The sequence below is a fragment of the Candidatus Palauibacter scopulicola genome, from assembly GCF_947581915.1.
In the GTDB taxonomy this organism is placed as follows: Bacteria; Gemmatimonadota; Gemmatimonadetes; order Palauibacterales; family Palauibacteraceae; genus Palauibacter; species Palauibacter scopulicola.
This window is the reverse complement of record NZ_CANPWG010000010.1, coordinates 56,659-113,599: the sequence shown is the minus strand read 5'-3', so window position 1 is coordinate 113,599 and position 56,941 is coordinate 56,659. Positions and strand designations below refer to the sequence as shown.

The 56,941-nt window shown below is 69.9% G+C and carries 49 protein-coding genes and 1 tRNA gene (2 of these 50 running past the window's edge); 29 read left to right on the top strand and 21 right to left on the bottom strand.

Features of this window, described 5'->3' with window-relative positions:
- The 3 genes from RN743_RS02270 to RN743_RS02260 all read right to left on the bottom strand — a co-directional run.
- Nucleotides 1-966, bottom strand: the 5' portion of a protein-coding gene (locus RN743_RS02270; protein WP_310775827.1) for an XdhC family protein. It extends 75 nt beyond the left edge of the window; the window shows 966 of its 1,041 coding nt (coding positions 1-966); it begins with the start codon at nucleotides 964-966; the stop codon falls past the left edge of the window.
- Entirely contained in the window at nucleotides 963-1,589 is a 627-nt protein-coding gene (locus RN743_RS02265; RefSeq protein ID WP_310775825.1) for a nucleotidyltransferase family protein, read from the bottom strand. The genes RN743_RS02270 and RN743_RS02265 overlap by 4 nt, the downstream gene beginning before the upstream one ends.
- Nucleotides 1,590-1,658: 69 nt before the next feature.
- A complete protein-coding gene (locus RN743_RS02260) occupies nucleotides 1,659-2,588 on the bottom strand; it encodes an EamA family transporter (protein ID WP_310775823.1) in 930 nt (309 codons plus the stop codon).
- Between the two features lie 154 nt (nucleotides 2,589-2,742).
- Between RN743_RS02260 and RN743_RS02255 the strand changes: the two genes are divergently transcribed.
- The 7 genes from RN743_RS02255 (at nucleotide 2,743) to RN743_RS02225 (ending at nucleotide 10,181) form a co-directional block, all read left to right on the top strand.
- Nucleotides 2,743-3,210, top strand: a complete 468-nt coding sequence (locus tag RN743_RS02255; protein ID WP_310775821.1) for a nucleoside deaminase — start codon at nucleotides 2,743-2,745, stop codon at nucleotides 3,208-3,210.
- 114 nt (nucleotides 3,211-3,324) lie between these two features.
- Nucleotides 3,325-3,648 carry a hypothetical protein gene (locus tag RN743_RS02250; protein ID WP_310775819.1) on the top strand — a complete coding sequence of 108 codons (324 nt, stop codon included), beginning with the start codon at nucleotides 3,325-3,327 and terminating at the stop codon, nucleotides 3,646-3,648.
- A 101-nt stretch (nucleotides 3,649-3,749) separates the two neighbouring features.
- Entirely contained in the window at nucleotides 3,750-4,490 is a 741-nt protein-coding gene (locus tag RN743_RS02245; protein ID WP_310775817.1) for an ABC transporter ATP-binding protein, read from the top strand.
- 10 nt (nucleotides 4,491-4,500) lie between these two features.
- A complete protein-coding gene (locus RN743_RS02240; RefSeq protein WP_310775815.1) occupies nucleotides 4,501-5,925 on the top strand; it encodes an ABC transporter permease subunit in 1,425 nt (474 codons plus the stop codon).
- A 1-nt stretch (nucleotide 5,926) separates the two neighbouring features.
- Nucleotides 5,927-7,357, top strand: a complete 1,431-nt coding sequence (locus RN743_RS02235; RefSeq protein WP_310775813.1) for a DUF3526 domain-containing protein — start codon at nucleotides 5,927-5,929, stop codon at nucleotides 7,355-7,357.
- 2 nt (nucleotides 7,358-7,359) lie between these two features.
- Nucleotides 7,360-8,808 (top strand): DUF3526 domain-containing protein, encoded by a 1,449-nt coding sequence (locus RN743_RS02230; protein ID WP_310775811.1) that lies wholly within the window; start codon nucleotides 7,360-7,362, stop codon nucleotides 8,806-8,808.
- A complete protein-coding gene (locus tag RN743_RS02225) occupies nucleotides 8,805-10,181 on the top strand; it encodes a DUF3526 domain-containing protein (RefSeq protein ID WP_310775809.1) in 1,377 nt (458 codons plus the stop codon). The genes RN743_RS02230 and RN743_RS02225 overlap by 4 nt, the downstream gene beginning before the upstream one ends.
- A gap of 13 nt (nucleotides 10,182-10,194) precedes the next feature.
- On the opposite strand, the gene RN743_RS02220 is transcribed toward RN743_RS02225, so the two are convergent.
- On the bottom strand, nucleotides 10,195-11,442 hold the full coding sequence (locus tag RN743_RS02220; RefSeq protein WP_310775807.1) for a serine hydrolase domain-containing protein: 1,248 nt from the start codon (nucleotides 11,440-11,442) through the stop codon (nucleotides 10,195-10,197).
- A 98-nt stretch (nucleotides 11,443-11,540) separates the two neighbouring features.
- Here RN743_RS02220 and RN743_RS02215 point away from each other — a divergent pair, with 98 nt between their 5' ends.
- The 5 genes from RN743_RS02215 (at nucleotide 11,541) to RN743_RS02195 (ending at nucleotide 19,193) form a co-directional block, all read left to right on the top strand.
- Nucleotides 11,541-12,677 (top strand): alpha/beta hydrolase, encoded by a 1,137-nt coding sequence (locus RN743_RS02215; protein ID WP_310775805.1) that lies wholly within the window; start codon nucleotides 11,541-11,543, stop codon nucleotides 12,675-12,677.
- 112 nt (nucleotides 12,678-12,789) lie between these two features.
- A complete protein-coding gene (locus RN743_RS02210; protein WP_310775803.1) occupies nucleotides 12,790-16,089 on the top strand; it encodes a hypothetical protein in 3,300 nt (1,099 codons plus the stop codon).
- 71 nt (nucleotides 16,090-16,160) lie between these two features.
- Entirely contained in the window at nucleotides 16,161-17,591 is a 1,431-nt protein-coding gene (locus tag RN743_RS02205; protein ID WP_310775801.1) for an NfeD family protein, read from the top strand.
- Between the two features lie 10 nt (nucleotides 17,592-17,601).
- Nucleotides 17,602-18,576, top strand: a complete 975-nt coding sequence (floA, locus tag RN743_RS02200; protein ID WP_343218915.1) for a flotillin-like protein FloA — start codon at nucleotides 17,602-17,604, stop codon at nucleotides 18,574-18,576.
- On the top strand, nucleotides 18,576-19,193 hold the full coding sequence (locus tag RN743_RS02195; RefSeq protein WP_310775797.1) for a hypothetical protein: 618 nt from the start codon (nucleotides 18,576-18,578) through the stop codon (nucleotides 19,191-19,193). The genes floA and RN743_RS02195 overlap by 1 nt, the downstream gene beginning before the upstream one ends.
- Nucleotides 19,194-19,219: 26 nt before the next feature.
- Here the strand turns inward: RN743_RS02195 and RN743_RS02190 are convergent, their stop codons facing one another.
- The 3 genes from RN743_RS02190 to RN743_RS02180 are packed head-to-tail and all read right to left on the bottom strand — an operon-like array spanning nucleotide 19,220 to nucleotide 21,089.
- Nucleotides 19,220-19,984 carry a VOC family protein gene (locus tag RN743_RS02190; protein ID WP_310775795.1) on the bottom strand — a complete coding sequence of 255 codons (765 nt, stop codon included), beginning with the start codon at nucleotides 19,982-19,984 and terminating at the stop codon, nucleotides 19,220-19,222.
- Nucleotides 19,985-20,001: 17 nt separating this feature from the next.
- Complete coding sequence (locus RN743_RS02185) at nucleotides 20,002-20,295, bottom strand: hypothetical protein (protein WP_310775793.1); 294 nt, start codon at nucleotides 20,293-20,295, stop codon at nucleotides 20,002-20,004.
- Nucleotides 20,292-21,089, bottom strand: a complete 798-nt coding sequence (locus RN743_RS02180) for an SURF1 family protein (protein WP_310775791.1) — start codon at nucleotides 21,087-21,089, stop codon at nucleotides 20,292-20,294. Before RN743_RS02180 ends, RN743_RS02185 begins: the two co-directional genes overlap by 4 nt.
- Before the next feature lie 121 nt (nucleotides 21,090-21,210).
- Here RN743_RS02180 and RN743_RS02175 point away from each other — a divergent pair, with 121 nt between their 5' ends.
- The 3 genes from RN743_RS02175 to RN743_RS02165 are packed head-to-tail and all read left to right on the top strand — an operon-like array spanning nucleotide 21,211 to nucleotide 25,251.
- Nucleotides 21,211-22,800 carry a 4-coumarate--CoA ligase family protein gene (locus tag RN743_RS02175; RefSeq protein ID WP_310775789.1) on the top strand — a complete coding sequence of 530 codons (1,590 nt, stop codon included), beginning with the start codon at nucleotides 21,211-21,213 and terminating at the stop codon, nucleotides 22,798-22,800.
- A complete protein-coding gene (locus RN743_RS02170; RefSeq protein ID WP_310775787.1) occupies nucleotides 22,797-23,267 on the top strand; it encodes a PaaI family thioesterase in 471 nt (156 codons plus the stop codon). Before RN743_RS02175 ends, RN743_RS02170 begins: the two co-directional genes overlap by 4 nt.
- Before the next feature lie 13 nt (nucleotides 23,268-23,280).
- Nucleotides 23,281-25,251: an amidase family protein gene (locus RN743_RS02165; RefSeq protein WP_310775785.1), complete on the top strand. Its 1,971-nt coding sequence runs from the start codon at nucleotides 23,281-23,283 to the stop codon at nucleotides 25,249-25,251.
- A gap of 11 nt (nucleotides 25,252-25,262) precedes the next feature.
- Here RN743_RS02165 and RN743_RS02160 read toward each other — a convergent pair whose 3' ends face one another.
- Both RN743_RS02160 and RN743_RS02155 read right to left on the bottom strand, forming a co-directional pair.
- Nucleotides 25,263-26,486, bottom strand: coding sequence for an FAD-binding oxidoreductase (locus RN743_RS02160; protein ID WP_310775783.1), 1,224 nt, complete (start codon nucleotides 26,484-26,486; stop codon nucleotides 25,263-25,265).
- 15 nt (nucleotides 26,487-26,501) lie between these two features.
- Nucleotides 26,502-26,948, bottom strand: coding sequence for a hypothetical protein (locus RN743_RS02155; RefSeq protein ID WP_310775781.1), 447 nt, complete (start codon nucleotides 26,946-26,948; stop codon nucleotides 26,502-26,504).
- A 127-nt stretch (nucleotides 26,949-27,075) separates the two neighbouring features.
- On the opposite strand from RN743_RS02155, the gene RN743_RS02150 reads away from it, so the two are divergent.
- The 3 genes from RN743_RS02150 (at nucleotide 27,076) to dut (ending at nucleotide 29,575) form a co-directional block, all read left to right on the top strand.
- Nucleotides 27,076-28,359, top strand: coding sequence for a hypothetical protein (locus RN743_RS02150; protein ID WP_310775779.1), 1,284 nt, complete (start codon nucleotides 27,076-27,078; stop codon nucleotides 28,357-28,359).
- Nucleotides 28,360-28,460: 101 nt separating this feature from the next.
- Complete coding sequence (locus RN743_RS02145) at nucleotides 28,461-29,015, top strand: NADPH-dependent FMN reductase (RefSeq protein WP_310775777.1); 555 nt, start codon at nucleotides 28,461-28,463, stop codon at nucleotides 29,013-29,015.
- 29 nt (nucleotides 29,016-29,044) lie between these two features.
- The gene (dut, locus tag RN743_RS02140; protein ID WP_310775775.1) at nucleotides 29,045-29,575 is read left to right on the top strand and encodes a dUTP diphosphatase; all 531 of its coding nucleotides are present in this window, start codon (nucleotides 29,045-29,047) and stop codon (nucleotides 29,573-29,575) included.
- 148 nt (nucleotides 29,576-29,723) lie between these two features.
- Here the strand turns inward: dut and RN743_RS02135 are convergent, their stop codons facing one another.
- Complete coding sequence (locus RN743_RS02135) at nucleotides 29,724-30,383, bottom strand: hypothetical protein (protein WP_310775773.1); 660 nt, start codon at nucleotides 30,381-30,383, stop codon at nucleotides 29,724-29,726.
- Between the two features lie 116 nt (nucleotides 30,384-30,499).
- On the opposite strand from RN743_RS02135, the gene RN743_RS02130 reads away from it, so the two are divergent.
- Nucleotides 30,500-30,584 (top strand) — tRNA-Leu (locus tag RN743_RS02130).
- Nucleotides 30,585-30,717: 133 nt separating this feature from the next.
- Here RN743_RS02130 and RN743_RS02125 read toward each other — a convergent pair.
- Complete coding sequence (locus RN743_RS02125; RefSeq protein WP_310775771.1) at nucleotides 30,718-33,600, bottom strand: TonB-dependent receptor; 2,883 nt, start codon at nucleotides 33,598-33,600, stop codon at nucleotides 30,718-30,720.
- 124 nt (nucleotides 33,601-33,724) lie between these two features.
- Nucleotides 33,725-35,767, bottom strand: coding sequence for a serine hydrolase (locus tag RN743_RS02120; RefSeq protein WP_310775769.1), 2,043 nt, complete (start codon nucleotides 35,765-35,767; stop codon nucleotides 33,725-33,727).
- Nucleotides 35,768-35,985: 218 nt separating this feature from the next.
- Between RN743_RS02120 and RN743_RS02115 the strand changes: the two genes are divergently transcribed.
- Nucleotides 35,986-39,267 (top strand): PDZ domain-containing protein, encoded by a 3,282-nt coding sequence (locus tag RN743_RS02115; protein WP_310775767.1) that lies wholly within the window; start codon nucleotides 35,986-35,988, stop codon nucleotides 39,265-39,267.
- Between the two features lie 70 nt (nucleotides 39,268-39,337).
- On the opposite strand, the gene RN743_RS02110 is transcribed toward RN743_RS02115, so the two are convergent.
- Entirely contained in the window at nucleotides 39,338-40,096 is a 759-nt protein-coding gene (locus tag RN743_RS02110) for a hypothetical protein (protein ID WP_310775765.1), read from the bottom strand.
- Between the two features lie 52 nt (nucleotides 40,097-40,148).
- Nucleotides 40,149-41,267 carry a peptidyl-alpha-hydroxyglycine alpha-amidating lyase family protein gene (locus tag RN743_RS02105; protein WP_310775763.1) on the bottom strand — a complete coding sequence of 373 codons (1,119 nt, stop codon included), beginning with the start codon at nucleotides 41,265-41,267 and terminating at the stop codon, nucleotides 40,149-40,151.
- Between the two features lie 183 nt (nucleotides 41,268-41,450).
- On the opposite strand from RN743_RS02105, the gene RN743_RS02100 reads away from it, so the two are divergent.
- From RN743_RS02100 to RN743_RS02085, 4 genes are all read left to right on the top strand, one after another.
- A complete protein-coding gene (locus RN743_RS02100; protein ID WP_310775761.1) occupies nucleotides 41,451-42,338 on the top strand; it encodes a hypothetical protein in 888 nt (295 codons plus the stop codon).
- Between the two features lie 80 nt (nucleotides 42,339-42,418).
- Entirely contained in the window at nucleotides 42,419-43,444 is a 1,026-nt protein-coding gene (locus tag RN743_RS02095) for a hypothetical protein (protein WP_310775759.1), read from the top strand.
- Between the two features lie 111 nt (nucleotides 43,445-43,555).
- Nucleotides 43,556-44,074 carry a DUF6152 family protein gene (locus RN743_RS02090; RefSeq protein ID WP_310775757.1) on the top strand — a complete coding sequence of 173 codons (519 nt, stop codon included), beginning with the start codon at nucleotides 43,556-43,558 and terminating at the stop codon, nucleotides 44,072-44,074.
- 19 nt (nucleotides 44,075-44,093) lie between these two features.
- Nucleotides 44,094-45,752: a hypothetical protein gene (locus RN743_RS02085; protein WP_310775755.1), complete on the top strand. Its 1,659-nt coding sequence runs from the start codon at nucleotides 44,094-44,096 to the stop codon at nucleotides 45,750-45,752.
- An 18-nt stretch (nucleotides 45,753-45,770) separates the two neighbouring features.
- Here the strand turns inward: RN743_RS02085 and RN743_RS02080 are convergent, their stop codons facing one another.
- Genes RN743_RS02080 through RN743_RS02060 form a run of 5 tightly spaced genes read right to left on the bottom strand, consistent with a single transcriptional unit; the run spans nucleotide 45,771 to nucleotide 49,229 of the window.
- Nucleotides 45,771-46,271, bottom strand: a complete 501-nt coding sequence (locus RN743_RS02080) for a DUF6644 family protein (protein ID WP_310775753.1) — start codon at nucleotides 46,269-46,271, stop codon at nucleotides 45,771-45,773.
- Entirely contained in the window at nucleotides 46,271-46,825 is a 555-nt protein-coding gene (locus RN743_RS02075) for a DUF6644 family protein (RefSeq protein WP_310775751.1), read from the bottom strand. Before RN743_RS02075 ends, RN743_RS02080 begins: the two co-directional genes overlap by 1 nt.
- A gap of 12 nt (nucleotides 46,826-46,837) precedes the next feature.
- Nucleotides 46,838-47,416, bottom strand: a complete 579-nt coding sequence (locus tag RN743_RS02070; protein WP_310775749.1) for a hypothetical protein — start codon at nucleotides 47,414-47,416, stop codon at nucleotides 46,838-46,840.
- A gap of 35 nt (nucleotides 47,417-47,451) precedes the next feature.
- On the bottom strand, nucleotides 47,452-48,567 hold the full coding sequence (locus RN743_RS02065) for an alpha/beta hydrolase (protein ID WP_310775747.1): 1,116 nt from the start codon (nucleotides 48,565-48,567) through the stop codon (nucleotides 47,452-47,454).
- Nucleotides 48,568-48,605: 38 nt separating this feature from the next.
- Nucleotides 48,606-49,229 (bottom strand): peptidylprolyl isomerase, encoded by a 624-nt coding sequence (locus RN743_RS02060; RefSeq protein ID WP_310775745.1) that lies wholly within the window; start codon nucleotides 49,227-49,229, stop codon nucleotides 48,606-48,608.
- Nucleotides 49,230-49,330: 101 nt separating this feature from the next.
- Here RN743_RS02060 and RN743_RS02055 point away from each other — a divergent pair, with 101 nt between their 5' ends.
- From RN743_RS02055 to RN743_RS02035, 5 genes are all read left to right on the top strand, one after another.
- Nucleotides 49,331-50,722: a Gfo/Idh/MocA family oxidoreductase gene (locus RN743_RS02055; protein ID WP_310775743.1), complete on the top strand. Its 1,392-nt coding sequence runs from the start codon at nucleotides 49,331-49,333 to the stop codon at nucleotides 50,720-50,722.
- On the top strand, nucleotides 50,722-52,104 hold the full coding sequence (locus tag RN743_RS02050) for a DUF1080 domain-containing protein (protein WP_310775741.1): 1,383 nt from the start codon (nucleotides 50,722-50,724) through the stop codon (nucleotides 52,102-52,104). Before RN743_RS02055 ends, RN743_RS02050 begins: the two co-directional genes overlap by 1 nt.
- Before the next feature lie 31 nt (nucleotides 52,105-52,135).
- Entirely contained in the window at nucleotides 52,136-53,530 is a 1,395-nt protein-coding gene (locus RN743_RS02045; RefSeq protein ID WP_310775739.1) for a hypothetical protein, read from the top strand.
- 72 nt (nucleotides 53,531-53,602) lie between these two features.
- Entirely contained in the window at nucleotides 53,603-55,201 is a 1,599-nt protein-coding gene (locus tag RN743_RS02040) for a hypothetical protein (protein WP_310775736.1), read from the top strand.
- A 26-nt stretch (nucleotides 55,202-55,227) separates the two neighbouring features.
- The gene (locus RN743_RS02035) at nucleotides 55,228-56,217 is read left to right on the top strand and encodes a hypothetical protein (protein ID WP_310775734.1); all 990 of its coding nucleotides are present in this window, start codon (nucleotides 55,228-55,230) and stop codon (nucleotides 56,215-56,217) included.
- Nucleotides 56,218-56,241: 24 nt separating this feature from the next.
- Here RN743_RS02035 and RN743_RS02030 read toward each other — a convergent pair whose 3' ends face one another.
- On the bottom strand, nucleotides 56,242-56,478 hold the full coding sequence (locus RN743_RS02030) for a hypothetical protein (RefSeq protein ID WP_310775732.1): 237 nt from the start codon (nucleotides 56,476-56,478) through the stop codon (nucleotides 56,242-56,244).
- Nucleotides 56,475-56,941, bottom strand: the final stretch of a protein-coding gene (locus tag RN743_RS02025) for an MBL fold metallo-hydrolase (protein WP_310775730.1). 478 nt of this gene lie beyond the right edge of the window; the window shows 467 of its 945 coding nt (coding positions 479-945); its start codon lies off the right edge, out of view; its stop codon occupies nucleotides 56,475-56,477. The genes RN743_RS02030 and RN743_RS02025 overlap by 4 nt, the downstream gene beginning before the upstream one ends.

Below are 56,941 nucleotides of genomic sequence, written 5' to 3'. Positions count from 1 at the left end.
GAAGTAGACGGGTTCCCCCTCGAACACCGAGGACGGAGAACCCGCCACCGGGACGGTCATGCCGCACACGGGATCGGTCGCCTGGTCCTCGGGTCCCTCTCCGGTCGCCGCTTCCTCCGCGGCGACGTCGCCGGAGCCGACCGCGTCGCTGGGCTCGACCGCCTCCGCCCCTGTCCGTTGTGCCTCGAGCTGGACGACTTCGGCGAGGATGCTGACGGCGATCTCCTCCGGGCTCTCGGCGCCGATATCGAGGCCGGCGGGGCCCCGCACGCGGGCGATCGCGTCGGCGTGGAGTCCGTGCGCGGCCAGGACGCGGCGCACTTCCTCCATCCGGGTGGGGGAGGCGATGACGCCAAGGTAGTCCGGGGCGGCGGCCGCCAACTCCGCGAGCGAGCGCTCATCTCGCTGTCCCATGGTGGCGACGACCCCGTACAGCCTCCAGCCGCGGGGCCGTTCCGCGTAGCGCGCCGCCGTCTCCGCCAGGTCCTCCACGACCTCGTCGGCCGCTGCCGCCACTGCCTCATCCTCGGAAGCCTCTTCGGAAGCCTCGGCCACGGTCGTGTATCCCATCGCGCCGCCGAGGCGCACCAGCGCGAGGGCGACGGGCGAACGGCCCGCCACGACCAGGACGGGAGCCGGAAGAACCGGGTTCACGTGCACTTCCACCTTCCCTCCGCTGCTGCAGGACATGGGCACGGGGACGAGATCGTCGGGGCGTCCGGGACTCGACCCGAAGGCGAGGAGCCTGGGCTCCCCCTGATCCAGGGTCTCCAGCGCGTGGCGCACCACCTCCGAACGGGTGCAACTGCCGCCGATCCAGCCGTGCATGACGCCGTCCGCGGAGATCAGCGCCATGTTGCCTGGCTTGCCGCTCGTGGGGCGCTCGCTCCGCACGACCGTGGCGAGCGCGTAGGGCTGGCGTTCGGAAGTCAGCCGCGCGGCGAGATCGAGCAGGCTGCGATTCACGGCACGTCCCCGGAGCGGGAGCCGGCCCCCGCGAGTTCCCGCCGCACGGACTCGTATTCGTCCGGCCGGTCGAGGTCTCTCAGCCGGTCAGCCGGCCAATCCACCAGAGACGCCCGGTCGTGGTGCCGTCGAACGACTTCCCGCCCGCACCCCGCCCGCATCCGGGAGATCTCGCCGAACAGGCCACGGCCGTACAGGATCGGCGGCGCGTTCACCTCGCCGTAGCGCGACACGACGAGCGGCGCATCGGTCTCCGCGTGCCGTTCCACCAGCGTACGCACCATGCGCACGGTCACGAAGGGCATGTCGGGGAGCATCACGACGGCGGCCCCGCGGGACGCCGGCACCGCGGCGACCCCGCACGCCACGGAGGTCTGGATGCCCGTCTCGTGGTCGGGGTTGAACACCGGTGCGCAGGCGAGGTCCTCGACCTCCCGTTCGACTTCTTCGCGGAAGCGTCCCGTGACGAGGATGACGGGGTCGAGGCCGGCCTCACCCGCGAGGCGAACGGTCCGCCGCACGAGGGTCTCGCCGCCGACGTCCAGCAGGAGCTTGTTGCGCCCCATGCGGGTCGAAGACCCGGCAGCCAACACGATCCCCGCTACGCTGCGCTCGTCGGACATGGGGTCCAAGGTAGGCCGCCGCCGGATACCGTCGCGAGACCGGCGCTACGCGGCAGACGCAGGCCCGGCTCATGGCGCGCGACGTCGCCGGCGTCCGGCGAGACCGCGCGCCACGGCGACGCCCGACAGAATGACGGCGGCGCCCGCCAGTTGCTGCGGCGTGGGCGTCTCTCCCAGCCACATCCACGCCGTCGCGAGCGCGATCACCGGGACGAGGTTCTGGTACACCGCCGTCCGGCTCTGTCCGATCGTCTTCATGCCGCGCGACCAGAGCAGGTAGGCGATGGCGATCCCGAACACGCCCGTGTAGGCCGACGCGAACCAGATCCCCGGCGGAATCGAACTCCAGTCGACGCGCATGAGGTCCGGGATTCCCATGCCGACGATGACGGGAAGGGCGGCCCAGAGCGTCCACCCCGTCACCTCCAGCGCCCCGCGCCGCTTCGTGATGCGCCGTCCGAACACGGTGAAGGATGCCCAGGAGAGCGCGGCCCCGAGGACGAGCAGATCGCCGAGACCGGCGCCTCCGACTTCCTGCGTGCCGCCGGTGATGAGGATCGCCATCCCGGCGAGCGTCGCGATGACGCCCAGGAGGATCGCAAGGCTGAACCGTTCCCGCCCGAGCGCGGACGCGATGAGGAGCACCCACACGGGACTCGTGGAGAGGAGCAGCGCCGCGTTCCCGGTCAGCGTCAGGTCGATGCCGTAGATGAAGGCGGCCTGGAAGATCACGTGGCCCACCACCGCGAGTCCCAGAACCCGCGGCCACTCGCTCCGCGGCGGTAGGACCGGCCGGCCGGTGGCCCGGAGGAGGAACAGGACGGCCAGCGCCGCGAATGGGAAGCGCACCGCGTTGAACGCGAGCGGATCGAGTTCGCGCAGGACGATCTTCACGACGGAGAAGTTGATCCCCCAGATGATCGCCGTCGCCAGGAGGCCTAGGTCGACCGTGAGGTCGCGCGCGCGCCGGGAGGGCCGGCCGCCCTTCGAGTTCGTCAATCCGCAGGCCATGGGAGGAGGGGGACGAGGGGCCCCGGCCGAAAGCCGGGGACGGGACCGGCTGAGTATATTCGGAGAGTGCTTCGGGCGTCGACCGCCGTGAGGCGACCGCCCGGAGTCGAGCGCGCATGCCCTTGACGAAACGAGCGTCCTGATGAGTGACGAGTTCATGCGGCGGGCCATCGACCTGTCCGAACGCAGCGTGGAGGCGGGCGGCGGTCCGTTCGGCGCCGTCGTGGTGAAGGACGGCGAGATCGTGGCGGAGGGGATGAACCGCGTCACGCTGGACAACGACCCCACCGCCCACGCCGAAATCCAGGCGATTCGGAGGGCCTGCGACCTCCTGGGCACGTTCGATCTCGGTGGCTGCGAACTCTACGCGAGCTGCGAGCCGTGCCCGATGTGCCTGGGAGCGATCTACTGGAGCCGGATCCGCCGCGTCTACTACGCCAACACCCGCGAGGACGCTGCGCGCATCCGGTTCAGCGACGAAGACATCTACGACGAGTTCTCCCTGCCCCCCGAGGAGCGCCGGATCGTCTCGCTCGTGAGGGTGCCCTCGGCCAGGGCGGGGGACGCCTTCGAGCGCTGGACCCGCAAGCGGGATCGGACGCCGTACTAGCTGCAACCTCATTCGGCTCAACGTTGACCGGGCACTGTGCGTTCTCTAACGTGCCGCCGCCGCGGCCGCTCTCGGGCGGGGCGGCGCGCCGATCCGCGGGATGGAAGGGGAGCCATGGCAAACCAGGTCGACGCCGGACGATTCAGGCGCCCGATGCGCCTGCTGGCCGGAGCCCTGGTGGCCCTTTCGCTCGTTGTCGTCGGCCTCGCGGAAGGTTCGCATACGCACGAGGACGACGAAGGGGACCATGCCCCGGCGGCGTGTCTGATCTGCGAACTGCCGCACAACATGGGGCCGGTGCCCTCCACGGCGACGCCGAGCACTGGCGAGCTCGGTCTCGTGCAGGGTCCCACCCTTCGCGGGTGCCAGCTGAATGTCCGGGCCGCCCATCTCTCCCCTCACCGTAGCCGGGCTCCTCCGCTTCCCATCTCTCTGTAGCGAAAGTCTGTAGCGAAGCCGCACTGCCGGTCCGGAGACCGGCAGGAGACTTGTCGACCGCGCCGGTGACCGGCGCGGCCAACGCGAGAGATGGAGATCCAATGCAGACCGCCGAATCGGGAGCGGGACAACCGCCCCTTCTCGAGGCCCGCGGGCTCAGCAAGCGCTATGGCCCCACGCAGGCCCTCGATTCCCTCGACCTGGCCATCGAGCCGGGAGAGGTCTACTGCCTCCTCGGCCCGAACGGGGCGGGGAAGACCACGACGATCAACCTCTTCCTCGGTTTCGTGCCGCCGTCCGGGGGTCAGGCCCTCGTGTCCGGGATGGACGTGTCCACCCACGACCGGGAGACGAAGCACCGGCTCGCCTACATCCCGGAACAGGTGATGCTGTACCGCAACCTCAGCGGGCTGGAGAACCTCGAGTACTTCGCCGCCCTGGGCGGGAAGGGGTCGCTGGGGCGGGAACGCCTCGCGGACATCCTCGTCGAAGCCGGGCTGGAGCGCGACGCGGTCGACCGCCGCGTGTCCGAGTACTCCAAGGGCATGCGGCAGAAGGTCGGCATCGCGATCGCGATGGCCAAGGAAGCCGACGCCCTCCTGCTCGATGAGCCGACGTCCGGTCTGGATCCCAAGGCCTCCAACGAGTTCTCGGCGCTGATCGAGCGGCTCAGGCACGGCGGCGTCGGGGTCCTCATGGCGACCCACGATCTGTTTCGCGCCAAGGAGACGGGGACGCGCGTGGGCATCATGCGCTACGGAAGCCTCGTCACGGAGATGAGCACGGACGAGATCGGCCACGCGGATCTCGAGCGCATCTACCTGGAACACATGCACGATTAGGAGGCGTCAGATGGCCGGGCACAGCATCCGACACATCATCCGCAAGGAATTCACAGACGTACTTCGGGACGGCCGTTTCCGCTGGTGCTCCATCCTGGTGGGAGCACTGCTGCTCGTCTCCCTGGGCCACGGGTGGGTCCAGGCGCGGGGGGCGCAGCGGGAGCACGCGGCCGCGCAGGCGACGGCCCGCGACCACTGGGAGTCGCAGGGCGAGAAGAACCCCCATTCTGCGGCCCACTACGGCATCTATGCGTTCAAGCCACGCCTCGCCCTATCCTTCGTGGACGAGGGCGTAGACCCCTACACCGGGACATCGGTGTGGCTCGAGGCGCACCGGCAGAACGATTTCCTGCTGCGCCCCGCGCAGGACGCGACGTCGGCCCAGCGCGTCGGGGCTCTCACGGCGGCGCAGGTGCTGCAGCACCTCGTGCCCCTGCTGATCATCCTGCTCACCTTCGGCGCGCTCGCCGGCGAGCGGGAACGGGGCACGCTTCGCCAACTGCTCGCGACCGGGGTCGGGCGGCGCGATCTGGCGCTCGGCAAGGCAATCGGCATCGCCGGTGCGCTGGCGCTGCTGCTCGTGCCGGCGGCGGCGGTGGGAGCGGCGGCCCTCGTCGTCGGGAGCCCCGGTCCGGCGGCATCCCCCGTGGCCCGGGCCGCGGTCCTTTCCGTCGTCTACCTCGGCTACTTCGCGGCCTTCCTCGCGCTCTCGCTGGCCGTCTCCGCCTGGGCCCGCTCGACGCGCACCGCGCTCGTGATCCTGCTTGGCGTGTGGGTGGTGAACGGGCTCGTGGCGCCGCGGGTGGCGGTGGACCTGTCGAAGTGGATGCACCCCACGCCTTCCGCCCTCGAGTTCGCTCAGACGGTGGAACGGGAGATGGCCACCGGCACGGAGGACATCCCTCGCCCGGACAACGAAGCGCTGACCGAGAGCCTGCTGGCGGAGTACGCAGTCGAGCGGGTAGAAGACCTGCCGATCAACCAGTCGGGCGTGCTGCTCCAGGCGAGCGAGGAGTTCGGCAACCGGATCTTCGACCGCAACTACGGCGCGCTCTGGGACACGTTCGAACGCCAGGGGGCCGTCCACGAGATGGTCGCGGTGGGGGCGCCGCTGCTCGCGGTGCGCGCGCTCTCCATGGGACTGGCCGGAACCGATGTCGAGCAGCACCGGCACTTCGCGACCGCCGCGGAGACGTACCGCAGGGACCTGATGCGGAGCATGAACGGCGACCTCACGGAGAACTCCCTCTCCGGCGATTTCTCCTACCAGGCCGGCGCCGAACTCTGGGAGTCCACGCCGCCGCTGCGGTACGACGCCCCGACCCTGGCCTGGGTGCTCGGCAACCGGATCCTGTCCCTCATCGTTCTGGGGGGCTGGCTCGTGGGGACGATCCTGATCGCCGCGGCGCGCGTACGGCGCGCGGAGGTGGCGTAGGATGACCGCGCGCACCGTACTCCGAAACGAGTGGCGTCTGCTCATGGCGGACCGGCCGCTCCGCATCGCGCTCGGACTCTTCGCGCTCCTGCTCGTCTACGCGCTGGCCAACGGCGTGGTCTGGACGCGCTTTCAGGAGCGCACCGTGGAGGCCGCCCAGGCCGGCAACGTCGAGCGCACGCAAGCCATCGCGCAGGAACTGGCCGACATCGAGGCCGGTGCGGAACCCGCTTCGCGCTTCTCGGACCCGCGGCTCCCGAACGTGATGGGCGGCGGGCGGGGCCGCCAGACGGCGGTCCTGACGCCGGGCCCCCTGACGGCGCTCACGGTCGGACAGAGCGACCTGCTGCCGTACTACTACGACGTCAACATCTACACGAACGAGTCGTCGTTCCAGCAGAACGGCGAGGTCGAGAGTCCCCTCAACCTGATGGTCGGGCGCTTCGACCTGGCCTTCGTGGTCATCTACCTGCTGCCGCTGCTGGTGCTGGCTCTGAGCTTCAACGTCCTCTCGGAGGAGCGCGAGCAGGGGACGCTGGCTCTGACCCTTTCGCAGCCAGTGTCGGCGCGGGGTGTCGTGGCGGCGAAGCTCGCCTTCCGCGCCCTCCTGGCGGTGGGCATGGTGCTGGCGGTCTCGCTGGTCGGGCTACTCGTGACGGGGGGCTTCGGCGCTCCCGGCCGGATCCTCCTCTGGTGCGCCGCGGTCGTCGCCTATGCGCTCTTCTGGTTCGTACTCGCGGCGTGGGTGAACAGCCTGCGGCGATCCTCCGCGTGGAACGCCACGGTGCTGGTGGGCGTGTGGCTGGTGCTGGTCGTCGTGCTCCCGGCCGGGATCAACATCGCGGCCGGACTCCTGCACCCGTTACCTTCGCGCGTGCAGATGATCACGGCTCAGCGCGAGGCGTCGAACGATGCCGTGAACCGCCGCAGCGAACTCCTCGCCCGGTACCTGGAGGACCATCCCGAGATGGCCGAGGGCGTGGTGGCCGACGAGCCCGGCCTGGGGGCGCTGGCGTGGGCCGCCACCGACGCCGTCAACCGCCGCCTGGAGGAGGTAACGGCGGAACACGATGCGAGCCGCGCGGAGCAGATCGCCCTCGTGCGCCGGTACCGTTTCTTTTCGCCGGCGCTCATGGCCCAGGAGGTGCTCCTCGACGCGGCGGGGACGGGCGACGCGCGGTTCGCCGGCTTTCAGTCGCAGGTCCGCGCCTTCGCCGAACGATGGCGGGACTTCTTCGTGCCCGCGATTGTCGCCGGCGAGCAGATGGATGCCGGCGCGTTTGCCCGCGCACCGCAGTTCCGTCTCGACGAGGAGGCGTCCGGCGAGGTCACGCGCCGCGCCGCCGTTCCCCTCGGCGTTCTGGGCACGCTCCTCATCCTGGTAGGTGCGGGCGCGGGAGTCGGACTCGGCCGCGTCCGAGGTGCGGACTAGGCATGGGTCTCCGCAACGCGCTGCTCATCGCCCGCCGGCAGGTGGGGGCAGTCCGCGAGGATCGGTACGTGGTCTTCCTGCTGGGGCTTGTCATCGCCCTCGGCGTGGTCGCGGTCCTCGGCGCCCGGCATCACGCCGCGAGCGAGGCGGAACAGCGCGCCCGCTACCAGGCGATGGTCGAGACCCAGTGGCTGGAGCAGCCGGACCGTCACCCGCACCGGGTCATCCACTACGGGTTTCTCGTCTTTCGGGAGGAGGCGCCGCTCGCCTTCTTCGACCCGGGGGTCGGCGCCTGGGCGGGGACCTCGCTCTTTCTGGAGGGTCACCGGCAGAACACGGCCAACTTCGGTGATGCTCGTCACGCGACCGGGATGCTGCGCTTTGGCCGCCTCACGCCGGCGAGCGTTCTGGCTCTCCTCCTGCCGCTGTTCGTCGTCGTCGCGGGCTTCGCCTCCGTGAGCGCGGAGCGAGAGCGGGGCACGCTTCGGCTCCTCCTCGCCCAGGGGGCGACGCCCGCCCAGATCCTCGCGGGCAAGGTGCTGGGCACGGGGGCAGTGGCGGCCCTCGCGGCCCTTCCCATCGGTGTCGCCACTCTGGTCATCGCCGGGTCCGGGGCGGTGGGCCCTGTCTCCGCCGGGCGCATGGCCGGATTGGCGGGCATCTACGCCGCCTATCTCGGGGGATGGGTCCTGGTCACCGTCCTCGCGTCCTCCTTCCGGGCCTCCTCGCGGAGCGCCCTCGCGCAGTTGATCGCGGTATGGGTCGTCCTCTGCGTCGCCGTGCCGCGCCTCGGGGCCTCCGTCGCCGGGGCGCTGCATCCGCTGCCCTCCCGCGCCGAGTTCACCGCCCAGGTGGAACGCGCGTTGAACGAGGTGGGCGACAGCCACAATCCCGACGATCCCTTCTTCCGCGCGCTGCGGGACGAGTACCTGGCCCGCTACGAGGTGGCGTCGGTCGAGGAACTTCCCGTGAACTGGGGCGGCGTGGTGAGCCGCGAAGGGGAGGCCGTCACGAGTCGGATCCACGAGGAGCAGCAGCGGGACCTCGTCGAAGGCCAGCGCCGTCAGGACCGCGTCCTGTCGTGGGCGGGGTTGCTCTCCCCCTATCTCGCGGCGCGGGACCTCTCCATGGCGATATCCGGGACCGCGTCCGAGGCGGTGGAGGCCTTCCGGGCGCAGGCGGAAGCTCACCGGTATGACCTCATACAGCGCCTCAACGATCTCCACATCAGCGAGATCCACTACGAGAACGACCGCGCCCAGCGCCTGCCGCGCGAGCATTGGGCGGAATTCCCGACCTTCGGGACGCGGCCGCCCCCGCTCGGAGGGGCGCTCGCCGGTCGCGCGCGCTCTCTGGCCGCGCTAGGCCTGTGGCTCCTCCTTCCGCTCCTGGGCCTCGGCCTGGCACGGGCGCGGCTGGCGCGCGTCGGGGTGGAGCGGGCCACCTCGTGAGGGCGCGGCTCCGGCTGCTCCGACTGGACATCCTCCGGCTGACGCGCTCCACCGGCGTCGCCGTCGCCGTCGTCCTGCTCCTGGCGATCGGGGTCTACGCGGCGTGGCGCGGCGGCCGCAACGTCGAAGCGGCGGCATCCTCCGCGGTCGCCGCGGAGACCGCCTACCGCGACCAGCTGGCCTACCTCCTCTCCACCTACCCTCCCGCGACGGAAGCGGGGGAGGTGCTCTACTACCTGGCCTTCCCGGCCCCGCAGCCGTCCCTGCCTCTCGCGGGGCTCGCCCGGGGCCGGACGGAGGTCGAGACGGCCAGCCTGCGAATCCGGCTCCTGGCGCTCGAGGGGCAACTCTACGAACACGAGACGGTGAACCCGCGCCTCGCCGCGGCGGGCGACCTCGACCTCGCCTTCCTGCTCATCGCGCTCCTTCCCCTCTTCATCATCGCCCTCACCTACGACCTCGTCTCCAGCGAGCGGGAGGGGGGTACCTGGAACCTCGTCCGCCTCTTCACCCGGCCGCGGCGGCTGCTCGCACTCAAGCTCGGCTCGCGCGCCTTTCTCGTCGCCGCCGTGGTGGCGGTGCCGGTTGCGCTCGCGGCGGCGCTGGCGGGTGTCCGCCTCGACGCCCGGGCCGGTTGGGCGGTCGCCCTCATCGCGCTGCACACCGCCTTCTGGTTCGCGCTCTGCCTCGGCGTCGCGTCCGGGCGCCGGTCCTCCACCGCCAACGCCATGATCCTGGTCGGGACGTGGGTCGCGCTCACCCTCCTGGCGCCCGCCGCGCTCAGCCTCGCGAACGCGATCCTCCATCCCGTCCCGGAGGCGCTGGAACTCACCGTGCGCCAGCGCCAGGGATATCACGAGGCCTGGGACATGACCAAGGACGAGACGATGCAGGGCTTCTTCGAGGACTACCCGGAGTGGAGCGACCGGACGGTCCCGGAGGACGTCTTCACTTGGGGCTGGTACTACGCCATGAACCACCGGGGCGACCGGGCCGCGCGCGAGGCGTCGGGCGCCTACCGCGACGTGCTGCGGGAACGGGAACGGTGGGCGCGGCGCTGGTCCACGCTCGTGCCGCCGCTCGCGGCCCAGCTCGCCCTCGACCGCCTCGCGGCCTCCGATCTGTCCGCGCAACTCGCGTACCAGGACGCCGTCCGCCGACACCACGAGCGGTTGAAGACCTACTTCTACCCGCACTTCTTCGCCGCCACGCCGATCGACGCGGTGAACTGGGACGGGGTGCCCGTCTTCGAGCCGGCCGAAATAGAGGAAAGCGCGACGCGGGCCGGCGTCCCGGCGGCGGCCGCCCTGGTCCTGGCCTCGATCCTCGTCCTCGCCGCGGGAGCGCGGCTCTCCGGTCCGCGCGCCGACTGACCCGCGGCGGCCGTCAGCCCCCGGCAGCCGCCAGCGCTTGCAGCACGACGCCGGCCAGCTCCGGCATGTGGTCGCGCATCCGCGATTCGTCGGAGTTGACCTGGATCGAGACCGCCACGCCGTGGCCCGGGTAGTACGCGAGGAGCGAGTTGTAGCCGGGCCAGAAGCCCCCGTGGCCGTACGTCAGCCCGTGCTCGCTCTCGGCGACGGATACCGCGAGCCCGTACCCCAGGTGCGGCCTGGTGCTGTCGGCCGGGAACCCGACTTCGAGCAACTGCGGAAGGTCGTCCCCCGAGATCGCCTCGCCCTCGTACAGGAGCTTCGCCCAGCGCACCATCGCCTGCGGGTTGTTCACGAGACCGCCCCCCGTCCACTCCTGCAGCGGATGGAGGATGAACCGGCCGTCCACCACCACCTCGAGCGGCGTGCCGTAGAGCCGTGAGCTCGCGTGCGCATAGCCCTGCGCGAGTCCGGGCAGGTCGCGCCGGTCGGCCGCAAGCGTGAGATCGAGGCCAAGCGGGTCGAGGAAGAACTCATCGAGGAGGTCGTAGTAGGCGCGGCCCGTCGCCGCCTCGACGGCGAGGCCCGCCAGCGTGTAGTGCACGTCGCTGTAGTGGTAGCCCCCGCCGGCGGGGAAGAGCGGCTCGGCGTCCAGCACCGTCTCGGCGATGAACTCCTCCGGGGTCATGTAGGCGTCGGGGTCGCGGAACACCTCGCCCAGCCGCACGGCGAAATCGGGATCCTCGAAGTACGGCTGGATCATGCCGGCCGTGTGGTTCAGGAGGTTGCGCATCGTGAGGTCCGCGTGATTGGGGACGCGGGAGAACCACTCCTCGTCGCCGAGCCAGGTCGCGACCGGCGCGTCGAGATCCAGCTCTCCGTTCATGGCCAGCTGCAGGGCGACCGCCGCGACGTAGGTCTTCCCGATGCTGCCGGAGCCCATGCGCATGTCCGGCGTCATCGGGATCTCGTCATCGACGTCCGACAGGCCGGTCGCGAAGCCGAACACGCGCCCATCCGGGAGGATGAAGGCTGCCGTCGCGCCCGGGAAGTTCTCGTCCGTCTCCTGGGCCTGCGCCCACGCCGCGTCGAGTTCCGCCTGAAACGCCTCGACGAGCGCCGCGGTCGCTTCCGGAGCCAGAGAAAGCTGAGACCCGGCCGCCGGATCGGCAGCCGAATCCGGCGCAGTGCCGCAGGCCAGAACGAGGCAACTCCCCAGGACGGCGAGGGGTGGATCAAAGCGTGGGGCAGCGTTCATCATGGAAAGGACCTCCCGTGCCGACGTACCGTCCGACCACTCTACGGGCCGACCGCCCCCAGCGAAAATCCACTGGGAGAACGAGGCGAAGGGATATCAGCATGCGCCACTCGAAGACCAGCGTCATCCTGGCCATCGCCTTCCTCGGCGTGCCGGGGGGCGCCCACGCGCAGAGCGCCGCCGCCCGAAGCGCGGCCGCCGACGCCATCCCCAGGGACTCGATCACCGGTCGCCTGGCCGACCTTCGCCGCATCCACACGCCCGAAGGGATCGAGGTTCTCGAGCCCATCGAGGTCAACGGGTCGACCCAGTGGCTGTCGATCCGCGGGCTGAACCGCGCCAACCCGATCCTTCTCGTGCTCCACGGGGGGCCCGGCAGCCCGGTGATGGGGGCGAGCTGGGCGTACCAGAAGCCGTGGGAGGATTTCTTCACGGTCGTGAACTGGGACCGGCGGGGCGTGGGAAAGAGCTTCTCCGCGGCGGATTCCGCCAGGCTGGGGCCGACGATGACCCTCGATCAACTCGTGGACGACGCGGCGGCGGTCGTCGAGCACCTGCTCGCGAGACTCGGCCACGAGAAGCTCGTCGTCCTCGGCTACTCCTACGGGACGCGGATCGGGCCCCGGCTCGTCGAACGGCATCCCGAGCGCTTCCACGCCTACGTCGGGCTCGGGCAGGCGGCCGGCCCCGACGCCGAACGCCAGCTGTACGCGACGCTCATGGAGCGCGTCCGCGCGGCGAACGACACGACCGCGATCCGCGAACTGGAAGCGCTCCGGCCTTATCCTCCCGCCGCGGGCCCCGGCGCGGTCGACAAGCTGCTCGCCACCCGCAGGTGGGCCCGGGAGTACGACGGCGGCTGGTACGGGAAGCCGACCTTCGACCTGTACTTCGCGCTTCCCGAATGGGGGCCGGAGTACACGGCGGCCGACGTGGCGAACATGCAGCCGGCCATGGCGTGGGCCGAACGCCACCTCATCGACCGGGCCCCGGCGCCCCGGCCGGCGCGGCTCGTGCAGCGCTTCGAGGTGCCGGTCGTCATCCTCCACGGACGGTTCGATCTGCACACGCCCTACCAAAGCGCCAGAGACTACTTCGACCGCATGGAGGCGCCCCATAAGCGCTTCGTGACCTTCGAGCGCAGCTCGCACATGCTCATGTTCGAGGAGCCGGGCCGACTGCTCCTGGCCCTGGTGGAGGAAGTCCTTCCGCTTGCGGGCGGACGGGCGCCGTTCTGATCCGGTCCCGGATCGCGCCACCCGCGCGGAACCGCGGCGTATTGCGCGGGCATTTCTGCGGTGCAGTTTGCGGGCGGAAGCCCCGTCATCTCCCCGTTTCCGAGGCAGTATCATGAAAGCAGCCCGAGTTCTTGCGCTCTCCGCGGCCGGTCTCCTCTTCGGCGCCACGACCGGCGCGACGGCCGCAGCCGCCCAGTCCGCCCTCGAGACGGCCATCTCCCATCTGGAGTACCGGGAGATCGGCCCGGCCCTCATGGGGGGACGGATCGCCGACCTCGATGTCGTCGAAGCGAAACCGCAGATCTTCTACATCGGCACCGCGAGCGGAGGGCTGTGGAAGACGGAGAACCACGGCACGTCGTGGACCCCGCTGTTCGATGATCAGCCGACGAGTTCGATCGGGGACGTGACGCTCCACCAGGCGAACCCGAACCTCGTGTGGGTGGGGACGGGCGAGCCGCAGAACCGCCAGTCCTCCCCGTGGGGGAACGGCGTCTACAAGTCGACGGACGGCGGGAACACGTGGATGCACATGGGGCTTGAGGCGACGAAGCATGTCGCCCGCATCCTCATCCATCCACGCAACCCCGACGTCGTCCATGTGGCCGCGATGGGAGATCTATGGGGTTCGAACTCCGAGCGGGGCGTCTTTCGCACGACCGATGGCGGGGAGTCGTGGGAGAAGGTGCTGTACGTCGACGACCACACCGGAGCCATCGACCTGGCCATGGATCCCGCCGACCCGAACACGATCTTCGCGGCGATGTACCAGCGGCAGCGGACGGGCTGGGGGTTCAACGGAGGAGGCCCCGGGAGCGGCCTCTACCGTACGGTGGACGGCGGCGACACCTGGACGGAACTGACGGAAGGACTGCCGGCGGGCGACAAGGGCCGCATCGGGATCGACATCTACCGACAGGACGGCAACCTCGTCTACGCGCTCGTCGAGGCGGATCCGCGGCGGCCCGGCCAGGGCTTCGGCGGCGGAGGCGGCGGTCCCCGCCAGGGCGGACTCTTCCGCTCCACGGACCGCGGCGAGACGTGGGAGAAGGTGTCGGACACCAACCCGCGGCCGATGTACTACTCCCAGGTCCGCATCGACCCGAGCAACCCCGACCGCATCTACGTGCTCGGCACGCAGCTCTCGATTTCGGATGACGGGGGACGGACGTTCCGCAACGACGGCGCCGTGCAGATCCACGTCGACCACCACCAGCTGTGGATCAACCCGGAGGACCCGGACCACCTGATCCTGGGCAGCGACGGCGGGGTCGCGGCCTCGTGGGATGGAGCCGCGCACTGGCGCATGTTCGACAACATCGCGCTCGGCCAGTTCTACACCATCGGCTACGACATGCGGACGCCCTACGCGGTGTGCGGCGGGCTGCAGGACAACGACGCGTGGTGCGGGCCCTCGAACACGCGCTCCTTTCACGGCATCCGGCACCAGGACTGGTACGAGACGGCGTACGGCGACGGCTTCTTCACGATCGTGGACCCGACGGACTCGACGATCGTCTACTCCGAGTCGCAGGGCGGGAACATGAACCGCTACGACCTGACGACGGGGGAGAAGATTCCCATGCGCCCCATCGTCGGGCCGCGGGCGGACGGCGACACGACGAAGGCCTACCGCTACAACTGGAACTCGCCGCTCCTGCTCTCGCCGCACGATCCGGCCACCGTCTACCTGGGCGCGAACTACCTGCTGCGCTCGCGGGACTACGGGATGTCGTGGGAGGAGGTCGGGGGGCTCGATCTCACGAAGCAGATCGACCGCGAGGAGTTGGAGATCATGGGCGTCGCCGGCTCCGAGCCGCAGATGTCGCTCAACGACGGGATCGCCACCTACGGGAACCTGACCTCGGTGGAGGAGTCGCCGCTCGCGCGCGGGCTGATCTACGCGGGGACGGACGACGGAAACCTGCAGGTGTCGCGCGACGACGGGGAGACGTGGGAGAACGTCGCCGACCGCATCCCGGGCCTCCCCGAGCGGACCTATGTGAGCCGGGTGGAGCCGTCGCACCACGTGGAGGGGCGCGTGTACGCCACCTTCGACGGGCACCGCAACGGCGACTACGCGCCCTACGCCTACGTAAGCGAGGACTACGGTCAGAGCTGGCGGGCGATCGCGAACGGGCTGCCGGACCTGTGGTCGGTGAACGTGATCGTCGAACACCACCGGGCGCCGAACCTCCTCTTCATCGGGAACGAGGTCGGCGTCTTCGTCTCCGTGGACCGCGGCGAAAGCTGGGTCCAGCTCAAGAACAACCTGCCCACGGTCCCGGTGGACGACCTCCTCGTGCACCCGCGCGAGAACGACCTCATCGTCGGCACGCACGGGCGCAGCGCCTGGATCCTGGCCGACGTGGCGCCTCTGGAGGCGCTTTCCGAGGGGATGCTGGCGGAGGCGGGACGTGTGTTCGGCGACCGTTCGATCATGTGGACGGAGAAGGGGGACTGGCCCTTCTACGGCGCCACGTACAGCGCGCCGAACCCGCCCCGCGGCGCCCGGATCCGCTACTACCTGCGGGATGCCCCGGCCGAGGAGATGGCCGCGGACGAAGACGAAGGGGAGGACGCGGGCGATGACGACGGCGACGGAGATGACGGGGAAGGGGACGAAGACGGCGACGGTGCGGACGATGGAGACGCGGGCGACGACGGGGACGGCGGCGCGGACTCCTTCTCATTGAAGATCAGCGACGCCTCGGGTGTACACGTACGTACGCTGGAGGCGCCCGCGGAGGTCGGCGTCAACGAAGTGATCTGGGACTGGCGCCATGACCGGCCGTACGAGCCAGAGGGCGGCGGGCCGGGCGGGGGCGGCGGCGGCTTCTTCTTCGGCGGCGCGCCGCAGGGACCGATCGTCCTTCCGGGCTGGTACACGGTGAGCATGGAAGCGGGGGGCGAGACGTTCTCCGCCACGGTCGAGGTCGTCGCGGAGCCGAGGCGACCGATGAGCCGGGCGGACCGGATGGCGCGGCAGGAGGCGCTCGTGAGCCTCCACGCCATGGCGGGCCCGATCTACGAGGCGGGGCAGGCCCTCGGAGCACTCGAGGAGCAACTGTCCGCGGCGGAGGACCTGATCGAGAGCGCGGACGAGGCTCCGGAGGGGTTGGGGGAGGAGTTGGATGCGATCGAGGAGGAGATCGAGGAGATCCGCGACGAGTTGGGGGACGCGCGCAGGAACGCGGGTGTCGCGAACGCCATCCAGGGTTCCTCGACGGTGCCGACCGCGGATCACCTGTGGCAGGTCGACGAGGTGTGGAACGTGATGCCGGAGCTGCTGGACCGGCTCAACGCGCTCATCGAGACGCGCGTGCCGGCGCTGAACGCGCAACTGTACGCGGAAGGCGTGCGGCCGTCCGCGGGCGAGCCGATTCCGCTGCCGGACCGGCCGGGCGGCTGACGGGCGGTCGACGGGCGGCCGACTCCGGGCACCGATAGATTGCGGCCATGAGATACACGACGAGACACGCGATGAAATCACCCATGACGGGGTTGCCGGCGCCGCTGCTCGCCCTCGGGCTGGCGGTGGTGGCGGCGTCCGCGTCGGGCGGGCCCGTGCCGCCGGGACTCGGAGGCGTCTTCGCGCGATCCACGCCGGTCGCGCAGTCGGCGCAGTCCGCCGCGACGGTCGTCCGGGTGCCGATCTCCGGCACGATCGAACTCGGCGTGGCCCCCTTCGTGGCTCGCGCGCTCTCGGAAGCCGCCGAATCCGGGGCGCCCGCCGTGATCATCGAACTCGACACGCCCGGCGGACGGGTCGACGCGGCGTGGAAGATCATCGACGACCTGCGCGACGCGGAGGTCCCGACCTACGCCTACGTGAACCGCCGCGCCCTCTCGGCGGGCGCGATGATCGCGCTGGCGACGGACCGGATCTACATGCGGCCGGGCTCCACCATCGGCGCGGCCACGCCGGTCACCGGCGAGGGCGAGAAGGCCCCGGAGAAGATGGTGAGCGCGATGCGCTCGGAGTTCCGGGCGCTGGCCGAGGAGCGGGGGCTCGATCCGCTGATCGCGGAGGCGATGGTCGACGAGAGCATCGAGGTCCCCGGCGTGAGCGAAGCCGGCCGCCTGCTCACCCTCACGACGGACGAGGCCACCGCGATCGGCGTCGCGGACGCCGAGGTGCGGGATCTCATCGAACTGCTGGAGGTCATGAGGCTTCCGGCCGCCCCGGTGCGGGAAGTCCAGCCGAACTGGGCGGAGGCGATCGTCCGCTTCCTGACGAACCCGGCGGTCGCGCCTCTCCTCCTGAGCCTCGGCTTTCTCGGACTCATCGTGGAGGTGCGGACGCCGAGTTTCGGCGTGGCGGGCGCGGTCGGACTCGCCTCGCTGGCCGCCTTCTTCGGCGCGCACCATCTCGTCCACCTCGCCGGCATCGAGGAGATCCTCCTCTTCGGCGCGGGCGCCGTGCTGATCGCGCTCGAAGTGCTCGTCATCCCCGGCTTCGGCATCGCCGGGATCCTGGGGACGGTCGCGGTACTCGGGGCGGCCGTCATGGGCATGGTCGGCCAGGTGCCGACCTTCGACCAGGTGTTCAACGCGGCGGGACTCGTCGCCCTGTCGATCATTCTGGTCGGCGTCGCCGGGTGGGCGCTGGTGCGGCACCTCCCCCGCAGCAACCGATTCTCCGGACTCTTCCTCCGCGACTCGACGAGCCGCGAGACCGGATACCTCTCGGTGCCTCCGCGCGAGGACCTGGTCGGCGGACTCGGCGTCACGTCGACCGACCTGCGGCCCACCGGGGTCGCGATCATCAACGATGAGCGCATCCACGTCGTGACCGAGGGTCCCTGGCTCGAGGCCGGGACCCCGATTCGCGTACTGGAAGTGGCGAGCGGGCGGGTGCTCGTGCGCCGCGCCAAGCAGTCTCCCGAATCCGAACACAGGAACGAGGCCTGATATGGAACCACTGGCGGGAACCAGCATCATCATCCTCATCGCCATCGCGCTCGGCGTGCTCATTCTGTCCTGGATCGTGCCGATCCGGCTCTGGGTCACGGCGATCGCGTCGGGGGTCCGGGTGGGCCTCGGAAGCCTGGTGGGGATGCGACTGCGGAAGATCCCTCCGCCGCGGATCGTCTATCCCCTCATCAGTTCCTACAAGGCGGGTCTCCCTCTCCACACGAACGAACTGGAGTCGCACTTCCTGGCGGGAGGCGACGTCGAGCGCGTGGTGAACGCGCTCATCTCGGCGGACAAGGCGCAGATCGAACTGCCGTTCCGGCAGGCGGCCGCCATCGACCTCGCGGGGCGGGACGTGCTCGACGCGGTGCAGGTGTCCGTCAACCCGCGGGTCATCCAGACGCCGAAGGTCGCCGCGATGGCGAAGGACGGGATCCAGCTCATCGCGACGGCGCGCGTGACGGTGCGGGCCAACATCAACCGCCTCGTCGGCGGCGCGGGGGAGGAGACGATCCTGGCGCGCGTCGGCGAAGGCATCGTGTCGACGATCGGGTCGGCGTCGTCGCACAAGGCCGTGCTCGAGAACCCGGACAACATCTCGAAGACCGTGCTCGCCAAGGGACTCGACTCCGGGACCGCGTTCGAGATTCTCTCCATCGACATCGCCGACGTCGATGTGGGGAAGAACATCGGGGCGGAACTGCAGACGGACCAGGCGGAAGCGGACAAGCGGATCGCGCAGGCGAAGGCCGAGGAGCGGCGCGCGATGGCGGTCGCGTCGGAGCAGGAGAACCGGGCGCTCGTCGAGCAGATGCAGGCCGAAGTCGTGAAGGCGGAGGCGGAAGTCCCCCTCGCGATGGCCGAGGCGTTCCGTGAGGGCAACCTCGGGATCATGGACTACATGAAGTACCGCAACATTCAGAGCGATACGCAGATGCGGAGGTCCATCGCGAAGCCGCCCGAGAGCGACAAGGACGGCTGATGCCCGATCTCGAAGGGGCGCTGCCCCTGATCCTGCTGATGATCTTCCTCTGGGTGCGCAGCATCGGTGCCGCGATGAAGAAGAACCGCCAGCGGCAGGAACAGGCGCTCGAGCAGGCGGGGGCGGCGCCGGAGTTCGAAGCCGAGCCGTCGCTGGTTCGGGCCGCCGAGCCCGCCGGAGTGGAGGCGCCGCCTCCGGCGCGGCGTCCGACGCTGCGCGAACAACTGCAGGAGATGGGCCGCCAGCTCGAGCAGCAGATGCAACAGGCCGCGGACGAGGGCCGGCCGGGCAGCATGGTGGGCCACCGGGACCCGGAGGAGGCCCCCGAGCCTCCTCCGTTCATCCGGCCGGCTCCGGCACCCGCTCCCCGCCCGGTGGCGAGCGCACCGGCGCCGGCGCCTCCGGTGCGTGAACGCCCGCGGCGGCCGCCGCCCGGGCGCCCGGCGGCGAGTGCGCTCCGTGAACCGCACGGGCCCGCCACGGCAAGCCGGCGTGCCTCCACCCGCCACGGTGGCCCGCTGGAACGTCTCGAGCGCTACCCCTCGCTCGCGCGGGCCGTGATCCTCTCCGAGATCCTGGGCCGGCCGCCGGGTCTGTCCGACGACCGGAACGTCTGACTCCGCCGGGCCGAGGCCCGTTCGGCTTACCGGCTGTGCAGGGCGAAGGCGGCTCCCTGCGGGTCGATGCCCTGCAGGATGAACTCGCCGCCGGGGACTTCCATCGGCCCGATGACGACCGATCCGCCCAGCTCCTTCACCAACTCTGCCGAGGCGTGCACGTCGGACACGAGGATGTAGAGCCCCCAGCACGGCGGCGGCATGTCGTCGCTTCGGTTCATCATGCCGCCCAGTTCCTTGCCGTCGCGCCCGTACATCTGGTAGATGCCGGCCTCGCCCATGTCCATCGCCGTCGTCTTCTCCCACCCGAACAGGTCGGCGTAGAACGACCACGCCGCCTCGATGTCGCCGGCGACCAGTTCGTGCCAGGAGAACTCTCCGAGGGCCGGCTCTCCGTCGTGCCCGGGCGTGTCGCCGGAGGGCTGGTAGGCCGTGAACACCGCGCCGCCGGGATCCCTGAGGACCGCGATCTGGCCGACTTCGGGGATCTCCATGCGGTGGATCGTGCCGCCCCCCAGCCGCTCCGCCTGCGCCACCGTCGCGTCCACGTCCGGCGTCGACAGGTAGGGCATCCAGTGGGCCGGGGCTCCCCCCGCGAGGGCGTCGGCCGGCAACTGCATCACGCCGCCGACGGGTGTGCCGTTGTTGTTCCAGGTGATGTACTCCGGGCCTTCGCCCTGCCAGGCGCCAGTCTCCCAACCGACGATCTTCCGGTAGAAGTCCTGCGCGCCTTCGAGGTCCGTGGTGAGAAGCTCGTACCAGCAGAAGCGGCCGAGCGGCGTTTCAGACATCGCGTGCCTCCTGGGGTTCAGTCATGGTCGTCGAGGAAAGGTGATTTCTTCCGGCGCGGTTCGTAGTCCCCGAAGGGCGAAGCGCGCGGAGTGCCGCGGTCGGTCCTCGTCTCCGGCGTCGCGGTGCCGAGTATGGACTGGAGTTCCTGCTCGCTGAGCTCGAACGGGTCGTCTCCGGCGTAGAGTGGGGGACATACGCGGTGCGGCGTGCCCGGGTTTCCCGGCAGCGGCTCGAACCGCCATTCGGACCGGGAGGCCACGCGTACTTCCCAGCGGTTTCCCCGGCGGTCGGAGAATTTTCGATGGCTCACGGTCGCTTCCTTTCGGATGGGGACGTCCCGTCGGATGAGGAGCGGAGAAGGATCGCGGTCCCGCCCAGACCGATGACCGCGAACGCGAACCACTGGATTGCGTAGGACAGATGTGGGCCGGCATCCGTCTCGAGCGCGCGGGCCGGACGCAGGGTGGCGCCCGGGGGAGGATCGTCCGCGCGCAGGACATGGGGCGTGGGTGCGAGGGCGGTCTGCTCCCGGATCAAGGCGAGGTCGAGCCCCGCGATCGCGAGGTGCCGCGCGCCGGCGATCTCGGCCCGGAGCGGCTGTCCGCCGCGCCCGTCCCGCGAGGACACGAAGACCCCCTGGACCGTGGCGGGGGGTAGGGCTTCCCTCCGAGGGTTGGCGGGGTCTTCCGCCGGGCCGGGAGGATCCGACCACCCGGACGCGAGGTCGGGGCGGAGGCCGTCGGGCGCCGGCAGCCAGCCGCGCAGGACCATCACGACCTGCCCGGCGTCGCCGCCGACCAGGAAGGGGGTTAGCACCTCCGCGCCGGCCCGCCCGTCCAGGGTGCGGCTCCGGAGGATGACTTCGCCCTCCCGGTCCCACCGGCCGGCGAGCCGCGCGCGGCGGCCGATGAGGCCCGCCGTGTCGGGAGGCACGTCGCCGGGGCCGAGCCACTCGAGCCGTGGGGCGACGGCGCGCTCCGCGCGCGCGCGCACCCCGGCGCTCCGTTCGCCATGCCGGTCGAGTTGCCAGAACCCGAGGCGGATGAAGAGCGCACCCAGGGCGAGGGCCACGACACACAGAAGGATTTTGCGGTTGAATGTCACTCTATGCCCCGGGTCCGATTCACCTGGCCCACGAGTCTATCCGCTCGCGGAGGCGGGCGCAGCCGCGCGAGGGTTTGCGGCCGCCTTGCCGCGCCGCCGCCGATGCGCCGATCTTCCCGCGATGATCTTCCAGAGCCCCCACCCCCCGATCGTCGTCCCGGACCAGTCGTTCTCCGATTATCTCCTGGGTTCCCTCGGGGATCGCCGGGACAAGCCCGCGTTCATCGAAGGACCGAGCGGCCGGGTGGTGACCTACGGTCAACTCCGGGATCAGGCGCGCGCCGCGGCGCGGGGCCTCGCGTCCCGCGGGCTGGGGCGGGGAGGCGTGGTCGCCATCTGCAGCCCGAACGTGCCCGAGTACGCGACGGCGTTCCTCGCGGCCGGCATGGCCGGCGGCTGCAGCACGACGCTGAACCCTCTCAGCACGGATGACGAACTCGTCTCCCAGTTGAACGATTCCGCCGCTCGCTGGTTCATCACCGTCCCTCCGCTCCTCGAGAGGGCGCACACGGTCGCGGCGCGAACGGGTATCGAAGAGATCTTCGTCTTCGGCGAGGCCGCTGGCGCCACCGCCTTCGCCGACCTCGCTGCAGACGGGATGAAGGATGGGATGCCGACGGCTGCGGAATCGGCGGGCATCCTCAATCCCGCCGAGGATCTTCTCACGCTCCCGTATTCGAGCGGCACGACGGGCGTTTCGAAGGGCGTGATGCTCACGCACCGGAACCTCGTCGCGAACATCGAGCAGTTCAGCGCCGTCGGCCTCGTGAACGCCGACGACGTAGTGCTCGCCGTCCTCCCCTTCTTTCACATCTACGGGATGGTCGTCGTCATGAGCGGCGCCCTGAAGGCGGGCGCGACCGTCGTCACCATGCCCCGCTTCGATCTCGAGGAGTTCCTCGGGGCGATTCAGCAGTACCGGGCCACGAGCCTCTATCTCGTGCCGCCCATCCTGCTCGGCCTCGCCAAGCACCCCGCGGTCGACGGCTACGACCTCTCGTCCGTGAACTGGATCATGTCCGGGGCGGCCCCGCTCGGAGAGGAGATCGCCCTCGCCTGCCAGGACCGGATCGGGTGCCGCGTGTTCCAGGGTTACGGCCTCACGGAGGCGAGTCCCGTGACGCACGTCTGTTTCGGCGAGACTGTCGATGCGGACAAGATCGGAACGATCGGGCCGACGATCCCGAGCACCGAGATGAAGATCGTCGATCTTGAATCCGGAGAAGCGCTGGGACCCGGCGGGGAAGGGGAGCTGTGGGTCCGCGGCCCCCAGGTGATGAAGGGATATCTCGGGAACCCCGAGGCTACCGCCGACACGGTCGATGCCGAGGGCTGGCTGCACACGGGTGACGTGGGGCGCGCCGACGAAGACGGGTATGTGACGATCGTCGACCGGGCCAAGGAACTTATCAAGTACAAGGGCTACCAGGTGGCCCCCGCCGAACTCGAGGACCTCCTCCTCTCCCATCCGGCCGTGGCCGATGTCGCCGTCATTCCCGTGGCGGATGAGGAGGCGGGAGAGATCCCGAAGGCCTGTGTCGTGCGGGCGGGAGACGTGACCGGCGAGGAGATCATGCGGTACGTGGCCGAGCGCGTGGCTCCGCAGAAGAAGGTCCGCGCCGTGGAATTCCTCGAGGAGATCCCGAAGTCGGCGTCGGGCAAGATTCTCCGGCGGTTCCTCGTGGAGCGCGAGCGGGCCGCGGCGTCGTGAGTGAGGCGCTGCAGGAAAAGTACGCGCCCGAGTCGATCTGTTTCGGCTGCGGCCCGGCGAATCCGGAGGGGCTCCGGCTGCGCAGCTTCCCCGCGGCGGGCGAGGGCCACGAGGTGGTGGCCGAATGGACGCCCGGGCCGAATCACCGGTCGTTCCCGGGCATCCTCAACGGAGGGATCATCGGGACGCTGCTCGACTGCCAGTGTAACTGGTGCGCCGCACACTACTTCATGCGTGCACGCGGCCTGGACCATCCGCCCGTCACGGTGACGGCCGAATACACGGTCCGGCTCCGGAAGCCGACCCCGCCGGACGCCCCGGTGCAACTTCGAGCGCGGATCGCCGAGGCCGGTGAGCGCAAGGTCGTGGTCGAAGCCGAACTGCTGTCCGGCGGCGAGTGCACGGCCACGTGCTCGGGGGTCTTCGTGGCCATCGAGGAAGCGCATCTGGCACATGGAAACCGATAAGGCGGTCGCTCGCATGCTCAGCACCCGGGGTCCCGTTGTCCATCGCCTCGCCGTCCGCCGCCCTGGGTTCCGCCCCCACATCGCGTGGGGTCTCGTGTTGGCGGCCGTCGCGTCGGGGGCACGGCTCTCCGCCCAGGCCGTGGACGCCGCCGGGTCGGCGCCGTTCGAGGTATGGGAGGCTTCGATCCCCGAGCTTCAGGCGGCGCTCGAGTCGGGCCGGGTGAGCTCGACCGAGCTGGTGGACGCCTACCTGGCCCGGATCGCGGCGTACGACCGGGCGGGGCCGACGCTCAACGCGATCATCCGTCTCCATCCCACGGCGAGGGAGCAGGCGCGGCGGCTCGACGCGGAGCGCGCGTCGGGGCGGGTGCGGGGGCCGCTGCACGGGATCCCCATCCTTCTCAAGGACAACTACGACACCTTCGACATGCCCACGGCCGGGTCGACGGTCGCGCTCGCGGGGTGGACGCCGCCGGACGACGCCTTCCAGGTGCGGAAGCTGCGCGAGGCGGGGGCGATCATCCTCGCCAAGACGAACATGCACGAGCTGGCGGCGGGGATCACGAGCATCAGCTCGCTCGGCGGGCAGACGCGGAACCCGTACGATCCGGCGCGGAACCCCGGCGGCTCCTCCGGCGGGACGGGCGCCGCGGTGGCGGCGAGCTTCGGCGCCGTGGGGTGGGGGTCGGACACGTGCGGCTCGATTCGCATCCCGTCGTCGGTCCACAACCTCGTCGGGCTGCGGCCGACGAAGGGGTTGTCGAGCATCGACGGGCTCATCCCGCTCTCGCACACGCAGGATACGGGCGGGCCGCTGGCGCGCTCCGTCGTGGATCTCGCGATCGCCCTCGACGCGACGGTGGGCGCGGATGCGGCGGATCCGGCCACGGAGGCCATGCGCGGCCGGGAGCCCGTCGGCTTCCGCGCGGCGCTCGACGCGGGGGCGCTGGCGGGGACGCGCATCGGGGCTCTGACGGAGTGGCTGTCGGATTCGGGCGCGGAAGCTCCGGTCACGGCGGCGGTTCGGGCCGCCCTCGACGCGATGGCTGCGGCGGGGGCGGAGATCGTCGACATCGAGATCCCCGAGCAGGACTCGCTGCTCGCGAACACGGGCGTGATCGGGCACGAATTCGCCGTGGATCTCGCCGAGTACCTGGCCGCGGCCGGCGGTGGGCCGGTGGCGTCGCTCGGGGAAATCGTGGAACTGGGACTGCACCACGAGCAGCTCGACGGCACATTCCGGCGGCGCAGCGAGGCGGGCCCGCGCGACGAGGCGGCCTACGCCGAGGCGCTGGAACGGCAGGCCGCGCTGCGGGAAGCGATCGTGGCGTTCATGGACGCGGAGCGGCTCGACGCGATCGCCTACCCGACGCTGCGGCGCGATCCCGCGCGGATCGGCTCACCGCCGGTCGGAGGGACGTGCCAGTTGGCCGCGCACAGCGGGCTCCCGGCGATCAGCGCGCCCGCGGGTTTCACGCGGACCGGGATGCCGACCGGCGTCGAGCTGATCGGCCGCCCGTTCGACGATGCGCGCCTGGTCTCGTTCGCGTACGCGCTCGAACGGGCGATCGAGCCGCGCCGCGCGCCACCCCGCACGCCCCCGCTCGTGGACGGCCGCGCGCCGGAACCGATCCGCTTCAGCGTCGTCGGCGACGGCGGGTGGGCCGGGCGGCCCGCCGCCCCTCGGCTCCACGGCAGTTTCAGCCTCGACCTGCCGCGCGGCACGCTGCGCTACCTCATCTCCACGTCCGGCCTCGGGCCGGCGGACGCCCACGCGATCGTGCTCCAGCGCCGGGGCAGCGGAACGCGGCCGAACGCGGTCGTGCGTCGTCTCTCCGGCCCGGGCCACGCATCGGCCGAGGGCACGCTGACGCTGAGCGCCGCCGACCTCGACGACCTCCTCGCGGGGCGGATCGAACTCGCGCTCTACACCGCCGACCGCCCGCGCGGCGCCGTCCGGCTCGTGCTCGCCCCGGAGGGCTGAGGGGCAGATTGCTAGGAGATGGACCCCCCGCCGTAGGCCCCCAGGAGTAGAGCTTCCTCCCTGAAGCGTTGCGGGCGGTAGGGGGCGAGGTCGATGTCGGGCGCCTCGCCCAGCAGGGATTGCGCCACGCAGCGCCCGACCGCCGGGGCCAGCTTGAACCCGTGCCCGGAGAAGCCGTAGGCGAGGTACAGGCCGGGCAGGCCGGGTGCGGGACCCAGCACCGGGTTCCAGTCCGGCGTGATGTCGTAGGGTCCCATCCACGAATCCGTGAGGCGCGCCCCCTCGAAGGCCGGCATGCGGGCGGCGATCTGTGCCCGCTGCAGGGAGACGAGATCGCGCGGAGCCACCGCGTTCATGCGGTCGGGATCCTCCAGCGGGTCTCCGAAGTCTCCCGTCCCCACGAGCACGACGCCGCGCGCAGCGGGTCGAAAATACATCTTGTTGTCGACCGTAAGGTCTTTGACAATGGGAAGTTCAGGACCATACGGCGATGCGCCACCGAACGTCAGCACGACATGTCGCGTCACCTGCAGCCGAAGGGCTTCGACGGCGGCGTCCGACAAGCCGGAGTGGGCGTAGAGACCTCGAGTCCAGGGCCCCACCGCACTCACGACACACCGGGCCTCCACCGTTCCGCCGGGCGTCGTCACGCCGGTCACGCGACTCGCGGAGGTCCCGCCGTCCGGCGCGAGGCGCAGCCGCTCCACGGGCGCGTGCTCGAACACCGCGACCCCGCGCCGCCGCGCGGCCGTCACGTACCCGAGGGTTGTCGTGACCGGGTCCGCGTAGCCGGATGCGGGTTCCCAGCCGATCGCGGCCACGTCCCCCAGGTCGAGCCAGGGGTGCAGTTCGCGCGCCTCGGCAGGGTCGATCGGCGACGTGTCCGCGCCCAGCCCCCGCTGCCGGGCGAGATTGTCCGCCAGCCGGTCGGCGAACGCTCCGGGCCCCGCGAGGATGAGGTAGCCCGAGTTCACGAAGCCGCTCGCCACGTCGTCCTCGCCGAGCGCCTCCCGGAAACCGCGGAACACGTCGAGACTACGGAGCGTGAGCGCGGTATTGCTCGCCACCGAGTAGTGGCTGCGGATGATCGCGCACGACCGGCGGGTGCCCCCGCTGCAGACCTTCCCCCGGTCGAAGAGGGCGACCGAGGCGTCCGACAGCTCCGCCAGGTGGAAGGCGATGGAGGCGCCGATGACGCCCCCGCCCGCAATCGCGAAGTCGTAGCCGCGCCGCACCGGTTCGCTTTCCTCTCAGCGGGACGTTACGCCCGGAAGCTCCTCCGGTCTGTCGTCCTCATCCATGTCGTCGGCGGCCATCGCCCACAGCTCCCAGTGGTAGCCGGGTCCCTGGAGCTGGCCGTGGCTCCCCACGCCCCCCTTGCCCCCCGCGTCGACGAGGTTCCAGACCAACTCCCCGTGCCGCACGAACACGTGCTGGTCTTCCTGGAACCACTGCGCCCGGCGCAGCGTGCGCGAGTCCACCTCATCGTGCGGGACGGGATAGGCGAGCCGGCGCTCGTCGCCGCTCTCCAGGTCCCGGATCACGAGCCCGGTGTGGGCTTCGTTCCCCGGTTCTTCGGCCCCGTTCGAGACCTCCTGCGAGACGGCCCCGCCCGCGGTGGCAAGCATGAGCCCGAGACAGAGCGGCAGGGAGTAGACCCCGCCTGCGGCGTGTAGCAGGATAGGACGCTCGTTCATCAGTCGGCCTCCTCGTGGCGTCGTGGTGGCTGGCCGTACCGAAACCGAAACGGACGATTCTGTGTCGATGCATACATTGCATACGGCGAAGCACGAAAGACCCCGCGTCCGCCGCCGGACCCCCGCCATGGTTCCGACGGTCTGCGTCTGGGCCGGATTCTCGCTCGCGACCGGCGCCGTGGCTGCTCAGCAGGTCATCGAGTTGCCGCTCGAGGACCGGATCCTGGAAGCCGACTTCAGCGAGGTCTACCGCGTCGGAAACGGAGACAGGGAGTGGGAGCTTTTTTCTTACGTTTCCGCGGTGAGCTTTGACGCGCGCGGCAACCTGCACATCTCGGATCTGGTCGGTGACGAGCTTCGCGTCGTGATCGTCGACCCCTCCGGAAGCCTCGTCGCGGCGTTCGGGCGCAGGGGTGACGGCCCGGGCGAGTTCCGCGAGGCGAACCAGGCCTTCGCTCTCGCCGACGGACGTACGGTCGTCCCGGACAAGGGCCATCTTGCCTACCACGTCTTCGACTCGGAGGGGGCATTCGAACGCATGGTGCGCTTCCCCGGCGTGGGCCCGCGCCACGATCTGCCGGCCGGGATGACGCCATCGGCGAACCCCCGAATCCGCAGGGCGGACCGGGACGGAACCTTTCTCTCGCGCGTCATTTCCGTGTGGGACGTGCGGCGGCAAACGAATACGACGGCCGGCCGGATCTCCATCAAGCCCGGACCCCGGGAGGTGGCCCGAGTGGAGTTTGAGGGAGAGGAGGCCCGCGAGGTGCCCCTCTTTCGGGCCCCCGGCAGTCCGGACGACCGAGTGAAGTTCCATTTCGCCCCTCTTCCGAACGGGTGCGTGGCGTTCTCGGATTCCACCGCATATGCGGTTCGGATCGTCGCGCCCGCCGGCAACGTCGACCGGATTCTCACCCGCCCGTTCCCGGTACGACCCTGGGACGAGCGCAATCGGAGGGCCTTCGCCAACTCCCTGCGGACTCGCCTGGAGCGGGAGTCCGCCGAGAGCCGGCACAGGGCCGAGATGCTTGGATTGTTCGGGGGAGTCGAAGCGCTGGAAGCACGGCTGGACGACCTCGACCTTCCCGGCGAAGTCGAGATCATCGATGCCCTCGATACGGATTGGGAAGGCAGGATATGGGTGCTCCGTACACCGGCAGACGGGTTTCCCGACCTGGATATCGTTGGGGCCTTTCAGTCCGCCGTTGGGGGGCGACCGAATACGCTGCCGCCGACGCGCCCCGGTCCGGTCGATCTGATCACCGCCGAGGGGCGGTATATCGGGACCCTTGCGGAAGCTCGGATGCCGGCTGCCTTCGGGCCGGGGGGGCTCGTCGCCTACGTGGAACTGGACGCCTTTGACGTGCCGACCGTCGTCGTGAAACGGGTGTCGGGGGCCATCCAGGAGTAACGGCGCGGGTCGGGATTCCCGCCGCGTTCCCGCGGGAACGTCGGTGGCCTTCCGCCCCACCGGTTTGCGCGGCGTGCCGCTGCCATGCACTCTGCCGTCCCATGAATCATGTCTCCCTGCTTGCCATTGCGGGCAGTTGCCGCCGACGATCGTTCAACCGGGCGCTTCTGCGGGCCGCCATCGCGCGGGCGCCGGAAGGCGTCGAGATCAGGGACTTCGACCCGTCGCGGTTGCCGTTCTATGACGGAGACGTGGAGGCCGCGGGCGATCCGGCCGAGGTCGCGGACTTCAAGGCCGCCGTTCACGCGGCGGACCTGGTGCTGCTCGTGACGCCGGAGTACAACGGAGGCCTGCCGGCCGTGCTCAAGAACGCCGTGGACTGGGGGTCGCGACCCCCGCGTCCGCAGGCGTGGGACGGGAAGCCGGTCGCGATCATGGGGGCGACGCCCGGCCGCCTGGGTACGGCGCTGGCCCAGCGCTCCCTGCGCGAGTCGCTCGCGGGGCTGAACGCCCACGTAATGCCGCAGCCGCGGGTTCTGCTCTCGGGGGCGGGCGCCGTGTTCGACGACGATCTCGAACTGGCGGACGAGACAACCGGGAAGCACCTCGACAGATTCATGTCCGCCGCCGCAGAATGGGCACTTAGGTTCCGATAGATCTCTCAGGAAGACGGGAGCGAGGGTTCGTGTCCGACGCCGACGGTGCGTGCGTCATCTTCGAGAAGCTGGCGGAAGACGTTCGTGTTCCGACGCGAGCGACGGAGCAGTCGGCCGGTTACGACATCCGGGCGCATCTCACCTGCGGGCCGGTCCGGGTCCATCGGGGGGCCGACCGCGAGACCATCTCCGTGACCGCCACCTCCACCGGGAACGGCGCCCCTTCGATCGCCCTCGAACCCGGCGACCGGGCGCTCGTGCCCACGGGCTTCCGCGCCCGGCTGCCCGACGGCTACGAGGCGCAGATCCGCATGCGGTCGTCGCTCGCGTGGAAGCGCGGGCTCACGGTGCCCAACGCGCCCGGTACCGTGGACGCGGACTATCCGGACGAGTGGTTCGTCCTCGTCCTCAACTCGGCGCCGCACCCCATTCGGATCGAACACGGCGAACGGATCGCCCAGGTCGTCCTCCACAGGTACCGGGTGGCGCGCTGGGAGGAGGGGCCGGTCTCGATCTCGACGGACCGCGCCGGCGGGCTCGGCAGCACCGGCAAACGATAAGGAGAAGGAGAAGACGCGATGCCCGAACTGCAGGAATGGCTCCTCGCCATCCCCGTCCTGATCACGCTGCTCGTCATCTTCCTCGTCGAAGTCACCGGCTCGTCCCGGCGCTGAAGCGCCCGGCGCCGGCGAGGAAACGACCGCCGCGCTAGCGGAACGGCTCGGGGCGGGGACGCTCGAACGGTTCCGTTTCCTCCATGCGGTCGACCTCGATCGTGTCCGCGTGCGGGCAGGCGACCGAACGCGACGCGGCCCCCTCGACGATGAGGAAATCCCCGGCCTCGGCGTCTCCCAGGTCTCCGGCCAGCGTGTAGAAGTACCCGTCCCGATCCTCGAACGTCACGCAGCCGTTCTCCTGCCCGGCGATCGAGCCGGTGCGCTGAATCCGACCGGCCTCATCCGTCACATGGAACGGGTCGGAGAGCCCCGTGGGGGCGAAGTTCCCGTTGAAGATGATGAAGACGACCGCCCGGTCCCACGTCGCCGTCTCCGGCACATGCACGGTGGCTCCGATCTCGCCGAACTCGCCCTGAGCGCCGGTCCCCAGTTCCTCGAAACCGGTGCCGATGGCTCCCAGGCCGACGACGACCCTCGCCTGGAGCGGGATGTTCTCGGTGTAGAGGTTCACCTCGGTGCCCGGCGGTCCGATGTGCGGCTCCATCGTCTGGATCTGGCGCAGCGAGTCGGGCGTGGCTGGGTTCGGATGCGCCTGCGCGAACGCCGCGGCGGGAGCGTAGAGCAGGATCGACAGCGTGCCGAGACCCGAAAAGGTGCGGACGGCGGCGCGTCGCTTCAGGAATCGATTCATGATGGCCTCCGGGCGAAATCCTCCTGTCCATGCTGGGTCCGGCGCCACCTTACCCGCAAGCGGACGCTCTTCTGCCACGGGTGCGGGCAAGGCGTTAGCTTTCCGATGCGGCGCGCGCCGGGGTGGCGGAATTGGCAGACGCATCGGACTTAAAATCCGAAGGGGTCCATCCCCGTGTGGGTTCGAGCCCCACCCCCGGCATCTTTCAGACCGGAGTGCGAGGGCCGACCGCGCTCACGCACCCCGATGCGTGGTCGGCCAGCCGGGTCGCGCGGCCAGCCGGGTCGCCGCCGGCCAGCCCGATCGCGGACCGGCCGGCGTCGTGTCCCGAAAATCAGAACGGGCTGAAATCCCAGCGCATCCGGGCGAGTATCACCCGCCCGATCGCCGGCGCCCCCGCCATGCTCTGGTACGCCTGGTCGAACACGTTCGAGACGTCGACCTGGAACCAGAGGTCCTCGTACCCCGGAACGCGGACGCCGAAATTCGCGTCCAGCGTGGTGACGGCCTCGAGGTCGCCCACCCACGGTCCGGAGTTGAACGGATAGCCGTTCTGGGCCCGGAACCGGAGGCCGCCGTTGAGGCCGGCGTCGTCGTTCCGGTACGTGAGCGACGCGGTTCCGCGGACGGTCGGCGAGTTCAGCGACACCTCGCTCAGGAGTTCGCCCGCGGTCTCGAAGGTGTTCCGGTTGATGAACGACAGCGATGTGGCCATCTCGAAACGGTCGCTCAGGGCGAAGCCGGCCCCCAGTTCCCCTCCGAAGACGTCGAACCCGCCGGCATCCTGGTATCCGGCCACCATCGCCGCGGCGGTGCCGCCGGCGCTCGTCGGTGTCACGGCGCCCAGCGGAATCTGCCCCGCCTGGTCCGCGATGAACTGCGCCGTCGCCAGCGCCTCCGCCTCGGTTGCGAACGCCACGCCGACGAGCTGCCGGAACACGTTGGAGAGATATGCCCCGAGCTGCGGTCCGTTGAGGAAAACGTGCGGGGAGAGCAACCGGAGGGGCGCGATGTAGCTGTCGTAGCGGGTGAACCAGGCGTTGGCTCCGACGGACACGTTGTCTCCGAACACTCCCTTGTACCCGAACTCGAACGTGTTGCTGACCGTCGGCCCCAGCGCCTCGATATCCTGGAGGTTCGCGAGGTCGACGGCTTCGCAGAATGGGGGCGCCACGCAGCCCGGCGGCGGCGCGCCACCGCCCGCGACCTCCGTATCGAGCAGCAGCGCCAAGACGCCCACCTGGTCCGCCGAGGGGACGGGAATCAAGGGTACCAGCGGGGCGGCCTGCGGAAGGAGGGCGGCGATCAGCTCCGTGGCCGTGGCCCACAACTGCGCCGTGGTCGTCGGCAGGAACTCGCGAGGGCTCCCGCCGCGCAGCACGTTGAACGGCGACATATGCATCGGGATCCCGTTCTGCCGCATGTACATGTGTCCGTTGCCCGCGGATCCCGTGGCCCGCAGGTCGTAGAAGAACGGCGTGCCGGGGACCGGGATCGTCCCGCCCGAGATGTCCAGGAACTGGTTTGTAGACGTCGGAGTCGAGAACGCCCGGTTCAGGGTCAGCCGGAACGAGTTCGAAGCGTCCGGCTTGAAGACCAGCGCCGCGCGGGGCGAGAAGACGGGATCCGCGAGGTTGCTGCTGTAGTCGTACCTGAAGGCGCCCGTGAAGTCGAACTTCGGACTCAGCGCCCACTCCCACTGGAGGTAGCCGCCGACCTCGGTCGTCTCGTCGTCGTTCTCGAACTGACCGTTGATCGTCCCCTTGCTGTCCGGGTTCGTCCCGAGGTAGTCGACCCCGTAGATGAGCCGGTGCGCCGAGCCGATCCGCGATTGGTACTGGAGTTGCCCCACGAGCAGGGAAGAGTTGTCGAAGAGCGGACGGCCCTGGCGAAGGAGGTAGGTCTCGTCGTTCGTGTTGTAGTTGTAGAACAACTGCGCGAACAGATCCTGGTGCCGGAGACGGGCCTGTCCGTACGTGACGCTCCAGTTGGTGACGTTGGACGCGCCCAGCCCGGTGAGTTCCGTCGCCTCGGCGGCGGTGTTGCGCCCCGCGGCGAGGACGAGCGACGTCCCCGGCGACGGTTCGAAGTCCATCCGAGCGTCCACGCCCCAGTTCCGGTGCCCGTCATCGCGCCCCATCGCCGCATTCCGGGCGGACTGGGCCAGCACCTCCCGATCCGCCGGGTTCGTCAGATCGAGTCCCGGCGCGAACACCTGGCAGGCCGGGGAGGTCGGATCGAAGCCGGCTCCGATGCAGGCCTGTCCCGCGCCCTGCGCCTGGGCCTCGACCAAGTCGTTGAAGGCGTATTCGGTCGCGTCGAAGTACTGCCCCGAGATCTTGAACCCGAACTTGTCGCTCGGGGCCACCGCGATGCGCCCGTCGAACTGGAACAGCCCGGCGTCCTCGCCCTGGATCGGGCCGCTGCCGATCCCCGGCGTGTTGCCCTGCTGCCGGAGGCCGCCGCCCACCGAGAAGCTGGCGCCCGGCGAGCGAATGGGAGACTTCGTGATGTAGTGGACGACGCCGCCCGCCGCGTTCGGCCCGTAGAGCGCCGATCCCGGGCCCAGCACGGTCTCGACCTGCTCCGTGTCGAGGTCCGACGTCGGGTTCAGGTAGAAGATGTTCACCCGCAGCGACGGCACGCGCGCGATCCGGTTGTCCGTCATGAACAGAGTGCGGCCGGAGAAGATGTTGTTGAAGCCGCGCAATACGGCGGTGCGGCCGCGGATTCCCGTGCGCGCCACGTCCACGCCGGGCTGGTGCTCGACGTGCTCGATGGGAGAGGTCACCTGGCGTTCTTCGAGGTCCCGCGTCGAGACGACCTCCACCGCGGCCGGCGCCTCCAGCGCCTTCTCGTACGTGCGGGAGGCGGTGACCGTAAGCGGATTGAGTTCGAATGACTGCTGCGTCATGGTCGTCGATACCGACGTCGACTGGCCGGCGGCGACGGCCTGCGACTCCATGACGACGGTCACCCAGCCCGGCGCGGTGAACCGGACCGAATACGAGCCCGCCGACACACCGTCGATGGCGTAGGTGCCGCCCGGGCCCGTCGTGGCCTGCGCCGCCACCGTGCCCTGCGCGTCCAGGATCTCGATCAGCACGGCCGCCAGGGGCGCGCCCCTGGCGTCATCCGTGACCGATCCTGCGATTCGACCCTGCGCCCACGCGGCGCCGGGGAGAGCCCCGAACGCGATGACCGCTGCCAGAAGCAAGGTGCCCCGCCCAGCATTACGACCGAAACGAACTCCGAATCCCGTCATCGCGAACGCCTCCCGCCTTTCGGTTGAAACTGCCCGGCAGTTGTCGTCTACAAGCTAAGCGGAACCCCGGATTCTGTCAGCGCACGCGGCCGAAACGGACGTCGCGCGTGCGGACGTTGGAGAGGTAGAAGCCGATCACCTCTCCGTTGCGGTCCCGCTCGAAAGCGAACGACAGGCCGCCGCCCGAGAATCGATCCTCTTCCCCGGGTTCGAGTTCCGCCCGGTCGAGCCGGCGCTGGTGCAGGACGAGCGTGCCATCCTCCACGGCCAGGGTGTAGAAGGTCTCCAGTTCGTCGCTGAAGAAGCGGCCGGCGAAATCGGCGAGGTCGTCCGCCGTCGGTTCCCATCCCGCGGCCTCGTCATCCAGGAGACGTGTGGCGTGGTTGTCCCCGTTCTGGTGCAGCGTGAGCCCCTCGACGTCGCCCTCCGGATCCCGCAGGAAGGTGACGGAAGCCTCGACGGCGAGCAGGCGGAAGGTCGAGTCGGAGGTGGGGACGATCTCGAGCCGCTGCTGGCCGGTCGCCTGCGCGTAGAAGGTGTCGTCCTCGCGCGTGAACGTGAGGATGAAGTCCGGCGCCGCGTCCAGCGAATAGCGGCCGGCGAACTCGTCGAACGCTTCGGGGTCGTAGTCGGCGGAATCGAACTCGCCCGCATCCGCCGCATCATCCTCTTCTTCCTCCTCCATCGCGTCCTTGAAGAACGCCGCGGCCAGCTCGTACGCGACGCCGCTGTCGAACTGCGCGTGGTTGCTCTGGGTCGTGAGGCCGGCGTTGATCTCCGGGAAGTAAACGAACATCGAGCGGTGCGCGACATCCGCGCCCCCGTGGCTCACCCGCTTCAGTCCGCCCTGCTCGCCGACCGAGAGACCGTACCCGTACCCCGTCTCCTCTCCGTCGTTGAGGACGAACGACGTCGTCATCTCGTCGATGCTCTCCCGCGTGCCGACCCGCGGGTTCGCGTAGTTCTCGGCCCACGTCTGGAGGTCCGGGACCGTGCTGTAGATCGACCCGGCGCCGACCGCGCCGCCGAGGTCTCCGATCTGACGGTATCCGTCCGGTCCCGGCGTGTAGCCCTCGGACATGTTCGGGACAATGTGTCGGGTGGAGGGCCGCACCATGGTCCCGGTCATGCCCAGCGGGCCGAACACGTTCTCCCGCATGAAGACGTGGAAGTCCTGGCCGGAGGTCCGCTCGACGATGACGGCCGCGAGGCCGAACGCCGTGTTGTTGTAGTTCCACTCACCACCGGGCTCGTTCTGGAGGGCGGGCTGCCGCTGCACGATGTCGATGAGTTCGGAGCGGTCGATCCAGTCGCCGTGGTCGAGACGGCGTCCCGTCATCCGCAGCAGGTTCAGGAATTCGCGCAGTCCCGACGTGTGGGTGATCAGGTGCTTCACCCGGATTGTCTGCTTGAACTCCGGGAGTTCGGGGATGTGCTTCCGGATGTCGTCGTCGAGGGAGAGGAGCCCGCGCTCCGCCTGCAGCATGATCGCGAAGGCGGTGAACTGCTTCGAGGTCGAGCCGATGTTCGTCCGGGTTTCCTCCTCGAAGGGGAGGTCGTAGGCGAGGTTCGCCATCCCGTAGGCCTTCGAGAAGAGCGTGCGGCCGTCGCGCCACACGCGCACCGCGCCTCCCGGAGAATGCGGCCCGTCGAAGCGGGACATGATCTGCTCGGCGAGTGCCTCCGGATCCGTCGCGACGGGTTCGTGCCGCAGCAGCGTGATCTCGTAGCGCCCGCCGGCCTTCGGGTCGTCTCCCGCAACGATCAGTTCCAGCGTGTGGACGCCCGCGCCGGATGTCCGCCCGCCGAAGCGCTCGACGCCGCGCCCAAGTCCGCCGAAACGGCCGACCTGCGTTCCGTCGGGATCCAGGACGCGCGCCGTCACATCGACGGAGATCTGATCCACCTCGCCGAGGACGAAGTCGTTCTCGTTTGCCTCGATCGTATAGCGCGCCGTGTCGCCCGCGGCGAGCGTGCCCGACAGCGTCCGGCCGATCTCAAGCGTCGTGCTTTGGGCCGCGACCCCGGCGGCCGCGAAAAGGGCGAGAAGTCCGGCGCAGAGCGCGGAAGCGGCGGTGCCAGTCGGGCGACGGGGACGGCGAACGAAACGCGTGTTCATTGGGTAACTCCGGGGCAGGTTCGAAGCGGGTAACGACGCTCGCGCGAGAGACGGTAAGGAAGCCCGACGCGGGCGGGCAACCGCACGACCAAGGTCGATCCGGTGTCGACGCGGAGTCGATACGGCCGGCCGCCGGTACCGGTTTCGACGTCTCCCGACGTACAATCAGGCGCCGTTCGCGGCTCGATTCGAGACCACCTCAGATTGCGAAGGCTCCAATGAAGGCAAGTTCGAAGGCACGCTCCCTCCGCCTCACGACGTTCACCGCCATGCTCCTCGCGGCCTCGTTCCGGCCCGCCTGGGCACAGGACGCCGCCGGCACGCTCATGCTCGCGCAGCCTGCGGTGAGCGCGGACCGGATCGCGTTCGCGTACGCCGGCGACCTGTGGACCGCGGACATCGACGGGAGTTCGCCGCGCAGGCTGACCTCGCACGTCGGCGTCGAGTTCAACCCGCGCTTCTCGCCGGACGGCGAATGGATCGCGTTCAGCGGCGAGTACGACGGCAACACCGATGTCTTTCTCGTGCCCGCGGAGGGCGGTGTGCCCGCCCGGCTCACGTGGCACCCCGGAGCCGATGTCGTCCAGAGCTTCACGCCCGACGGGTCGGCGGTGCTCTTTTCGTCGGGACGGAACGCCTACACGGGCCGCCACGCGCAGTTGTTCACGGTCGCGACGAGCGGCGGACACCCTGAGCAGTTGCCCATTCCGCACGCGTTCAAGGCGACCTATTCGCCGGACGGCGCGAAGATCGCCTACACGCCGCTGTACGAAGCCTTCACGCAGTGGAAGAATTACCGGGGCGGGACGACGACGCGGATCTGGATCTACGACGTGGCGGACCATTCCGTCGTGCAGATTCCGCAGCCGGAGGGCCGCTCGAACGACACGGATCCCATGTGGATCGGGGACCGCGTCTACTTCCGCTCGGACCGCGACGGGGAGTTCAACGTCCACGCCTACGACACGGGGACCGGGCACGTCTCGCGGATCACCGCGCACGAGGACTTCCCGGTGCTGAACGCGTCGGCCGGCGCCGGCCGCATCGCCTACGAGCAGGCCGGGCGGCTGCACCTGCTCGATCCCGGCCCGGGCGCGAGCCACCTGGTGCCGGTGCGGATCGCGACGGACCTCCTGGAAGTGCGGCCCCGCTACGCCGGCGGTGAGAACTTCGTCCGCGGCGCGAGCCTCTCGCCCTCCGGCACCCGCGCCGTCTTCGAGTTCCGGGGCGAGATCGTCACCTTGCCGCGCGACAAGGGGGACGACCGCAACCTCACGCAGTCGACCGCCGCCCACGAGCGGAGCCCCGCCTGGTCGCCGGACGGAGAGTCGATCGCCTGGTTCTCCGACGCCTCGGGCGAGTACCGGCTGTACGTGGCTCCGCAGTCGGGTGCGGGAGAGGCGCGCCGCTACGCCCTGGATGGCGCCGGGTTCTACGCGGACCCGGTGTGGTCGCCCGACGGCACGAAGATCAGCTACACGGACAACTCGCGGGCCGTGTACTGGATCGATCTCGCCTCCGGGGACACGCACCGCGTGGACGCCGACGTGATGTACGGCCCGCTGCCCCCGCCCTCGCACGCCTGGTCGCCGGATTCGCGCTGGCTCGTCTACACGCGCAACAACGAGACCAACATCCGCACCGCCTACGTGCACCTATTGGAAACGGGCGAGACGACGGCGGTCACGGACGGCCTCAGCGACGTGTCCGAGGCCGTCTTCGACGCCGGCGGCAAGTACCTCTATCTCACGTCATCCACCGACGCGGGCCCCGTCGTGCAGTGGTTCGCCCAGTCGAACAACGACTTCGAGAGTACGAACGCGATTTATCTCGTGGTGCTCGAGAAGGGCACGCCGTCCCCGCTGGCGAGGGAGAGCGACGAGGAGGCGGGGGATGAGGCGGAACCGGCGGCGGAGGGGGCCGACGAAGGGGAGGAGGTGACGGTCCGCATCGACTTCGACGGGCTCGACCAGCGGATCCTCGCCCTGCCATTGCCCGAAGCCGGCTACGCGAACCTGCAGCCCGGCGACCCGGGCCAGCTCTTCTACGTCCGAAGCGAGACGGCCAGCGGGTTCGGAAGCCCCGGTGCGGGCCCCAGCCTCCACCGCTTCTCCCTCGCCGACCGCGAGGCGGCGACGGTGGTCGGCGGCACGCGCTTCTACGATCTTTCCGCGGACCGCAGGAGCGTGCTGTACGCGACGTCCGGCGGCTGGTTCATCGGCAACGCCGGCGGGACGGACATCGGATCCGGCGCGGACCGGCTCCGCGTCGCCGACGTCCAGGTGCGGATCGACCCGCGGGCGGAGTGGCGTCAGATCTACGATGAGGCCTGGAGGATCAACCGCGATTACTTCTACGACCCCAACATGCACGGCGCGGACTGGCCCGCCATGAAGAAAAAGTACGCCGTGTTCCTGCCCCACCTCACCTCGCGGGCGGACCTGAACCGGCTCATGACGTGGCTCCATTCCGAGATTGCCGTGGGGCACCACCGCGGCGGTGGCGGCGATTTCCTGCACGAAACGGATGACGTGCCGGGTGGCCTCCTCGGAGCGGATTTCGTCGTCGACCAGGGGCGGTACCGGTTCGAAAAGGTGTACGGGGGCCTCAACTGGAACCCGGGACTCCGCTCCCCGCTCACGGAGCCGGGGGTCGAGGTCGAGGCGGGCGAATACCTGCTGGCGGTCGAAGGGGTTGCGCTCTCGGCGCCGGAAAACCTCTACAGCCGGTTCGAGAACACGGCCGGCCGGATCGTCTCCATCACCGTCGGCCCGTCGCCGGACGGGACGGGGTCGCGCACCGTCGACGTCGTGCCGGTGGCGAACGAGGGCGCGCTGCGGAACCGGGACTGGGTGGAGGGCAACCTCGCGCGGGTCGACGAAGCCACCGACGGGCGCGTCGCATACGTGTACGTCCCCAACACGGCCGGCGCGGGACACGAGTACTTCAAGCGCTACTTCTTCCCGCAGACGAACCGGGAGGCCGTGATCATCGACGAGCGGCACAACGGTGGCGGCCAGATCGCGGACTACTACATCAACATCCTCCGGCGGCCGTACATGTCGCACTGGGCGATGCGGTACGGGGCCGACCTCGTCACGCCGCAGGGCGCCATCCCGGGCCCGAAGGTGATGCTCATCGACGAGACGGCCGGTTCCGGCGGCGACATGCTGCCGTGGATGTTCCGCAAGCTCGATATGGGCACGCTCATCGGCCGTCGCACCTGGGGCGGGCTGGTCGGCGTCCTGGGCTTCCCGGTCCTGATGGACGGCGGGTCGATCACGGCGCCGAACCTCGCGATCTGGACCGAGGACGGGTTCATCGTCGAGAACGTGGGCGTGCCGCCGGATATCGAGGTCGAGCAGTGGCCGGCCGAGGTGATCGCGGGCGTCGACCCGCAACTGGAGAAGGCGATCGAGGTCGTGCTGGAGCAACTCGAGGCGTCACCCGTGGCGACCCCCGAGCGTCCGCCCTTCCCGATCCGCGTGCGGCGACCTTAGCAGGCCTGCTGGCCCGAAGGCGTCGGGTCGGGCTCCTCGGACTGGAGCCCGCGCCCGACGCTCGCCAGCATCAGCGGCAGCTGGTGGGATCGACGGCGATCGTGACCGCCTCGGCGGTGAGGGAATTCCGGTTCATCCGGACGTTGATCATGGCGTTCGCCCCGAGCCGCGCGGCATCGCCGACGAGCTTTTCGAGAGCTTCGCGAAAGTCCGAACTTCCGGCTATTTCGTCGATCCGGTCCGCATCGTCCGCCGACAGGCCGCCGCCCGTCATCGTCGCCTGCACCTGACCGTACTCCGACTCCTTCGGACAGCGGTCGATCCCCTCCCACCCCGGGTCGCACCGGAGGAGACGCGTATTCTGGAGGTTGATCTGATTGTCCGTGGTGCCGCCGAAGCAGGCCCAGATGCGGTCGTCGTCCCCGCCCCCGCCCCCGCTACCGACGGCGGAGAGCGAAAACGTGAGGTCCATGCGGGTGATCTGCTCGGTGAGATTGGCCGTCGCCGGGGCCCCTCCGGTGCCCATGAACACCGGCTGCACCGAGATCTCGACGCCGAGCGGCACGTAGCACAGCGTGTACCCGCCGTCCAGCGCGGTCTGTCCCTCCATCTGCCCCGACTCGCCGTCCTTCTCCCAGGAGGCGACGACGGTGGCGGCGGGCAGCCCCATCTGAGTGTCCCCATCCGCGACCAGCCCCCATAGGGCTCCCGTCATGTCCGGCGAATCCGGACATACTTCCTCGAGTTCCTGGGCGACGGCGGCGGATCCCGCGAAGGCCAGTGCCAGCGCGCCCACCGCCATCCCCGAAGCGAATCTTCTCATCCTCATCGTCCTTTTTCTCCTGCGGCAGCCCTGCAACCGCTGCGCATCGAATCGCGAATCAATTGCGCGTGTACTTCGTGATTCCGCCCTCGGCGGCGGCCCGCGAGTTCGGCCCCTCCGCGGCATAGACGTTCCCGTCCGCATCGACCGCGACGCCCTCGCCGGCCTCGCCCTGCGGGTCGTCGGACTCGTGTGGCGGGATGAAGGCCGTGACGACGTCCTCCGACGCGTGCCCGATGCGGACACCGGTCAGCCAGTCCGAGTGCGTGTTGGGGTTCGACTCCGAGTCGATCGCGTACACGTTGTCCTCATCGTCGATGTACAGTCCGCTCACCCGGCCGTACTGGTAATGGGTATCGAGCAGGTTCCCTTCCTGGTCGAAGATCTGGATGCGGTGGTTCCCGCGATCCGCTACCCACAGCCGCCCCTGCGAATCGAACTCCAGCGCGTGCGGCGTCCGGAATTCGCCCGGTCCGTCTCCGATCACGCCCCACTCCATGATGTACTCCCCCTCGGGCGTGAACTTGATAACGCGGCCGGTGGAGCCCTCCGGCGGGTTCGCGTTCTGCCCGCTGTGACCGTCCGAGACGAAGATGGAGCCGTCGGGGGCGGTGATCACGTCGCACGGTCCGTTGAAGTAGCCCGGCTCGGTGCCCACCCGGCCCGGCACGCCGAGCGTCATCAGCACCTCCCCCTCGGGCGAGAACTTCACCACCGTGTGCCCCTTGTCGAGCGTGCCCATGGAGTCGGTGATCCAGACGTTCCCGTCGTCGTCCACGTGGATCCCGTGCGGAAGCACGAAGAGGTCGGCGCCGAAGCTCGCCAGGACCTCGCCCGTCTCGCGGTGGAACTTGAACACGGGATCGACGATGTTCTCGGCGCACCCGCCGGCGAGCGCGATCCCGCCGCAGCGGTCGTAGGCCCAGATGTGGCCGTCGATGGGATCGATGTCGATGCCCGCCGTGGAACCCCACTCGCGGCCATCCGGAAGCGGCGCCCAGTCCTTGATGACGTTGGGCGTGGGATTCGGGAGACCCGCCGCCGCCGGATCCGTGACCTCGGCCGGATCCATCATTTCGTCTTCCGCGGCCTCCTCCGCGCCGCAGGCCGCGATGCCGAGGAAGACGGCCCCCAGTGCTGTAAGGTGTGCCAGTCCGGTTACGCGCAGCTTCTTCATGTCTCCTCCCGGTCGTTCAGTGTTGCCGAACCCAACCCCGGCGCGCGTCCGCCCCTGTATCGAATGTGGGTTTCCGGCCCCAATCTGGCCAGACGATCCGGTCGGGCGAATCTGGCCGGAAAATGCGCGCGGTCGCAGTTTCGATCCGGTTCGCACGGAAACGTCCACCTGGAGGCGACGGCGATGACGAACGTTCGGAGAATGCGCGCGGCGCGGGACAGGCGGCGGAGTTCCGGCGGGAGGGGCCGGACCTCGATCGCCCTCGTTGCGCTGGTTGCGGGCGCCTTTACGGGTTGCGCGCCGAGCGACGACATCCCGCGCACGGCCTCGGGGCGTCCAGATTTCAACGGCATCTGGTCGGCACTCGGAAACGCGTACTGGGACATCGAGCCGCACATGGCGCGTCCGGCGCTCGCCATGCAGGAAGGCCCCGTCGTGCCCGTTCCGGCCAACGAGGTCGTGGCGCTCGGCGCCGTGGGGTCCGTGCCGTCGGGGCAGGGCATCGTGGTCGGCGGGAGCATCCCCTATCTCCCGGAAGCCCTGGAGCGGCGCGACGAGAACCGCGAGCGCTGGCTCGAGCGCGACCCCGAGATCCGCTGCTACCTGCCCGGCGTACCGCGCGCGAACTACATGCACCTCCCGTTCCAGATCTTCCAGAGCGAGTCGAAGTTCTTCATCGCCTACGAGTACGCCGGGGCCGTGCGCGACATCTATCTGGAGGACCCCGGTCCCCCGCAGGTGGACTCCTGGATGGGCCAGTCGGTGGGGCGCTGGGAGGAGGACACCTTCGTCGTCACCGTGAACGGCTTCAACGGGCAGACCTGGTTCGACCGGGCGGGGAACCACCACGGCTACCGGCTCACGGTCACGGAACGGTGGACGATGCTCGGGCCCGACCACCTCATGTACGAGGCCACGATGGAGGACCCCGACACGTTCTCGGAGCCGTGGACGATCCGCCTGCCGCTGTACCGGAACGTCGACCCGAACGCGCGGCTGGGGCAGTTCAAGTGCGTCCCCTTCGTGGAGGAGTTGATGTACGGACACCTTCGGAAGAACCCCATCCGGTAGCCGGGCGGCCCGTGGCAAACCCCGCGTCAGCGCCGATGAGGTCCGCAAATCGTCGCCCGTGCCCGCGGGGACGCCCCGGCGTGCTGTCCCTCGGCGCCCTGCTCGGCGCCGTCGCGTTCTCCGCCTGCGACGGGGCCGGCGGCGGCCACGAGGCAGACGGGGATGGGTGGATCGCCCCGCGCACCGCAGAGGGGCACCCCGATCTGCAGGGCGACTGGACGAACGGGACGATGACGCCGCTGCAGCGCCCGGAGGGCGAGGCGCTCGTGCTCACGGCGGAGGAGGTCGCGGTCCGCGAGGGGCGGCGCCAGGAATTCATCGACGACCGCAACGCGCCCAGCGACCCGGACCGCGAGGCCCCCCCGGTGGGAGGCGACGGGTCCACGGGAGCGGCCGGCGGCGTGGGCGGCTACAACTACTTCTGGATCGACGCGGGCGACCGGGTCGCGGTGTTCAACGGCGAGCCCCGAAGCTCGCTCCTCACGCACCCGGAAGACGGTCGCATCCCGGACCTCACTCCGGAGGGCCGGCGGCGGCGTCTTGAGGCCTACGGGAGGCTGGCGGGCGAGTTCGACAACCCCGAGAACCGGCCCATCGGCGAGCGCTGCATCCTCTCCTTCGGCTCCAACGCCGGTCCGCCGATGCTGCCGAACTACTTCTACAACAACAACTACACCATCGTGCAGACGCCCGGACACATCATGATCCTGACCGAGATGGTGCACGATGTGCGCATCATCCGCATGGGCGAGCCGAAGCCGCGCGCGGACGGCGTGCGCCCATGGTTCGGCGAATCATGGGGCCGCTGGGCGGGCGATACGCTCGTCGTCCGCACGACGAACCTGAATCCGGACCAGATGGCGGCCTACGTCTACCTGTTCGGCCCGGGCTCGGAGAAGATGACCGTGACGGAGCGCTTCACGCGCGCGGACGAGCACACGATCCACTACGAGTTCACGGTCGAGGATCCGGACACATTCGTCGAGAGCTGGGGCGGGGAAGTGCCCTTCACGCGCCTCGACGGGCAGCTCTACGAGTACGCCTGCCACGAGGGCAACTACGCCCTCTCCAACGTGCTCAGCGGTGCCCGCGCCCAGGAACGCTAGCCGGGGGCGGCTGGCCCGTCGCGGGAACTCCCCGGCGGCTGTTACGTTGGAGCGCGGATGCAGGACCGGCGTCGCCGTGCCGGATCGTTGGTTGAGACACGGGTGGGATCGATGAGGAAGCTGCCTCTTTACCTCCTGGCGGGCGGGGTCGCGCTCGCCGCCGCCGCGCCGCTGATCGCGCACCACGCCTTCGGGGCGGAGTTCGACCGGAACGCCCCCATCCGGCTCCGGGGCGCCGTCGTGCGGCTCGAATGGGTGAACCCGCACACCTGGATTCACCTCGAGGTCGAAACCGATGCAGGATCCGAGGTCTGGATGGTCGAGGGCGGGACGCCGAACACGCTCCTGCGCCGCGGCCTGCAGCGCGACTGCCTCGCGCCCGGCACCGAACTCATCGTGGACGGCTACCAGGCGAAGGATCACTCGCTCAAGCGCGCCAACGGCCGCGACGTGACGTTCACCGATGGCAGCAAGTTCTTCATGGGCTCATCCGGCGCCGGCGCCCCTCCCGGCGGCGCGCCGCGGCCCAACGATCCCGCCTACGACGCCAACCCCTGCCAGCCGCCTCCGGGCTGGGAAGGCGAGGTCGTGGAGGTCACGAGCCGCAGCATCCTCGAGGAGCACGAGTAACCCGAGAGCACGGCGCGCCATGAAGGGACCACGTCGGATCAGCGCCTGCGTCGCCGTCCTTCTTGCCGGCTGCAGCGGGGGCGACACGCTGGACCCCGGGCCGGAGCCGGCCCCTCCGGCCGCACCGCCGCCTCCGCCGGCGCCCATTGCCGCAAGCGTGGTCATCGAGACGCGGAAGATCATCCAGGACTACCTCAGCGGCGTCGAACTCGACTTCAACGAGTGGGCGGGTACTGACACCCTGATCATCCGTCCCGGCCTCACATCCCCGGTCATCCGCGTCACGGCGAGGCAGGAGGACGGGAACGTCGTGTCCGGCGTGGAGCCGACCGTGAGGTTCACCACAGGTACGGATGAGGTGACGTATCGCACGCTCGTCGGCGACAGCCTGAGACAGATATGGCTGCAGCGGGAGAGCCCCCGGTTCTGGACCATCTTCGACTTGGGGACGCCCGCCGAGGCCCAGATTCTCACGGTGACCGCAAGGGTGGGGAGGGTGGCCGACAGCCTGGTGGTGATCCTCCCCACCGCCCTGGACACCGCCGCGGCGCCGGGGAGACTGCCCGAAGGCGTCACGCTGGACAACATCGGGGATCGCGCGTCCACGCCGCTCGACTGGTTCACCTCGCGCGCGGGCGCCGACATCTCCTACGAGTTCCACCTGGGCGCCTTCCCGGTCGACGAGTTCCATGTGGGCGAGATCCCGGTCGACGGCCCCCCCAACCTCGACCTCAGGCAGAACGGTAGCGGTGAACTGGAGATCACGGCGGTTGGGCGAGGGCGGCGGTATCTGCACTACCGGGCGCTCTCGTCCGCCTTCGAGTTGAGCACGGGGCGAATGCTGACGACGGTCGATGACTGCTACGCTCCGGAACTGGAGGAGCGCCCCCTCTACGACCGCGCCTCGACGGGATTTCGGATAGAACTCGTGTACGAGGAACCGGAGGATTGGTCGCCCTGCGCCAGGGTGATGTTCGATCACGCGGTGGGGTTCTACGAAGCCGCGTTGAAGGAAAACACGAGCCCCGCCGACTTCACGGTCCTCGTGTTCGACGGGGATGAAGATTGCGGGGGTCTCGCGTGCGGCGGACCGGTGGGAGCCCGCGTGGACCGACGGGCGGGTGCCGGCTTCTACCACCCCGGCGGCGGAGTCTACTGGACCCGGGACCGTCCGTACGTCGCGCCGTTCGGCCGCGTCCCCGACAACTTCACCTACGAGGTGATGCTGCACGAACTGGGCCACGTCTTCGGCATCGGCACGTACTGGTATCAGGGCGACGTGCGGCTCGTGAACCTCCCGAGCAGTACGAGAAGAGTGGATACCCATTTCCCCGGGCCGCACGCCGTTGCCGCGTTCGATGCGGCCGGCGGGAGCGGTTACGCCGGTGCGAAAGTGCCGGTGACGAACGACCCTGCCGAGGACGCCGACGCCGGCGGGCATTGGCGGAGCGTGCTGTGCGGCGAGATCATGACCCGGGGCAACTGCCCGGGAGAGGAAGTGACCGTCGTTTCCGCCATCACGCTGGGCGCGCTCGCCGATTTGGGGTGGGTCGTGGACATGTCCGTGGCAGAGGAGTACGCGCTTCCCTCCAGGGACGTGGCCGCGGCGGCTCCGGCCAAGACGTTCAGCGGGCCCTCCGACATACTCATTCGGGTGGAGCCGCCGGACCGGCGCTGAAAGGTGCTGAACAGCGCTTCAAGCGGAGAAGCCGATCCAGCGTCCCGCGGCGGCCACCGTGAACCACAACCCCAGCGAGATCACGGCGATGAGCCGGGTCCGCCAGTTCGCTCGCGCCGGCGCGGCGGCGACCACCCGCTTTCGGGCCGCGAAGGTGAACGCGAGCGCCACGGGGAGCGAGATCATCTTCACCCAGAAAGACGTGTTGTAGTAGCACTTCACGGCTTCCGAGAGGAACAGCGGAATCCCGGTGAGGAACATCAGCGCCACCCCCGCCACGAGCCACGGGCGCGCGTGCCGCACGACGTTCGCGATCGGCTGCCGCGTGAGCCCCGTCCCCAGGAGCCGGAGATCGGCGAGCAGCACCGCCCCGCCCAGGAGCCCCAGCCCCAGCAGGTGGACCGCCTCGATGATGGGAAAGGCCCAGATCGATTCGCGCACGGCCGTCCCGATGGCCGTGTGCTCCAGCCGCTCGAAGAAGGGGAGCCACGACTCCGGGGCGAGCTGACGCCCGCCCATCAGTCCCCCGCCACGGGGCAGCCCGCCGCCCAGTTCACCCAGCCCGGCTGTCCCGGGATGTCACAGTCGAACCAGTTGTAGGCAATGAGTCGGCCCGCCACGATGATGAGCGCCCACGCCGCGAGCGAAATGGCCCCCGCCGCCCGCGCCCGCCCCGGAAGCACGGGCAGGCGTTCCCACTCCAGCACCCGGCGGTGGATCCCGCGGTGAAACAGGAAGGCGTTGAGTCCCGCCACCACGAACAGGATCACCTTCAGTCGAAAGAAGATGTTGTGGTAGTAGCGGACCGGGTTCGAGTAGAAGATGAGAAGCCCCGTGACGACCATGATTGTGAAGCCGAGCCGCGTCCAGGGGAGCAGCCGGCCCGTGACCTCCGACACCGGCACGCGACGCATCGTCCAGCCCAGCAGCCGGAGGTCGTTCATCATCACGGTGCCGAAGAAGAGGGCCACGGCCAGGACGTGGGAAGATTCGATCAGCGGCCACGCGAGCGTGGACTCCAGCAGGGCCACGCTCCAGGGGGTGTTCCCCAGCCACTCGAGGAAACGTTCCATGCGCCGGAAAGCCTAGCGTCCGTTCCCGCGGTCCGTAGCGGTCGCCGCGTCCGTCGCGGGCGCGTCGGGATCCGGAGCCTCTTCAGGTCCGGGAGCGCTGTGCGGATCGCTCGGCCTGAGCGTTTCCGCCGCGTAGCGGGCGTGGCAGTCGCGGCAGGCGTAATAGACCTCCGCGCCGGCGTCGAATACGTCGCCCGGGTTGCGGCGGTCGACGGCGTCCAGCGCCAGGCGACCCACCTCGACCATCGTCCGCGAGTGGTCCATCCAGTCGCCGCGGTCGCGCGCGCGACCGTCCATCATCATCAGGTTGCCGGATTCGGCGAGGACGAAGGCGGCGTTGCGGAGCGAGGTCCAGTCTTCCTCGGTCAGGGGCCGGAACTGGTGCACGCCCGCCTCGGTGAGGACCTCGCCCACGCCGTCCCAGTAGGCCTCCGCGGCCGGCTCCATCACGGAGACCATCAGTTCCTGCATGTCCGCGACGGGGACCTGGCGCTCCGGCGCCTCCCCGGTACAGCCGGCGGCAACCGGGAGGGCGAAGAGCGGAAGCGTGACGAGCGGCAGCCTGAAGTGCGGCAGCTTCGAGTTCTTCATGGCGGAGGAACCTATTCGCGCCGTCGGCGCCCGCGCTACGAGCCCGGCGGGCGGCCGACGTCCGTTGCCCGCCACGACTGATCGGCTGGCTCGTTGGGATCGGACCGCAGGAACCGGATCAGCTCCGCGTGAAAACGCTCCGGGATCTCGAACTGCGGAGAATGTCCGACCTCCGGGAAGAGGAAGAGTTCCGCGTTCTGAAGTTCCTCGGCGACGTTTCGGGCGAGGACCGGGTAGTTGGCCACGAGGCGGTCGTCGGCGCCGCCGATGACGAGCGCCTTCGTCGCGATGTGCTGCCACTCGTAAACGACGGGGTCCTCGTACAGGATTGCGCGCTGCGCCGCCCGCACCCGCGCCATGCGCGGCCAGTCTCCGCTCAGCGTGAGGCCGTACTGGACCTTCACCCACTCGAGGTATTCCGGGCGCCAGCCGTTCGGGTAGTAGCGCATGTGCCCGCGCAAGACCGACTGATACGTCGTCCCGTTGAGCACCGACGCATAATTTTCATTCGTGTCCGTCCACTCCCGGCCGGGACGCGAGTCGGTGAGGCCGATCTGGTTCACCATGGCGACGTGCGTCGTCGCCTCGGGATACGTCGAGGCGAATCGGGTCGCCGCCATCCCGCCCATCGAATGTCCGACGATCGCGGCGCGCTCGATCCCCAGCGCGTCGAGCAGCCGCTTCGCGTTCCGGGCGGGGATGTGGAGGTTGTAGTGGATGATGGGCTTCGAGGAGCGGCCGAAGCCCAGCCGGTCGATCGCGATCACCCGGAACCCCGCGTTCCGCAGCGCCTCGATCGTGGGCCGGAACCCCGCCGCGAAGAAGTTCATCCCGTGAAAGAGGACGACCGTCTGGCCATTCGCGGGGCCGGCCGGAGCCACATCCATGTACGCGAGCCGATAGCCGTTCCCGTAGACGTCGACGTCGAGGTACGACACCGGGTGCGGATACGGGACGTTGCTGTAATCGATCGCCGTCGCCTCCCAGTCGGCCGGCGGCTCCGCGGGCGGCTCGGTCTGCGCCGAGATGGGACCGGCGGCCAAAGCCGTTGTGGCCACGAGGACCGCCGCGATGAGGAGAAGCCAGCAGCCCCTCCGCGCCCGGCTCCCACGGGCCAATGGCCGGATTCCGTCGTAGCGAATGATCAGCATGGCGGTCCTCCCTTCCGAATGGTCGTGCCGGAAGATCCTCACTCCTTCCGGTATACTCTCGTGATCCGCACGGGCGGGGTGAGTTGTTGCGCGTCGTAGGGGGCGCGGTGGATCGCGCGTACCACGTCCATGCCGGCCGCCACGCGCCCGAAGGCGGCGAAGCCCTGGCCGTCGGGGTTGCGCATGCCGCCGAAGTCGAGCGACGGCTGGTCGCCGATGCAGATGAAGAAGCTCTGCGTGGCGGTGTCGGGGCCGCCGCGCGCCATCGACACCGTCCCGTCCTCATGCAGGAGTCCCGTCTCGGAGGTGCGTTCCAGCGGGACCGGCGGGAAGGACTCGGCCTCCAGGTCCGGGTTCCGCCCGCCCTGGACGACGGCGATCCGGATGGAGTCGTCGGGCTGGTTGTCCGCGTGGACGGTCCGGAAGAAGGCGCCGCCGTCGTAGAACCCGCCGTCCACGTAGCGGAGGAAGTTGGCCGCGGTGACGGGCGCCCGGTCGATGTCCACTTCGAGTTCGAAGGCGCCCATCTCCGTCTCGACGACGACGAGGACCGGGTCCCCGGACGCGGCTGCGACGGACGGGGCGGAAGCGACGCGCGCGAGCCCCGAACCGAGCGCCACCAGGGTGGCCGCCTTCAACCATCGAGCCCAACGTGTTCGCACGCCTACCCCTCCTCTTGGTGACCTGATCCGCACAACCTTACGTTCGAGCCAGCCCCGGGCGAACCTCGCCCTCGAATCCACGGAATGATTGTGTATCCGACATGAGCGAAGAAAAGAGAGACCGCCGGAGTTTCGTCAAATCCGTGGCCGCCGGCTCCGTGCTGGCCGCGGGCGCGCCCTCGCTCCTGGCCGGCGCCGAATCCGGGCGCCGGAGCGGGCCCGCCGTCCGCCGCACGCTCGCGCGGGAGCCGGAACCCCGTCGCGCAGCGCCATCCGACGACATCGGACTGGCCGTAATCGGCGCAGGCGGGATGGGCATGGCGGATGTCTCCACCGCGCTGCGCATTCCGGGCGTGAAGCTGGTGGCCGCCTGCGATGTGTTCGACGGACGGCTCGAAGCCGCGCGCGAGCGGCACGGGGACATCTTCACCACCCGCGACTACCGGGAGGTGCTCGCCCGGGACGAGGTCGACGCCGTGATCGTGGGCACGCCGGACCACTGGCACCAGCCGATCTCCGTCGATGCCCTCCGCGCCGGCAAAGCCGTCTACTGCGAGAAGCCGATGGTCCACCGGATCGAGGAAGGGCACGATCTTGTCGCCGCCGAGCGGGAGTCCGGGTCGGTGTTCCAGGTGGGCAGCCAGGGGATGAGTTCGCTCGGCAACGAGAAGGCGAAGGAACTGTACGAGGAAGGGGCGATCGGCGAACTCAACTACGCCGAGGGATTCTGGGCGCGCAACGATCCCATCGGGGCGTGGCAGTACCCGATCCCGGCCGGCGCCTCCGAGGAGACCGTCGACTGGAAGGGCTTCCTCGGGCCGGCCCCCGACCGCCCATACGACCCCCTGCGCATCTTCCGCTGGCGCAACTACCGCGACTACGGGACCGGCGTGGCGGGCGACCTCTTCGTCCATCTCTTCTCCAGCCTCCACTTCGTCGTGAGTTCGCGCGGCCCGACCCGGATCCAGGCCGCCGGAGGGCTCCGCTACTGGAAGGACGGCCGCGAGGTGCCGGACGTGCTCCTGGGCGTGTTCGACTATCCGGAGACGGAAACGCACCCGGGCTTCAACCTGTCGCTGCGCGTGAACTTCGTGGACGGGACCTCGGGCAGCACGTTCCTGAGACTGGTGGGGAGCGAGGGCGCGATGGACGTGACGTGGACCGAGGTCATCCTTCGGAAGAACGTCGCCGTAGACCCCATGGATACCTTCTCCCAGGAGAAGATGGCCGAGGCCGCGGCGTCGGCCGATGGGCTCCCGCCGCGGGTCCGGATGCTCCCCCCGGCCGAGGTCCGGTACGAGGTCGAGCGCGGATACCGCGGCGCCCACGTCGACCACTTCTTCAACTGGTTCGAGGCGATTCGTGGCGGCCCGCCCGTGCGCGAGGACGCGGCCTTCGGGCTGCGCGCGGCCGCCCCCGCGCTGGCCTGCAACCTCTCCTACTTCGAGGACCGCATCGTGCACTGGGACCCCGACGCCATGAGGCTCCTCTGATGCCCGCCCCGCGACGCCACCGGCTCCACGCGCGACTCCGGGTCCGCGCGACGCTCGCACCCCGCGTCCCGCTCCTCACCGCGCTGGCGGCGGGGCTGGCCCTCGGCTGTGCCCAGGCTCCGGAGTCCTCGCCGGAGGCGGGGGAGACGGGCGCGGCGGAAGCGGCGCCGAACACGCTGACCGCGGCCGAACGCGAGGCCGGCTGGCGCCTCCTCTTCGATGGCGAGACGACGGCGGGCTGGCGCGGCTACAACCTGGAGACCTTCCCGGACACCGGCTGGGCGGTGATCGATGGCGCGCTCGTCGTGGGCGCGACCGCGACCGACCCCGATGTGGCGATCGGCGGCGACATCGTCACCACCGAATCGTTCTCCGACTTCGACCTGAAGTTCGAGTTCATGCTGTCGGAGGTCGCGAACAGCGGCGTGCTCTACCGCGTGATCGAGGAGGAGGGCGCCGCGATCTGGTACAACGCGCCCGAATACCAGGTGCTCGACGACCCGGCGTACATCGAGATGGGCACGATGGACATGCACACGCACCTGACCGGCGACAACTACGATCTCCACGCCTCCGGCGAGAAGGCGCTCCGGGGGCCGGGTGAGTGGAACGAGGGCCGGATCCGCATCCAGAACGACCTCGTCGAGCACTGGCTGAACGGCACGAAGACGGTCGAGTACGAGCTGGGGTCGGCCGAGTGGGAGGCGCTCGTCGCCGCGAGCAAGTTCGCACCGTATCCCCGCTACGGGCGCGCCGCCTCCGGGCCGATCGGCCTCCAGGACCACGGGCGCAACGTCTGGTACCGCAACATCCGGATCCGTCCCCTCGAGTCCGTCTCCCTCTTCAACGGCGAGAACCTCGACGGCTGGCGCGTGCACGGGACCGAGCGCTGGTACGTGGAGGACGGAGAGCAGGGCGGGGAAATCGTGTGCGAGAGCGGCCCCGACGCGGCGTACGGCTATCTCGTGACCGAAGCGACCTACCGCGACTTCGACCTCACCGTCGAGTTCAAGCAGGAGGCGGACGGGAACAGCGGCGTCTTCCTCCGCTCCAGCGTGGACGGGACGACCGTCAGCGGCTGGCAGGCCGAGGTCGCGCCCCCGGGCCTCTTCACCGGCGGCATCTACGAGTCGTACGGGCGCGGCTGGCTCGTACAGCCCGACCCGGAACTCGACGCCGCCCTCCGCATGGGCGACTGGAACACGATGCGGATCCGGGCCGACGGCGACCGCGTTGAGACGTGGTTGAACGGCACGAGGATGGTGGAGTTGGAGGACGAGCAGATCGGAGAGGCCGAGGGTTCGATCGCGCTCCAGATCCACGACGGCGGCGGCATCAAGGTTCGCTGGCGCAACCTGACGATCACCAACCTCGGCAACTGATCTGAACCGGCGTGTCGTCGGGGGAGATGAGATGAGATTCAGCCCTGCGGTATTGCTTACGTTGCTGGTGGGTTGTGGAGGGGAACCCGGGGGTTCGGCCGCTCCGCCTCCGGACGAGGATCGCCCGCTCGCTGCCGATTTCGAGGAGGTGTACCGGATCGGGGGGATCGCGGCGGAGGGGTGGGACGCGTTCACGGAGATCGCGGACCTGGACTTCGATGCCGGTGGCCGGCTCTACATCCGCGACGAAGCCGGGTCCTCCACCCGCATCGTGGTCGTGGACGGAGCCGGAGGCCTGGCGGCGGAGTTCGGGCGCAGGGGGGACGGCCCGGGCGAGCTTCGCGACGTGGGGCACATGGTGGCCCGGCCCGCGGGAGGGGTCGTGATCGTCGACAACGGTCACCGCGCCTATCTCCTCTTCGGTCCCGATGGATCGTTCGAGCGCACGATCCGCTTCGCGATCGAGGGCGCCTCCGAGACCGCTTCCGCGCTGGCCGTGCGCGCCGCCCGGGAGGGGGAAACGCTGTACCTGACCCGAAGCCCGGACGCGCGCTTCAGCAACGGGCAAGTGTCCGTCGAGGCCGGCGACCGCACCATCTACCGCACGTCGCTCGCCGGCGCGGAAGAGGCCGCCGCGACGCCGTTCGCGGAAGGATGGCAGGCGCAGCCGGAGCAGGAGGTCACGATGGAGGCTGCGGATCCGTCCGACATGTTCGACGCCTTCGGCGATGCGTTCATGGGGTTCGTGCCGGACCTCGTGTTCGATGTCCTCCCGGGCGGGGGCGTGGCGTTTTCGGATTCCTCCGCCCACGCCATCAAGATCCAGCCGGTTCCCGGTGCTCCGGTCCGTGTCGTCGGCCGTCCCCTCCAGCCCGAACCCGTCACGGAACGGCTGCGGGAGCGCGCGCGGGCCCGGATGATGGAAAGTCTGGAAGCCTCGGTTACGGGGCAGGTCAACGGCCAGTCGTTCGACGATCTCCCGCCGGAGCTGCGCGCGCAGGTGGCGGCCATGGTGGACGACATGGTGGCCGGCATGCGCGACGCGGTGGCGAACGCGGGTTTCATGCCGGAGGTGCCCATCGTGCGGGATCTTCGGACGACGTGGGAGGGGGCGATCTGGGTCCAGCGCTGGGGGAGCGACCCCCTGGCGCAGATCGATGCGCAGGTCGCACCCTCGGGCGGAGACTCGGAGGGGGAGGAGGCCGCCGCCGGCTGGATCGATGTCCTCTCACAGGAGGGCGAGTACGTGGGCACCCTGTCGTTGGAGGACACGCCCATGCCCGACGCCTTCGGGCCCGGCGGTCTCGTTGCCTTCGTCGAGACGGATGAATTCGATGTTCCCACGATCGTCTTGAAGCGGCTGCCTCCGACCGTCCCTCTGGAGTTGAGGTCGCCGGGTTCGGGCGCTGCGGGCGGGGATCGTTAGCGAGGTGTTTGACCCGGCCTTCGCCCGTTGCGTACCCTTCTGCGAACGAGTCCTCCCGCAAGGAGCGATGTGATGCCGCACACCACGCGGATCTTGTCTCTCGTCCGGAGATCTTCCGTCCTGCCCGCCCTCATGTTGCTCTCCGCCGGCGGCATGGCGGCGCAGGACGGCGGGCCCGCCGCGACGGCGCGCCACGCCGCCACAGGGGCGCCGGGCGTCGAGGCGGACGACGTGACCTTCAGCCGCGACATCGCGCCGATCCTGCAGCGGGCCTGCGTCCGCTGCCACCGCGACAACGGCGTCGCCCCGATGCCGCTCGTCACCTACGACGATGTCGAGCCCTACGCGAGCATGATCGCCCGCCGGACCCAGATCCGGGACCGGGCCGGCGCCATGCCCCCCTGGTACGTCGAGAAGGACATCGGCATCCAGCACTTCAAGGACGACATGTCGCTCGACGAGTGGGAGATCGAGGCGCTCGACGCCTGGCGGCGGGCGGGCGCCCCCGAGGGCGACCCGGCGGATCTGCCGCCCCCGCTCGAGTTCGACGACGACGTCGTGTGGGCCGCGGGCGAGCCGGACCTGATCGTCAAGCTCCCCGAGGTGCTGGTGAAGGGCGATTCGCCCGACTGGTGGGGGGACATCGAGAGCGTGCCCACCGGCCTCACCGAGGACCGCTACGTGAAGTCCGTCGAGATCCGCGAGGTGAACGACGTGCCCCAGCGCAGGGACGGGGAACACGGCGGGCGCCACACGGTCGGCGGCCGCTTCGTCGTGCACCACATGATCTGGAGCACGCGTGTGCTCGAGGGCCAGGACACGGGCCCCGGCGCGAGCCGCGCCTCCACGGACACCGGCTGGCCGGTGCACGAGGTCGGCCGCGAGCCCGATCTCTTCGACGAGGAAGCGGGCCGCCTCCTCAGGGCGGGCTCCTCGGTGGTGTCGAACTCCGTCCACCTCCATTCGAACGGCCGCGATACGCGCGCCCACCTCGAGATCGGTTTCCGCTTCCATCCCGAGGACTACGAGCCGAAGTACCGGCGGACCATCCTCGGGCTCGGCAATGGGAGCGACATCGACATCCGGCCCGGCGTGGCGGGGCAGGAACTGCACGCCTACAAGGTGCTGAACCAGCACACCAAGCTCGTGACCTTCGAGCCGCACCTGCACGCGCCCGGCATGCGCATGTGCCTCGAGGCGATCTGGGGCTTCAACGTCGAGACGCTGAACTGCGTCGGCTACGACCACAACTGGGTGCGGGGATACACGTACGCGCAGGACCACCAGCCGCTCCTCCCCAAGGGGACGGTCCTCCACATCATCGGCTACATGGACACCTCCGAGGCGAACCGGAACGTGCCGGACACGCGCAACTGGCAGGGCTCCGGGAACCGTTCGGTCGCGAACATGTTCATCGACCTCGGCATGCGGGTGGAGATGTCGGATGAACAGTTCGTGGAGGAGATGGCCATGCGCCGGCACCGGCTCGCGCTCGGCCCCAACGACCACGTCGTCGGCTGTCCGCTGTGCATGGTCATCCCCGCGAACGGGGACATGAGCTACTTCGCGGACGCCGAGTGGGCGGAGCCCGGTGCCGCCACCGAGGCCGAATCTTCCGGCGACGGCGGGACGGGATCCGGGGACGGCCGCGACCGCGGCGGGCGCCGGTAAGGATCGTCGTGCCCGTACCGGGTTCCATGCCCCGGGTCACGCGGCCCGGGGCGCCGGCCGTGCCGCTCCTGGCGCTGATCCTCGCCGCCGCGCTCCCGGCCGGTGCGGATGCCCAGACCTATGCGCGGGGTCAGAACGTGGCCCCGGCCTTCGAGGGGTGGGAGCAGAACGAGGACGGGTCGTTCAACTTCCTGTTCGGCTACATGAACCGGAACTGGCTCGAGGAGATCGACGTCCCCGTGGGCGAGGACAACATGTTCTCCCCGGGACCCGCCGACCGGGGGCAGCCGACCCACTTCCTCCCGCGCCGCAACCGCTTCGTGTTCAAGGTCCGCGTCCCCGCCGACTGGGGCGACCGGGAACTCGTGTGGACGCTCACGAGCCACGGGGTCACCGAGCACGCCTACGCCTCGCTGCGGCCGGACTACATCGTCGATAACACGGTGATCATGTCGGAGACGGGCGCGCTCGGCGCGGGGTCGAGCAACGCCGAGATGCGGTCCAACGAGCCGCCCACGATCACGCTCGAGGGTGAACGGACGCGCGAGGCGATCGTCGGCCAGCCGGTCACGGTGAGCGTCATCGTGGAGGACGACGGCCTGCTGCGGGCGTTCCGCCCCGGGCCGCCCGACCCGCCGGAAACCGCGGAGGACTCCGCGCGCGTCGACTCGATCGCGAACGCCTTCCCCAGCTTCAGCGGCCGACAGCTCCGGCCCCCGTCGCGCGTGACGGTGCAGAAGGTGAACGGCCTCTTCATGTCGTGGTTCGTCTATCGCGGCGAAGGGGAGGTGACGTTCGACCCGCCGCAGGTGAAGGTGTGGGAGGACACGCGCACGGGCGCGAACTCGCCGTGGGCGCCGCTCTGGCGCCCCCCGGACCTGCCGGAAGACGACCGCTGGACCGTCACCGTGACCTTCTCGCGGCCCGGCACCTACATCCTCCGCGGCCGCGCCGACGACGGCGGCCTGTTCGCCGACGAGGAAATCACCGTGGTGGTCCGCCCGGCCGCCAGCTGACACCGGACTTCGAGAGACGGCCCGCTACCGCCCGCCGTGCTCTGCGGCTTCGAGGGCCTGGAACAGGTGAACGGCCGCGCAGACGATGGAGCACATCAGGTCGAGCGGGTCGCCGTCCGCGAGCCAGTGGGTGATTGCATACACGAGCAAGCCGGCGTTGGCCAGGGAGACGCCCGTCGCCCGGATCCGACGCTGCAGGAGTTGGCCGAGACCCGGGACGAGAAGGCTCGCGAGCCCCGCGATGGGCGGCGTCAGCTTCACGTAGCCGTGGCTCGCTTGCGCCAGTAGCGGGCGAGGCCCCACCAGGAGTCGCGCGCGCCGAACGCATTGACGTAGGTGTCCACCGGCTCGGCCGGCATGCGCGCGCGCAGGTCTTCCTCCACCCACGCCGCGAAGGCCCGGGCCCGTGCGGGGTCGGCGGACGTGTCCGGGTCCGCCGGGTTCTCGCCGCCCAGCGATTCGCGCACGGTGCGGGCCCAGCGCGCGAGTTGGTCGCGGAGTTCGGCGAAATGGGCGGCCGGATCCTCGACCGCGCCGAAGTGGGTCGGGACGATGCGGCCGGGACCCCACTCCAGGACCCGGTCCATGCTCGCGTTCCAGGCTTCGACGTCGATGTCGGGCACCGGGGTCACGGGGATCACGCCCCCGGGCGGGATGCGGATGCCCCCCACATCGCCCACCCACGCCGTCCCCCCGTCCTCCTCGAAATAGGCGACGTGGTGCT

Bases quoted from the DNA above. Each gene is read 5' to 3' on its own strand.
- RN743_RS02145 (WP_310775777.1), top strand. From the start codon at position 28,461: ATGAATCATGTCTCCCTGCTTGCCATTGCGGGCAGTTGCCGCCGACGA.
- RN743_RS02040 (WP_310775736.1), top strand. From the start codon at position 53,603: ATGCCGCACACCACGCGGATCTTGTCTCTCGTCCGGAGATCTTCCGTC.
- RN743_RS02115 (WP_310775767.1), top strand. From the start codon at position 35,986: ATGAAGGCAAGTTCGAAGGCACGCTCCCTCCGCCTCACGACGTTCACC.
- RN743_RS02245 (WP_310775817.1), top strand. From the start codon at position 3,750: ATGCAGACCGCCGAATCGGGAGCGGGACAACCGCCCCTTCTCGAGGCC.
- RN743_RS02235 (WP_310775813.1), top strand. From the start codon at position 5,927: ATGACCGCGCGCACCGTACTCCGAAACGAGTGGCGTCTGCTCATGGCG.
- RN743_RS02035 (WP_310775734.1), top strand. From the start codon at position 55,228: ATGCCCCGGGTCACGCGGCCCGGGGCGCCGGCCGTGCCGCTCCTGGCG.
- RN743_RS02085 (WP_310775755.1), top strand. From the start codon at position 44,094: ATGAAGGGACCACGTCGGATCAGCGCCTGCGTCGCCGTCCTTCTTGCC.
- RN743_RS02065 (WP_310775747.1), bottom strand. From the start codon at position 48,567: ATGCTGATCATTCGCTACGACGGAATCCGGCCATTGGCCCGTGGGAGC.
- RN743_RS02195 (WP_310775797.1), top strand. From the start codon at position 18,576: ATGCCCGATCTCGAAGGGGCGCTGCCCCTGATCCTGCTGATGATCTTC.
- RN743_RS02240 (WP_310775815.1), top strand. From the start codon at position 4,501: ATGGCCGGGCACAGCATCCGACACATCATCCGCAAGGAATTCACAGAC.
- RN743_RS02110 (WP_310775765.1), bottom strand. From the start codon at position 40,096: ATGAGGATGAGAAGATTCGCTTCGGGGATGGCGGTGGGCGCGCTGGCA.
- RN743_RS02135 (WP_310775773.1), bottom strand. From the start codon at position 30,383: ATGAATCGATTCCTGAAGCGACGCGCCGCCGTCCGCACCTTTTCGGGT.
- RN743_RS02250 (WP_310775819.1), top strand. From the start codon at position 3,325: ATGGCAAACCAGGTCGACGCCGGACGATTCAGGCGCCCGATGCGCCTG.
- RN743_RS02210 (WP_310775803.1), top strand. From the start codon at position 12,790: ATGAAAGCAGCCCGAGTTCTTGCGCTCTCCGCGGCCGGTCTCCTCTTC.
- RN743_RS02255 (WP_310775821.1), top strand. From the start codon at position 2,743: ATGAGTGACGAGTTCATGCGGCGGGCCATCGACCTGTCCGAACGCAGC.
- RN743_RS02175 (WP_310775789.1), top strand. From the start codon at position 21,211: ATGATCTTCCAGAGCCCCCACCCCCCGATCGTCGTCCCGGACCAGTCG.
- RN743_RS02215 (WP_310775805.1), top strand. From the start codon at position 11,541: ATGCGCCACTCGAAGACCAGCGTCATCCTGGCCATCGCCTTCCTCGGC.
- RN743_RS02045 (WP_310775739.1), top strand. From the start codon at position 52,136: ATGAGATTCAGCCCTGCGGTATTGCTTACGTTGCTGGTGGGTTGTGGA.
- RN743_RS02205 (WP_310775801.1), top strand. From the start codon at position 16,161: ATGAAATCACCCATGACGGGGTTGCCGGCGCCGCTGCTCGCCCTCGGG.
- RN743_RS02155 (WP_310775781.1), bottom strand. From the start codon at position 26,948: ATGAACGAGCGTCCTATCCTGCTACACGCCGCAGGCGGGGTCTACTCC.
- RN743_RS02100 (WP_310775761.1), top strand. From the start codon at position 41,451: ATGACGAACGTTCGGAGAATGCGCGCGGCGCGGGACAGGCGGCGGAGT.
- RN743_RS02070 (WP_310775749.1), bottom strand. From the start codon at position 47,416: ATGAAGAACTCGAAGCTGCCGCACTTCAGGCTGCCGCTCGTCACGCTT.
- RN743_RS02265 (WP_310775825.1), bottom strand. From the start codon at position 1,589: ATGTCCGACGAGCGCAGCGTAGCGGGGATCGTGTTGGCTGCCGGGTCT.
- RN743_RS02120 (WP_310775769.1), bottom strand. From the start codon at position 35,767: ATGAACACGCGTTTCGTTCGCCGTCCCCGTCGCCCGACTGGCACCGCC.
- RN743_RS02075 (WP_310775751.1), bottom strand. From the start codon at position 46,825: ATGGAACGTTTCCTCGAGTGGCTGGGGAACACCCCCTGGAGCGTGGCC.
- RN743_RS02050 (WP_310775741.1), top strand. From the start codon at position 50,722: ATGCCCGCCCCGCGACGCCACCGGCTCCACGCGCGACTCCGGGTCCGC.
- RN743_RS02090 (WP_310775757.1), top strand. From the start codon at position 43,556: ATGAGGAAGCTGCCTCTTTACCTCCTGGCGGGCGGGGTCGCGCTCGCC.
- RN743_RS02105 (WP_310775763.1), bottom strand. From the start codon at position 41,267: ATGAAGAAGCTGCGCGTAACCGGACTGGCACACCTTACAGCACTGGGG.
- RN743_RS02055 (WP_310775743.1), top strand. From the start codon at position 49,331: ATGAGCGAAGAAAAGAGAGACCGCCGGAGTTTCGTCAAATCCGTGGCC.
- RN743_RS02150 (WP_310775779.1), top strand. From the start codon at position 27,076: ATGGTTCCGACGGTCTGCGTCTGGGCCGGATTCTCGCTCGCGACCGGC.
- RN743_RS02165 (WP_310775785.1), top strand. From the start codon at position 23,281: ATGCTCAGCACCCGGGGTCCCGTTGTCCATCGCCTCGCCGTCCGCCGC.
- RN743_RS02080 (WP_310775753.1), bottom strand. From the start codon at position 46,271: ATGGGCGGGCGTCAGCTCGCCCCGGAGTCGTGGCTCCCCTTCTTCGAG.
- RN743_RS02220 (WP_310775807.1), bottom strand. From the start codon at position 11,442: ATGATGAACGCTGCCCCACGCTTTGATCCACCCCTCGCCGTCCTGGGG.
- RN743_RS02230 (WP_310775811.1), top strand. From the start codon at position 7,360: ATGGGTCTCCGCAACGCGCTGCTCATCGCCCGCCGGCAGGTGGGGGCA.
- RN743_RS02190 (WP_310775795.1), bottom strand. From the start codon at position 19,984: ATGTCTGAAACGCCGCTCGGCCGCTTCTGCTGGTACGAGCTTCTCACC.